The sequence below is a fragment of the bacterium genome (genome assembly GCA_026414725.1).
Taxonomy (GTDB): Bacteria; Ratteibacteria; UBA8468; order B48-G9; family JAFGKM01; genus JAAYXZ01.
The window spans coordinates 1-57671 of sequence record JAOAIL010000001.1; the positions used below are offsets into that span (position 1 = coordinate 1).

Consider the following 57671-nt stretch of genomic DNA (forward strand, 5'->3'; position numbering starts at 1 on the left):
AGGCTGATCTTGCCCAAGAGTTCACATCGACGGCAAGGTTTGGCACCTCGATGTCGGCTCATCGCATCCTGGGGCTGGAGAAGGTCCCAAGGGTTGGTCTGTTCGCCCATTAAAGCGGTACGTGAGCTGGGTTCAGAACGTCGTGAGACAGTTCGGTCTCTATCTGCCGTGGGCGCAGGAGGCTTGAAGGGGAGCTAACCCTAGTACGAGAGGACCGGGTTGGACGAACCTCTAGTGTACCGGCTATCCCGCCAGGGGTAATCGCCGGGTATCTATGTTCGGAAGGGATAACCGCTGAAAGCATCTAAGTGGGCAGCCCACCCCAAGATTATGCCTCCCTCCTGATGGAAACATCAGGACTGAAGACCCCAGGTAGACCACCTGGTTGATAGGCTCCATGTGTAAGACCCGTAAGGGTTTAAGCTGAGGAGTACTAATCGGTCGAGCGGCTTGACCATAATTTTTATTCTGACAGGGAAGATGACAACGTCTTCCCTGTTTTTTTTTGACATAAATTATGCTATCTTTTAAAATATTAGTATGAAAAGAAAAAAATTGAGAAATGGATTTACACTCATAGAGATAAGTACAGTTGTAGGGATTGTCTCTGCACTCTCAGTTGGAACATATATGGGAGTGCAGAAAGGAAGAGAAAGAGAATGTATTAATAATCTTCAGCAAATACACAAAGCGGTTGTTATGTTTGAAATGGACCATGGGTATCTACCTATGGCTAAATTTTTCCCTTCATCTCCATCTGACCCGAAAGGACTTAACAACATATTAATACCTTATGGAATAACAGGCAGTATTCTTTTTTGTCCTTCTATTCCTGAACAGTTGAATAGATATGGTACAAATTACATATGGAATGACACAGCCAACGGGAAATCTCTTGACTCTCTCGCCCCCAACACATGGCTTATGACTGAGATGACAGCCGTTAGTAAAAACATACCGGGGCCCCATACAGGTAGTAGATTTTCTATACTTTATGCAGGGGGAAATGCACAAACAGGAGAAAGAATATATCTGCCTGATACCACTCCTGTCCAGAAGCCCAAAGAGGAAACAAGAGAGATTAAAAAAGAAGAGAAAAAAACTGTTGAGATACAGCCATCTTTAAATATCCTAACGAAAAAAGAGGCACGGGCAGGAGAAAAGGTAAAGATATCTATCTCTATATCAGATGGGAAAGGTGGTTCACTACCGATAAAACCCGGTATATTTTCAATAACTACAGATGACCCATCGGTAGATATCCCTTCATATTTTGAAGTAAAAAATGAAACATTGAATTTTGAAATTTCTTCTGTTTTTAACAAAACAGGTAAATTTCATATAAAAGTAAAAGAAGAAAGTTCAGGAATAGAAGGAGAATTTGAGATAACTATCATACCTGAGTCCGTCTCCCAATTTTTATTTTCTAACTTTCCTTTAATATGGGAAGCAGGTAAACCACAGATAGTTTACATCCACGCCTGTGATAAAAATGGCAACAGGACAGATGATTATGACGGTGAAATAAATATTCTGGCAAGAAATGGAAAAATATCCCCTGAAAAAATAATGATGGCAAAGGGTACATGGATAGGCGATATTATGTTGACAGAATCTTCTGAAAGTAATGTTTTATATGTAGCAGGTGAAAGAGGTATCATGGGAGTAAGTCCTGAATTCCAAGTTAGACATACAACACCTTCAACTATTACTATATCTTCTGAAAGCAAAACAGAACCAGTGGCAGGTACCTCTTATGATATAACATTAGAAGTGAAAGATATGTATGGCAATATATGTACTGATTATACAGGTGAGATTGAAATGGCCCTTCCCGAAGGTGCATCTGGTGATAAAAAGGTCTCATTAAACATAGAAGATAAAGGAACCAAAAAAACATCACTTATATTTTTTAAAGCAGGAAATAAAAAAATTCTGGTTTCATCAAGAGATATTAAAGGAGAAAAAGAGTTTTATGTGGCTCCTGGACAACTGGCTGGCTTTTCCATCGGAGATATAGGAACACAGGAAGCAGGCAAAGCATTCAGCATAATTATTAAAGCAACGGATAAATGGGGAAATGTTGTAAAGGGTTATTATATCAAAGAACCATCTGGAATGGAATATATGAAACGTGATACCTCAGCGGGGATATGGATGGAAACAGTAGTGATAAAGAAAGCGGGACAGTATAATATTGTAGTTGAAGATATGGCAGGTAATCGTGGGACATCAAATCTATTTTATGTAAAGCCATCATCTCCTGTAAAACTTGAAATTGAAAATATCCCTCTGGAATTAATCTCTGGGAAAGAATATACAGGAAATATTGTAGTGAAAGACCAATTTGATAATGTTATTTCTGACTATAAAGGCAACTTCACATTGGAGACAGAAGGGATAAAAACAGAAATAAAAGAACTCTTTATAAATATAATTCCTGATAAAACCGGATGTTATAAACTTATTTTAAAAGATAAAGATAGTAATTTATCCACTGAAAAATATCTTGTTGTCATATCAGATAAAAAATAACTCTTTATTTTCAAATTGACCTGCAAAAATGAAAAAAGTCATAGTTGAAGTTATCTGTGTAGGAAGTGAACTTTTATATGACAGGATAAACACAGATATTAATATTATATCAGGTATAATTATAAAAGCAGGTTATACTGTACAAAGATGTACAACTGTCAGGGACGAGAAAGAAGAAATAAAAGATATAGTATATACTGCTCTAAAGAGAAGTGATATTATCTTTATCACAGGTGGTTTGGGTCCAACATCCGACGACTTAACAAGAGAGGCAGTTGCAGAAACTTTGAATAAAAAACTTATCTTTTCAGATATTATCTGGGACAGGATATGCAACAATTTTTACAGAAGAGGCATAAAAGACATACCTGAAATAAATAAAAAACAGGCATATATTATTGAAGGAGCAGAAGTGATAGAAAATAATGTTGGAACAGCCCCTGGAATGGTAATAAGATATGATGAAAAAATATTACTTCTTCTCCCCGGTCCACCTACAGAACTCATTCCTATGGTAGAAAAATTTGTAGAGGGCATAAAAGAAAAAAACAATACTAAGGTATATCGTTTTGGGATTTCAGGAGTACCTGAATCTTATGTTGAAGAAAAAATTTATAATTTTTTTACAGAAAAAGGTATTAAATATACTATCCTCGCCAGTCCTCAGGTAATAGAAATCCTTATACCATACGAAGGTGAATTGGAAGAACTTTCTTCAATAGAGTCATTTATGAAAGAGATATTTGCTGAAAATTACCTGGGAATAGACCCCCCTGCCCTACCTGTGATTATAGGTAATCTGTTAAAAGAAAAGAAATTAAAGATAGCAATTGCAGAATCATGTACAGGAGGGCTTGCTGGTAAACTTCTTACAGACATTCCTGGAAGTTCTGAGTATTTTCAGGGCTCCTTTGTTGTATATAGTAATATCTTAAAAAAAAGGATATTAGGAGTGCCAAAGACAATTATAAAAAAGTACGGCGCTGTAAGTGAAGAATGTGCACTTTATATGGCAAAGGGCGCTAAAAAGAAAGGAAAGGCAGATGTCTCTATAAGTATAACAGGGATAGCAGGACCTACAGGTGAAACAGATACAAAACCTGTGGGGCTTGTATATATAGGTATTGGATTTCCTAAAAACAAATTCTATATCCATCGGTTTATATTCTCAGGTAATAGAGAGAGAATAAGAGAAAGAGCGGTCTATCAGGCATTTGAACTTTTAAGGAGATACCTTGTTTATGAAAAGTAAAATTATCTCAATTATAATTGCTGTTCTAATTATGGGGACATTGACAATAAAAATTGTTACACTTCCTCCTAAACTTAAAACAGCAAAACTTATAGAAATTCCTGAAGGGGCAAACGCAGTAGATGTGGCAAAAATTCTGGAAGAAAAAGGAATAATAAAAAATGATGACTGGTTTCTTTATCTAACAAGAAGATACAATGTCCAGGAAAAACTTCAGGCAGGAATATATGAATTTTCAGGTAGAACTTATCTGAAAGAAGTGATAAAAAAGATTGTACATGGAGATGTTATAATGGTAAGGGTAACCATCCCTGAAGGAAGTACTGTTAAAGAAATTGCCGATATACTTGAAAGAAGAAAATTGGTCTCAAAGGATGAGTTTATTAAGTATGCTGAATATAAAAAATTAGAGGGTATGCTTTTCCCTGATACATATCTTTTTCCTCATAAGATATCAGTTGAGGCAATAGCAAAAACAATGTATAAAAGATTCAAGGAGGTCTTTGAAGAAATATATGGAGCCCCAATAACAGAGGAAAACTTCAAAAAAGTAAAAGAGCTCGTCACTGTTGCATCAATCGTTGAAAAAGAGGCAATGTATGACAGTGAAAGAAGAATTATTGCAGGGATTATATATAAAAGATTAAAGAAAAATATCCCATTGCAGAGTTGTGCTACGGTTATTTATGCAACAGGGAAAGCGAGAACACGGCTTTCAAACTCTGACCTTAAGGTAAGGTCTCCATACAATACCTATACACACAGAGGACTTCCCCCTGGCCCTATATGCAATCCTGGACTTTCTTCACTTAAAGCTGCCTTAAATCCAGAAAAAACGGACTATCTCTATTTTGTATCTATGGGAGATGGAAGAAACTACTTTTCAAAGACATATGCTGAACACATTGCAGCAATCAAGATGTTTTTATCATCTACCACATCATCAGAAACTTCCCTATAAAATTATTTCAGATATCTATAAAATCTCCATGTATTACGGCCTGCCCTTTTCGCCTCATACATCGCAATATCTGACTTCTTCCAGAGCGTATCTACATCTTTACCATCCTGAGGGAAAAAAGATACTCCTATACTTGCTGTAACATTTATTGTTTCTCTTTTCATTACTATTGGCGCTTGAATACTTTTCAAAATTTTTTTTATAACCTTATTAACTGAATCTACTGTGGAAACATCTGAAACGAGTATTAAAAATTCATCTCCACCTATACGAGCAACCACCTCATTTTTTCTTAATACATCCGTAATACGTTTACTTATTATCTTTAATACTTTATCACCTGCTATATGCCCATTATTGTCATTAATATGTTTAAAATTATCAATATCAAGAAATAACAGGGCAAACTTCTGCTCGTTATACTTTGCCCATTGTATATGGGATGCAAGATACCCTCTAAAATACATACGGTTAGGCAGTCCTGTTAATCCATCAGTATATGCTAATTTTCTAATCAGTTTTTCTTCCTTTTTCTTCTCTGTTATATCTACCATTGTTGTTCTTATACTTATAACCCTTCCCAACATATCTCTCTCAACTTTATCTTCTATTGAAACAATGACAGGACTACCATCCTTCCGTAAATAAACACGGCCATTGGCTTTGGGGAGTTTACATCCTTTAATTTTTAACAGAAATCTTTTTCTTGCCTCCTCTCTCTGTTTAGGATGTATAAAATCGAAGATAGAACGTCCTACCATCTCTTCAACTTCATACCCTAACATTTCTGCCTCTGTTTTATTTACAGCGATAATAATTCCCTCTGGATTCAGGATATGATAAGCTATAGGTGCATTGTCCCATAATTCCCTGTATTTTTCTTCACTCTTTTTGAGGATATCTTTGGTTCTCACCAACTCACATAGATGGCCAAAAGTAGCAGCAAAAAGCGCCAGAAGTTCCGTATTTATCTCTTTACCAGAAAAGAAGTTATCTGTCATAACATATCCGATATTTTTATTACCACACCAGAGAACTGCACATGCCCACATACCTTTACCTACAACTTTCCCTTTATTATCCCGGAGATATGTATTTCTTACAAGTACTTTAGGAGGTTTTAAAGAACGAACCTTTCTTGCTATTTCTTCGTTATCAAGCGGCAATACGCTATTTCTCTCATCTCTAACATTTCCTTTTTCATCAATACCGAAAGACCCCTCTATTTTATTTGGTTCCTTACTTTTAAACCATATACCTATTCTATCAAAACCAAGTTTTTCCTTTGCTAATCTAACTGCTTCTTTACACAGTTCATCAAATGACTCTATCCGGGAAAGTTTATTGTTAATCTCAAGAAGAGCAATAAGTTGGTCTCGCGTTACACGTTCATTTTTCGGTTTCATATACCTGTCCCTCAAATTCATATTATATCATATATTCAGGTGGGAATAACTTCTATGGAAAGTGTACTGGATTTTATTCCATGTTTAATAAGGAAAGAAGTCATAATAGCAATCATTGCGCCATTATCAAGGCAGAGTTTTTTATCAGGTATAAAGAGTTTTATCCCTTTTTTTTCTGAAATCTCCTGAAACCTTTTTCTTATATATCCATTCTGCACCACACCACCACCAAGCATAAGTGATTTAACAGGGTACTGCTCAAAACATCTTGATGTCTTCTCTATAAGTGTATCCCCCACTGCTTTCTGAAATGAAGCACAGATATCAGGGATATTTTTAAGTCCATACTTCTTTACATAATAGAGTACTGCTGTTTTAAGCCCACTGAAACTGAAATTGAGAGAGTCCTTATTAAGGAGTGTAACAGGAAATTTTATCTTTTCCTCATCACCTTTTTCTGCCATCTTTTCAATATATGGTCCTCCTGGGAACCCCAATTCAAGCATCCTCGCAACTTTATCAAACGTTTCTCCACAGGCATCATCAAGGGTCCTACCAATTATTTCAAAACTCACAGGGGTCTTGATATAGAAAAATGTTGTATGCCCGCCAGATACCACAAAACCGAGTGCTGGAAACTCTATGTCTGGATTAAGAAAGTTTGCTGCAATATGTGAATAAAGGTGGTTAACCTTGTATAGCGGTTTACCGAGAGAATATGCAACTCCTGCTGCAAAAGAAACACCTACAAGTAAAGAACCTTTAAGTCCAGGAGTATTTGTCACACCTATGAAATCAATATCTGAAGGCCTTATACCACTCTCATTAATGGCTCTGTTAAATAGAAAATCTATCCTTTCTGTATGTGCCCTGCTGGCAAGTTCAGGAACGATACCCCCATAAGCAGAATGTATATCTTCCTGAGTAGCAATAATATTTGAAAGTATCTGTCCATCCTTTAAAATCCCAATTCCTGTCTCATCACAGGATGTCTCTATACCGAGTATTAACATAACTGAAAAATTAAAAATATATGAATATTACCTTACTCTCCTACAAAAGGGAAAATGTATAATTCACTCAAGGAGTGAAGAAACAGGTACAATCTCCACCCCCTCCCTTTCTATTTCTGGTATAACCTTTCTCAAGACCTCAATAGTATTCTTCCTCGCATGACCTATCCCTAATGCTTTTCCCTGTTCTTTAGCCGTTTTTACAAGTGCCCATATCTGCCCTTCTATATATTGAGGGTCTGACTGATTATCAAGGAATATATCCCTCTTTGCTGTCTTTATCCCCATCTCCTTTGCAAGGGTATAACCCTTACTCTGTCTTGCTGTCATACTGTCAACAAAAAAAAGATTTTTCGCTCTAATAGCATCTAACAAAATACCCATCTTCTCTTCATCTGAAGTGAATAAAGAACCCTGATGGTTATTTATTCCTTTCACCCCGGGATAGAAATTTTTAAGTGCTTCATAAAACTGCTGGTTAATCTCATTATTACTCATATCTGTTTTTATGACCCCTTTATCAAGTGGTTGTGCAGGTGGTTTTGGCTCCAGAGGTATATGTAAAAGCACCTCTATTAACTCTTTATTTCTAACTTCATTAAAGACATCTTTACTGTAAGGAGCATAAGGAAGTATTGAAATAGCAATTGGTCTGTTAATCTTCTCTATTTCCTTTATAATTTCTTTGTTCCACCCGGCATCATCTATAATAATACCTATCTTTACCCTTTCCTGTATTGGCACTGAGGTTTTCTTCTCTGCTATGGATACCCCTTCCTTCTTTTGAACCGGAACAGGAACTTTTGGAAATCTTTCCTTCTTTACTTCCCTAATAATACCAACAAATGTTATAAGAATACACAGAATAATAAAAAGCACAAGAGGCAAAAAAGGAGAATTATCAGATAAATTTTTTTTAACCATTACCTACTTTCTGTTTAAGTATTTCAAGTGCTTTTTGAAACTGTACATCATCCTTCCCTGCAGGTATTATTGCATTATCTTCAGGAAGTTTTACAGATATATCTGGTTCTATCCCTTTACCTTCAATACAGACACCTGATGGTGTATAGTAATGCGCCGTGGTTAACTTCAAAGAAGAGCCATCAGATAATGGCACAAGATTCTGTACAGACCCTTTTCCAAACGTTTTCATACCAACCGCAACAGTAGAAGGGATATTATCTTTTAATGCACCTACAACAATTTCAGATGCACTTGCACTACCCTCATTTATAAGTAAAACAACTGGCTTTTCCCATAATGGACTTTTCCTGCTGTTAAATGTATTCTTATCTTTCTGTTCTCTCCCTTGAATATAAACAATCAATTTACCCTTAGGTACGAAAAGTTCACTGACCTCAATGGCTGAACTTAAAAGCCCTCCTGGATTATTACGCAGGTCAAGAATAAGTCCTTTTACACTCTTTCTATTGAAGTTTTCAAGAACCTTTGCAAGGTCAGATGATGTCTTTTCCTGAAAATCCCTTATTCTAACATATCCAATATCTCCCTCCATTATCTCTTCTTTTATGGATTTTACCTTTATAACATCCCTGACAAGTGTTATCTTTTTAAGTTCCTTGCCTCCTTCTCTTAATAAACTGATTGTAACCTCTGTCCCTTTTTTACCTCTTAACTTTCTTGCTGCTTCAAGGGTACTTAGTCCTTTTGTTGATTCCCCATCAATCTCTATTATTTTATCTCCTGCTTTTATACCTGCCTTCCATGCAGGAGTATCTTCTATAGGGCTTACAACTGTTATTATCCCATCTTTAGATGTAATCTCCATACCGACTCCACTGAATTCACCTTTTGTTTCTATCTGAAGTTCCTGGGTAAGTTCTGGTTCAAGAAAGGCACTGTAAGGGTCAAGTGATTCAAGCATACCTTTAAGTGCACCATATACCAGCTTCTTGTTCTCTACTGGTTCTACATACTGACTCTCAACAATCTTCATTGCATCAAGGAAAAGTTCTATATTTCTGTATACGTCTTCTTCTTTCTTTCGTGTCTGAGAAGCCCTAACATCACTCCCAACTATTATCGCGAGAGAAATCAACCCTATGATACTCCACACTACTTTTCTTCTCATCTTACTATTCCCCTTTCTAATTTTTTACCTATAATTATACACCTTATCACTTTTTATTTAAATACTCCTCTAACTTTCTCTTCACTATAACAGGACTTGCCTTACCTTTTGTTTTTCTCATCACCTGTCCTATTAAAAAAGAAATTGCCTGCTCCCTACCTGCTCTATAGTCATCTACAGCAGATGAATTTTCTGCTATTATTCCTTCTATAATACTACTTATTGCATCCTCATCTTCTATCTGTAATAGGTTCTTTTCAATGACTATTTTTTCAGGGGATATACCTGTGTTAAAACACTCCTGAAGTATTGATTTCGCAACTACTCCTGTAATTTTACCATCTTCTATCATTGATACAATCTGAATTAGATATTCAGGAGTAACAGGAGAATCTTCAATATCCTTCTTTGCTGATTTCAATAAAGCAGTAAGGTCTCCCATTATCCAGTTTGCAATTATCTTTGGCTTACCACCTTTTTTAACACACTTTTCAAAATAATCTGCAATATCCTTTTTAGATGTAAGAACACCTGCATCATATTCTGATAACATATATTCCCTACAAAATCTTTCTTTCCTCTGAAATGGCAATTCTCCAACCTGTAAAATGATATCTTTAATCATTTTATTATCAAAGATAAGGACAGGGAGGTCTGGCTCAGGAAAATACCTGTAATCCTGTGCCTCCTCCTTCCTTCTCATCTCCTCTGTAATCTGAAGGTCTTCATTCCATAAACGGGTCTCCTGTCTTAATATCTCTCCTTCTTCCAAACAGGTAATCTGCCTCCTCGCTTCATACTCAAGCGCTTTTCTCACTGCTTTGAAAGAGTTCATATTCTTAATCTCTATCTTTACGCCAAATTCTGTCTCTCCATATTTTCTTACAGAGATATTTGCATCACATCTTAAAGAGCCCTCTTCCATATTACAATCACTCACTTCAAGATATTCAAGTATGCTTTTTAGTGTAACCAGAAACTTCTCTGCTTCATGAGGACTTCTAATATCCGGTTCAGTAACTATCTCAATAAGAGGAACTCCACTTCTGTTAAGGTCAACAAGAGAAAAATCACTGTTACCTTCTGGATGAATAAGTTTACCTGCATCTTCCTCAAGATGTATCCTTCTTATTCTTATATTTCTATTGTCTATAAGAATAGCACCTTCTACAGCGAGTGGTTCTTCATACTGAGATATCTGGTAGTTTTTAGGCAGGTCTGGATAAAAATAGTGTTTCCTCGCAAAACGAGAAAATGGAGAAATTTTACAATTAAGTGCTATGGCTGTTTTCAGTGTCAGGTCAATTGCTTTCTTATTTATCACAGGGAGTACTCCAGGGAAACCAGCACAGACAGGACAGACCTGTGAATTAGGAGGTGCTCCAAATTTTGTAGAACATCCACAGAACATCTTTGAATCCGTAAGAAGTTCCACATGCACTTCAAGTCCTATTACAATTTCATATCCTTCCATAAATAAAAGAGATTATAATTAAGATATATACTCTCTAACTGGTTATTACACCTGTTTTAATACTTGCTTTAAGTGATGCGCCTGCAGAAAGTTTTAAACTATCTCCTCTTTTAACCGCATCTGCGAGATTGGGTAAACTTGAAAATGGTTCAAGTGCAATATTATAATTTCTGCCATACCATGGATATTCAAAACTTCCACCTCCTATCCTCCAGAACCATATATATCTAAAAACATCCAGAGGGAATTCAAATTGAAAACCTATCTTCAATTTTGTATTAAAAATCTCATATTTGCCCTCTGAAAGTTCAGAAAGAAACATTACTTCGGAAACATTATCTTTTTCATCAGGACAGATACTTATATCAACCTTTTTACCATTTATACCCTCAACCATTGGCCATATCCCTTCTGTTTGTTTAAGATTTGTAAATGACCTGCCATCGCCCTTACCTACAAAAACCTTTGCTTTCTTTATTCTAATAATACAATCAGGAGATAAAAACGGTTTTCCAAAAGCAGGATGATGCCCCCATATAAAATCCATCTCCTCACCACTTTTATTTGTTATCTTCTCATCAAAACATACAAAAGGGTTGTTCTTTTCAATGGATATTGTTTTTTCTATTAAAAATGGTGTTCTGTATGTCTGTGTATAAAATTTTATAGATAATTTTTCTCGTGAGTCATCAACTATATCATATCTCCAGGGAAGAAGTGCAACCTCTCCATGGAGTCCTAATACCGCCCCTTTATATTCACATATACCCCCACCATTTGGAAATATCTCTTGCCATCCACCTGGATACCAGTCAAGGAAATTTCCCACTTTGCCTTCCGCTGTTGTAATGAAAAGGTATGGTTTATAGAGTGGGATTGGACTTCTCCACATAAAATCAATATCAAGTGGTTTATAAAGAAACTCCACTATATCCGTTCCTTTATCTGCAAGGATTTCAAGACGGATAAGGTCATTTTCCATAATAACTGTTGTTATTCCATTCCATAAACATTCCATCCATCTACATCCACTATTTGCTGATAACATCCTCTTCTCCTTTTACAAAAAATGATTTAGGTGGGAGTAATCTTCTTGCACCCGCAAAGTTTCTCTTGAAGTATGAGTTATTAAGAGACGCAATGGTAACCTTTTTTTCTTTAAAACTGGCATGGATAAACTGATTATCCCCTATGTATATACCTACATGACCTATAGTTCCCCTGCGATAAAAGAAAACAAGGTCACCCTCTTCTATCTCTTCTTTCTCAACCGGTTCTCCTGCTCTGAATTGCTGACAGGATGTGTTTGGCAGGTCTATCCCTACTTTTTCATAGACACGTTTTACAAGCGTAGAACAATCAATTGACGATTTACCTATTCCTCCAAGCTTATAAGGCATATTAAGGAAATTAAATGATTCCTTGAGTATTACATCTCTGAGTGTTTTTGTTTCTCTTACAATCTCTGTTTCTGTATTATTCCCATCCGTCAAAGAAACACTTTCTTTTCCAGCAGAAACTACTGGAATTACAATCGTCATTCCTACCTTAAAATCATCATCACTCATAAGATTTTCTTCTTTTAACTGTTCCGGAGTAATATTATATTGAGATGCGATAGATTCTAATGTATCCCCATTCTTAACCTTATAATATATCTTTTCTGTATATGTACCAACAATAGGTTGAGGAGTTGTAACATCAGGGATAACAGGTTCCTTTTTCAGTACCTTAATTTTCAAGTTCTGTCCTATTTTTATATTAGAACTTTTAAGATTGTTTGTTTTTTTAATCTTTTTCACCGACACCCCATATTTTTTACTTATCCTTTCAAGTGTGTCTCCTTTTTTCACAGTATAAGATATGGTCTCATAATTCCCTGCAGGAACAGATATTTTTGCTGAAGAGTTATTTTCTTTTTTGGTCGGTTTATTTTCTTTTTCTGCCGTTTTTGATTCCTCTACTTTTCTAACTATAATTTTTTGTTTCGGCTTTATCATTGATGTTTCAAGGTCATTTAATTTTTTAAGTTCATACACAGTTGTACCATATCTTTTCGCAATAGAAGATAATGTCTCGCCCTTTTTTACATAATGATACTGTGTTATACCTTCAGAATACAGATAAGTGCATAGGAATATTATAACAACGAGGTATTGACATCTTATACGCATCATTCACCCCCTGTTTCTGAATCAACAGGAAAAAGTTTTTCTATCTCTTTTTTCTTCTTCTCAAAATACTCATCTATCTTACACATCAAGCCTTCCATATTTTCTATAGCCCTTATTCTTTCTTCAAGTTTATCCTGTTCTTTTATTATTACCCTTAATGCCTCTGCCACCGGGTCAGGGAGTTTTGCATGGTCAAGGTCAACCTTCTCCGTTTTATGTTCTCCTACGACCCTTCCAGGCACACCCACAACTGTTGAGCAAGGTGGAACATCCTTTATTACAACAGAACCTGCTCCTATCTTTGAATTATCCCCTACTTTTATTGCTCCAAGTACAATAGCACCTGCCCCTATCACCACATTATTTCCTATAGTAGGATGCCTCTTCTTTTTTTCGGTAGAGGTTCCACCCAGTACAACACCCTGATAAAGCAACACATCATCCCCTATTTCAGCTGTTTCGCCTATAACTACTCCCATACCATGGTCTATAAAAAACCTTCTTCCTATTACTGCCCCGGGATGTATTTCCACACCTGTTATAAACCTACCTATATGAGAAATAAGCCGTGCAATACTCTTTTCACCTTTCTTCCATAGAAAATGTGCTATCCTGTGCATAATAATAGCATGGACTCCGGGGTATGAAGTAAGTACTTCAAAAACATTTCTTGCTGCAGGGTCTCTTTCAAATACTGTTTTTATATCCTCTCTTATTCGCCCAAACATAGTTTATTCCAGCACAGGACTTTCTATCATCTCCTTAAATTTTTTATAAAACATTCCTGCATAAGCACCATCAATAACCCTGTGATCAAATGAAAAAGAGATATTCATCACAGAAATTATGCCAATTTTATCATCCATCACCACAACCTCTTTATCAATTTTCCCCACTCCCATAATCGCTAACCCTGGTGGACTTATTATCGGCTGAAAATTCTCTACACCATACATTCCTAAATTAGAGATTATAAATCTTACATTTTTAGTGTCTTCTTCAGTAAGTTTATTTAATCGTGCCTTTTCAATAATCTTTTTCCTCTCCTCTGATATCTGATATATAGTTTTACTATCACATTTTCTTAACCCAGGAACCACAAGCCCATCTTCAACAGAAACAGCCAGTCCTATATCGACTGAAGAATATATCCTTATCTCATCATTTATAAGTGCTGCATTTATCAAAGGATATTCTTTAATCGCCCTGGCTGCGAAAAAAATAAGAAAATCCGTATAGGTAAGGTCTACTCCTTCGTTCTTTTTAATATCTTTTATCTTTGCTATCCCGTTGACATTAAATTTTCCCTGTAAGTAAAAATGTGGTATCTCTCTTTTACTTTCGCCGAGCCGTTTTGCAATAATTCTTCTTAAAGGAGACCACTCTTTTACTGTATATTCCTCAGAAGATGTTTTCTTTACCTCTTCCTTTTTACTGGAAAGATAGTCAAGTACATCCTTTTTTTCAATCCTTCCTTCAGGACCAGAACCTTTTATAACAGTAATATCTATCCCTGCTTCTTCTGCTAACTTTTTTGCTACAGGACTTGCCTTTATTCTCCCTGATGTATCAGTTTCTGCTCTCTTCTGTACTTCGGGGATATGTGTTTTGTCCAAAGTCCTCTCTTCAGATACATCGGCTTTTGTTCCACTTTTCTTCTCCATAATATCAAGTGGTTCATCAGGAGTATCAGAAAGATAACCAATAACCGTTGTCACAGGTATGGCATTATCAGACGGTTCATAAAGTTTCTTCCTCAAATACCCACTTTCCAGTGCCTCAACCTCAAAATTTGTTTTATCACTCATAACCTCAAAAATAACCTCTCCTTTCTCAACCCTGTCCCCTTCATTCTTCTTCCATGAAACAAGGTATCCCTCTTCCATTGTCTCACCTAATTTTGGCATTATGATTTCTTTAATCATAAATTCACCTCGCTACAAGGTTTCTAACTGCATCACATATCCTTTCAACATCGGGTATTGCTAACTTCTCCAGAACAGGACTTTTCGGCATTGGAACATCTGCCCCTGCTACCCTTACAACAGGTGCATCAAGATAGTCAAAGGCATTCTCCATAATCTGGGCTGTAATCTCTGCACCTGTCCCACCTGTCTTACAGTCCTCCTCTACTATTATTACCCTGTTTGTCTTTTTTACTGTTTTTACAATTGCTTCTATATCCATAGGAAGTAGTGTCCTTAAATCCAGAACCTCAACAGAAATCCCTTCTTTTTCAAGAATTTCTGCTGCCTTAAGTGAGAAAAGTGTCATACGAGAATAGGTTATAAGAGAAACATCTGCTCCTTCCTTTTTTATATCCGCAACTCCTATAGGTATAGTATATTCTTCTTCTGGAACAGGTCCTTTTGTATTATAAAGCATTTTATGCTCAATAAAGACAACCGGATTATCTTCTCTTATTGAACTTTTAAGAAGTCCTTTTGCATCATAAGGAGTAGAAGGCATAACTACCTTAATTCCTGGAATATGTATGAGCCATGACTCCAAACTCTGTGAATGATGCGCTCCAAGTGTTCTTCCTGCACCACCTTCAGTCCTTATAGTCAGAGGAACTGTACATTTACCACCAAACATATATCTTATCTTTGCCACCTGATTGTTAAGTTGCTCAAGACAGAGTCCTATAAAATCAATGTACATAATTTCAGCAACAGGTCTCATACCCGTAAGTGCTGCTCCAAGCCCAACCCCCACAATTGCATTTTCTGATATAGGAGTATCTAGTACACGTTCATCACCATACTTCTTCCACAAACCTGCTGTTACTCCATAAGCACCACCATATATAGCAATGTCCTCCCCCAATAAAAAAACCTTCTGGTCTCTCTCCATCTCCTCTATAAGTGCCTCATTGAGTGCCTCTCTGTATGTTATCTCCCTCATTCATCTCTCCTTTCATACGTAAAGGTCAGTATATAACTCTTCTGGTTCAGGGAAAGGACTATTTATAGCATATTCCACTGCCTCATCTATCTCCCTGATAACAAATTCCTCTAATTCCTTAACTTCTTCTTCTGTAAGAACTCCCTGCCCTACCATTCTTGCTGAAAATAATTTAATAGGGTCCCTTTCTCTCCAGAATTTTTCTTCTTCTCTCGTTCTGTAAACCCTTGGGTCACTCCTGCTGTGTCCATAGTATCTATAAGTATTCGCTACGATAAAACTCGGTCCTTTGCCACTTCTTGCATATTCAATCCACTTACCTGCCACCTCTCTTACAGCGAGAACATCCTGCCCATCTACTGTTTCAGAAGGCATATCAAAAGCAAGTGCTTTTTTAGAAAGGTCTTCTACGGCACTTGAACGTTTTACAGATACACTCATTCCATAAAGATTATTTTCACACACATATATAACAGGTAATTTCCATAAGGATGCCATATTAAGTGATTCAAAGAATATACCATTATTTGTCGCCCCATCTCCAAAGAAACATACAACAACTCTATCTTTCTTCTGTAATTTCATTGATAACCCTGCACCTGTTGCTATACCTAAACCACCTGCTACAACTCCATTGGCACCTAAGTTTCCTTTTGAAAGGTCTGCAAGATGAAGAGAACCACCTTTTCCTTTGCACACACCCGTTTTTTTACCCAGTATCTCAGCCATAAGTGCCTTGATATCCCCATCCTTTGCTATCGCATGTCCATGTCCTCTGTGTGTACTCGTGATGTAATCATCCTGTCTCAACATTGAAATCACACCTGTAGCCACTGCCTCCATACCTGCATATAAATGTGAACCCCCTTCCGCTATATTCTTAGCAAGAAGGTCCATAATCCTATCTTCAAAATGTCTGATTTCCATCATCTGCTGAAGCAACTTCTTTGCAAGTTCCTTATTCATTATCTCTTCTCCTTTAATATAATCTGTTAATCCTCTAACTTAAGGTGTTATTATTATCTTCAGGCCCTCTTTTTTTTCTGCCTTTTCAAGTCCTGTTTTTATCTCTTCCAGCGGATATCGGTGTGTTATATATCTACCAGGATTTATCCTGCCTGAAGAGATAAGGTCCAGAGCAATCCTGTTATGTAATGGACTTGAACCATGTGTACCAATAACAAAAAATTCACCATAGTGTACAAGATTACTGTTAAAATTAATAAATGGCTTTTCTTTCGGAAGTCCACCAAAATAGTTAACAGACCCTCTTTTAGATACAAGTTCCAGAGCAATCTCCTGTGCCTGATGGACACCTGCTGCTACTATAACCCTGTCAGCCATCTTGCCATCAGTAAGGTCAGTAATTACTTTCTTTATATCTTCCTTCCCCATATCCACCAGTATTGCTCCTGTAAATTCAGCCATTTTTATCCTATCTGATGAAACATCCGCGAGAAAGACCCTTCCTGCTCCTGTATTCTTTGCAAGTTCTGCATGGAGACATCCTATAGGACCTGCACCGAGTATTAAAACAGTATCCCCTACTTCTATACGGCTTAACAACTGGCCATTAATTACACAGGCAAGTGGTTCCGCCAGAGATGCATATTCAAAAGATACATTATCAGGAATTTTATTTACACATCCATTCCTCACTGCATCCTCTGGCACAAGCATATATTCTGCGAACCCACCATCATAATGATAGCCAATTGCCTTAAGGTTATCACACATTGACTGGTATCCCTTTCTGCAGTAATAACATCTACCACATGGAATAGCAGGAGCAACTGCTACACGGTCCCCTTCTTTCAGTCCAGAAACATTTTTCCCAACCACACTTATAACACCACTCACCTCATGACCTGTAATACGAGGGAAAATGATATGTTTATGCCCGTAATGAAAAACCTTTACATCTGTCCCGCATATAGCACAACTTTTAACTTTTATAACAACCTCATTATCCCCGGGGACAGGAACTGGAACCCCCTCTATAGAAATCTCCTCAGGTCTTTTAAGAACTGCTGCTTTCATTAATCCTCTCATAATAATACCCTATCTTATCAATAATCTCTCTTTCTTCTATCTTAGAGACCTCTTTAAGTATATAAAAAATACCCTTCTCTTTTATCATCTTCTGCATCTCCATCGCGCTTTTATCTTCTGGATAATTATAACACAGGCAGGTAGCCATAACAAAACATATTTTCTCAGGGTATATACCCTGAGAAAGGCATAGATTTATCGCACCTGCAATCCTATCATTATGTCCTATTTTTCTTAAAGGGTCTCTCCCAACCCTGAATACAGTATCCTTGAGTAGTTTATTGCCAAACCTTTTTACAAGGTCGTTGATGTATTCATCTATCTCAGAAGTATTAAAATTATGTTTTTTTATAAGTGCTGCACGTGTTTCACTCACAACTTCATCAAAGATATCTCTTATATCAGGGTTCTCAAGTGCTTCCCATATATAGGTATAACCTTTAAGATATCCTAAATACGCGAGGCAGGCATGTGATAGATTATGAATAAATAACTTTAACTCTTCATAAGGGAAAAGGTCTTCCACAGGATATAATCCTTTGATTGGGGGAATATCTCCTCTGAATTTTTTCTTCTCCACCGGAAGTATATTATATGGTTCAACAGTAACCAAAAGAGGGTACTTTTTTCTCATATCATCAGAGAGAGGTGCCACCATCCTGCTTACAACACTCTCTATAAGTCCTGTGCGGTTTTCTAAAAAGGACATGCCACCAGATGAAAGGTATTTTTTGATTTCTTCTTTCAGAATATCTGAACTGCCGAGAAGATTCTCACATATTACCACATTGAAATATGAATCAGGGAATATCTCTGCCTTTCTATCTATCCCATCTGCTAAAAGAGGAGCTAATGACTTAATATTATTTGCACCGACAGCAGTAAAAACAACATCTGTATCTACAAGAATCTGTGAAATTTTTTCTCTATCTGAAAAATGTATTGCAGAAAGGTCTGTTATTAACTTTTCTTCTTTTCTATCATTACCGAGCAACCATAAGGGATACTCTTTCTTTTCATTTAGCATATTAACAACTTCTTCCACCACATCTACAAATACCAGATGATAACCTGAACTGTGGCATATATCTCCGATAAATCCCCTTCCTATCTGTCCTGCCCCGAATATTACCACCTTTCTCTTTTCTATCAATACTGTCTCCTGTCTTAAAAGGTAGCACCTTTTTTCCCTGTCTTCTTTTCCATCTCAAGAAGTTGTCTGCCATATTCAAAGCCCGCCTGTGCAACAGGGCTATCACTCCTTAAAGTTCTACTCTTTGTATGTTCAGCATTATAAAAATCCCTTTTTTCAAGAAGTTTAAGAAACCTTTCTTTGAAATCAGCAATACTTTCTCCATATATGTGGTAGGAATCTGCTATGTCTGTATACTGTCCGACCTTAATTTCTTCACCTGTCCTTTCAGATATTTTTTCAGCAATAAATTGCTGTAGAGAAGTAAGCCCGAATATATTCATAAACGCAGCCCTGTATGCATCCCTTGAGCGCCAGTGGACATTCATCACAAGATATTTTTTCCCACCATACCCTTTAACTATCCTGCACCAGAGCCGTTGAAGACATGGGGGGTCATACGTCTGCGGGTCATAAAACGGAATCCATGTAATTGCCTGTGCCCTTCTACTGAAAGGTACTGAACTGAGTTTTTCAACAATATAGTCAATCTGATTGACCCTTCTCTGTTCAGGACTTTCCGGAATGTTATAGTTGAACAACCTATCGTGATATGTATATGTCCACTTCTTCTCCTCAGGACATATCCAGTGGTCGTGGACACCATCCACAACCTCCTGCCTGTACTTTTCAAGGTCTTCTATACCCCCAGGGAAAGCAAGATGGATTCTCGGTTCAGCAAATGGATTATTCACAACCATTATCATAGTAGCATCTTTACTCTCAGGGTCTTCGGGTCTGTCATACTCTGTTTTTATAGAAAAACCCTTCTCCCATAGTTCTAATAAACTCTTTTCCCATACTTCTGCTACTGTTTCTCCCTTTACCATCAACACTGGTATCATCTCTTCCTCCTTCTCAGTGGGATATCTTCCCATCTGTATGTATTAAGAACTTCCTTTTTCCCAAGCCATCCCCTTCTCGCAGTCCCTATACCTAATTCCATATCTCCAAGCATTCCTGTACTGTGTGCATCTGTCCCTATAATAAATTTTGCTCCATATCCCTTTGCTTTAATAATATTCACATCATTCAGGTCAAGCCGGTCATAAGAGGCATTAATTTCAAGAACAACCCCTTTTTTCACTGCATATCCCATTATATCTTCAATATCTATCTTATACCCTTCTCTACCTGATAACAATCTTCCTGTAGGATGTGAAATAATATCTACAAAAGGATTATCCATTGCCTTTTTCATCCTTTCAGTAACATTTTTTGCAAACCCCTGATGGATTGCTGCTATAACAAAATCAAGTTTCTCCAGTATTGAATCAGAATAGTCAAGAGAACCATCAGAAAGTATATCAACCTCCATCCCTTTCAATATCTTTATCCCCTTTATTTTCTCCTGAACTATGTCTATCTCCTCATTCCTTCTTTTCAAGGTTTCCTCATCAAGACCACCTGCTATCTTGGATGTCTTTGAGTGGTCACATATACCTATATATTCATACCCCATCTTTTTTGCTGCAACAACAATTTTTTCAATCTCATCCATACCATCAGAGTAGTTTGAGTGAACATGAAGGTCCCCTCTTATATCTATTTGTTCTATAAGAACCGGTAATCTATCTTCCATTGATGCTTCTATTTCTCCTCTATCTTCCCTTATCTCCGGAGGTATCCATTTAAGTCCTAATTTGTTATATACCTCTTCTTCCGTTTTACCTGCAACCTTCTTTGTCCCTCTGAATACACCGTATTCATTTATCTTAAGCCCTTTATCCTTTGCCAGTCCTCTGAGTTTTATATTATGTGCCTTTGAACCAGTAAAATATAAAAGTGCTGCACCCCAGCAATCTTTCTCAACAACCCGCAGGTCAACCTGCATATCCTCAAAGGAAGTTCTCACAGATGCCTTCGTATCCCCTTTTGCTAATATCTCCTTAACATATGGTTGCCTCACAAATCTTTCAATAATATCTTCTGTCCTGTCCCCTGTAGCAAGGATATCTATATCTCCTATGGTTTCTTTCATCCTTCTTAAAGAGCCAGCAGGAGAGACATTCTCTGATATAGCAATCAGTGGTTTTACAACTTCCCTTGATACCATCAATGCAGTAGCAAGGGGTATCCTTGCCCTTCCCTCTTTATATAGAAAAATCCCTTTTTTTATATTCTCCTCTTTTTTTTCTCCCATACCTGGCAGGATAGCCACCTTACCTTCCTCTATTACCCTCTCAAGATCTTTAAGATTATTAACTCCTAACTCTTTATGTAGAAGTTGAAGGGTTTTAGGTCCCATATTCGGTATATTTAGGAGTTCTAAAAGTCCTTCAGGTATATCAGCAATTACCTCCTCATATTTTTTAATTCTACCTGTCTTAAGATACTCCTCTATCTTTTCTGTCATACCCTTACCTATCCCTTCAATCTCAGAGGGATGTATGGAAGATAAATCTCCTGAAAACTCCCTTAATACCCTCGCTGCCTTCCTGTAAGCATTCACCTTAAAGACCATCTCTCCCTTAAACTCAAGGGCATCTGCAATTTTATCAAAAATATCCGCTATCTCAGTATTTTTCCCCATTATTATTACCTTTAACTTATTATATCTTACAGGTTTTCAGAAACTATGGCAAGATAGTTTAGTATAAATAAATAGCATAAAGAAGAAACAGTTTTTACTTCTGCCTTAATACTCATAAGGGGTGATTGTGGGGGTTTCAAGAACAGCACCAAGAATTTCTGACGCACTCTCCTCATCTATATAGTCAATTTTTTCAAGGATACTCTGTTCAGAATATGGTAGAGAGGTAAGAACAATTCCATAACCATTTTTACCGCTCCTAAAAACTATCTTTTCCTTTTCATTATCAGTCCTTTTTATCAAAAATAAAGATACAATAAGTAATAGAGAAACCAGAGCGAACACGGGTTTAATAATGGAGATGCGATGCGGGATAGATACCTTTATATCAGAGAGTTTCTTTTCCCATACATCCATTTGAGGTACAGATATTTCTATACTTCTACTTTTTACAATGATTTCTCTATACTCCTCAAACAATTTACTACAATCTAAACATTCTTTTAGATGTATCATAAGATTCTCTCTATCTATCTGGGATAATTCCCCTGCGAGATAATCCACCATTAATCTTTCATATCTTTTACATACCATTTTTCTTACCTCCCAGGTTTTTCTTTATCTTCTGTATAACCTGAAAGTATGTCGCTTTTACAGTTCCTATCCTGCTTTTTGTAAGTCGGGCAATCTCTTCATATGTAAGCTCCTCATAACACTTTAATATAAAAACCGCTTTCTGTTTTGGAGTAAGATTATCTATCTCTTTCTTAATACTATCTATCCTGTCTGAATTTATGAGATTCTTTTCTCCAATATGTAATCTTTCATCTTCAAAGTCCTTTTCAATAGGTAATAACCCTTTCTGTGACCTTTTATTCAAAAAATCATAAGAAAGATTAAGTGTTATCCTGTATAACCAGGTAGAAACAGCGGCTTCATTTCTAAACTTTTCCCAGTTCTGGTATGCCCTTATAAAACTTTCCTGAACTATGTCCATAGCATCCTGCTTGTTACTAACCATTCTGAATGCCACACTATATAGTTTCCCTGCATATTCCTTATAAAATTCTTCAAATATTATCTTTTTTTCATCTGGCATATTTTTCCATTCTTCTTTATTATGACAGATGTTCTTGATAAAAGGTTTAGTTTATGGTATTATCATACCACTTTCATCAATACTATAAAAGGAGATAGAGATATGGCGAAAAAGAAAAAGAACGTTTTAAAAAGGCAGAGACAGGAAAAGAAAAAGAGGTATTACAACAAAAAAATTAAAGAAGCCATTAAAAAATCAATAAAAGATGTAAAGAAAGCAATTTTAACTCAAAAAGCAGAAGTACAGGATATGCTGAAAAAAACATATAAGATGATTGATAAAGCCGTTGCAAAAGGTGTAATACACAAAAATACTGCTGCCAGGAAGAAAAGTAGATTAGCCCTATTTTTAAAGAAATACGGAAAACAGATAAAAACTGGTTAAGAATAAAAAGTCAGGGAAGAATAGAGAAAAGAAATACATCAAACTCTTCTTCACCCATCTTGCCTATTTTAAGATTAAAATCAAGATTGTAAAGTTTTTGATACGAATCAAAAATCTTCTCATCAATATTCTTCTTATTTTTGATAGTATTCCTTAAATATATAAAAGAAGCGTTAATTACAGCAGGAAAGTCATGTGGATTATGTGTTATATATTCTCTTATAAGAGATATTATCTTCTTTTTATCTTTCGGACCTTTCATATAGAAGATAGCAGGGAAAAGTTCTAAAGGTACTTCTTCTTTTAACATTATATCCACATAATCAGCAAGTACATCTTTTATCTCTTTACCGCTAAGGATAAGAAATATATCCTCTTTAGGATTTTCAAAAAGGTCCTTTAAGAGTTTACAGTCCTCTTTGTTTATCTTTTCACAGTTTTTTATATGGATGAGTTTTTTATTTGAAAAAAGCGGTAAAAAACCTGTTTCATCAAGAAGTACTTTTATAGATATCTCATCTGCAAAAACCGTCTTTATTTCACCTTTTTCTATACCATATTTCTCTATAAGATGTTGTTTTAATTCCTCTGCTTTCGCATCATCCCCAATAATTATATAGTTGTTCTTATCTATCATTTTCTATCAATAATACGGAAATAAATCTTATTCGCCAGTTTCTCTGAAATATCTTTAAGAACACCCTCCTCTTCATATTCCTTACCTAAAGAGGTTGAAATATTATCTGTAATGGTATCAGTAAATACAATATTTTCACCTTTATATAGTATTACTTCTGCTTCTATAATAAACTTTGCAATAACTATCTCCCTTGACCTTTCTCCAGAAAAAAATAATGGGGTTCTCTCCCACTTTTTGATAAGAACCTTCAATGTATATTCTGCATCAGATGAATTTTTAACTGGCTGATACTCTGCATATTTAATAAATACATCCCTTAAAAATTCTGTTAGATAGATATCTACAAGTGGTTGTAAAGAATAGTTCAATACTGGCTGTATAAAAATTTTTGCTTTAGCATTTGAGATAAACTTATAACCGCATCCACATAGTAACAAAGTCATACTAATTACTACGTAGTTTCTTAGAAGCATCTTTACCATAACTTGTTTCCGCATAATTATCAACAAGAATCTTATAATAGTAGTTTGCCGAGTTCTTGTTTCCTGCCTTTTCATAAAAAGAAGCAATTTCAAAATATCTCTTCGCTTCATTCTCCATAATCTTATTTTTAATTTTCATCACTTCATCTCTGTAAGTACTCTCTCCGTAAAGTGCAAGAAATGTCTCTATATTTTTCTTTACTCCTTCATACTGCCTTATATCGGTGGAGACCTCCGGAACGGAAAGGAATTCTGTCTTTATGAGATAAAAGTGTGCTTCTTCAAGTATAGAAGGATTAGTGTACTTCATTACTATATCAGAAAACACTTCCTTTGCTTTCTTGTACTGTTTGGTTTCAAGATAAAACTTCCCTAATTCTATCGCTCTTTTCTCTGAATCTTCTGCATATGGGTGATTTTCTATAACTGTAGCAAGCATCTCACCCCTTTCTTCTTTCCTCTCTTTAAAGAAAAGCCAGCCAGAACCTTTTTCAATCTCCTCTTCTGCTATCTTTCCCTGTCTCTTTATTGCCTCCATAAGAAAGGGAGATGAAGGATATTTATCCACAATCTTTTGATAATAATCAAATGCCTTTTTATTATCTCCTTTTGACTGATAAAGTTCACCGAGAATAAAGCAGGAAGATGCAGCATATTCTGAATCAGGATAATGCCTCAAAAGTTTCTCGTATTCCCATATTGCACTGTCTATATTACCCTCTCTCTTCAACTGTTCTGCCCATTCAAACTGTTCCTTAGGGGTATCTTTGACAGCATACTTTGGATTTATCCACTTGCCTGTTTTGGGTGTCCACTCCCAGTAAGCAAGGCAATGAAGAGAAAAAAGAAAGGATACAAAAATTATTATTTTATATTTCATTTTGTCCTCCTTTTTTATTATACCATACCAGCATATTTTTTTCTTTACCTTTATTATCTTCAAGTTTATAATATAGTACGCCTAATGGAGGATACAATGGAAGGGATAGAAAAACAGCTGAATATAATGATAATAGAGGATGATGATACTATAAGAAAAATTATTACTATTGAATTCAAAAGAAAGGGACATAATGTTCTTGAATATACAGATGCTGCAGCAGCAATGCAGGACCTTGAGAGAGAAAAAAAACCCATAGATGTAGCAATAGTTGACCTTATGAATATGGGGTATGGTGGAAATATTGGAGAGTATCTGAGAAAACAGAACGAATATAGAAATATCCCTATATTTTTCTATACAGCTCTTACACAACAGCAGTTCAATACAAAGATATTAGACACTCCTAACACCCACTACATACATAAAGAACCTGGAAGTATCAAAATTCTTGTTGAAAAAATAGAGTCCCTTTTTTAACTCATTATCCATAATCTTTTCAAAAAAGATATAGAAATGAGAAAAACAGAAAGATTAAAAATTTCTGTTTTACAGGGCTTCTTTCAACTTTTCTATAAATATAATCTTCTTCTCTTCTCCATATGTATCACCTGTTGCGCCTATAAGTCCAAATGTAGAGAGTTCAATGTATTCCTTTCCTGCTGGTGTTTTCTTCTTTTTATACTGGTATGGTCTACCATAAGGGTCCATAAAGGTTGTTCCAGCACCTAAATATGGTCCGTTCCATCCCTGAATATCAGGGTTTTTCATCAAATCCTCCAGTTTTGTAGGAACTGTTCCAGTATCCGCGTAGAAAAGTTTTATAGCATTCTCTATCGCAGAAAAGTCATTTATTACCTTTTCAGTACCCTTCTTTGCCATACTTAATTCTCTGACTATTCTTGCTGCTTCCTGTATCTGCATAGCATTTATCTCAGCAATACCACCAACAATACCTATCTCGGAAAATGGAATACTGTTCTTCCAGTTTTCCCATTCCTGTTTTTCTTTTTCCTCAAGCATCTGTGGTGGAACAGGTGGTTTATTCGCAACTATAACTGTGGACATATTTTCTTTAAGGATTACATAACCTGGGGTCTTTGTTGATGCCACTCCCACCTCTCCTGCAATTACCCCCACTGTTGTGGTATCATCCTGCTGATTATAGTTTGTAGTAAATATTGTCCCCCTTACCCCTGCAATGGTATTGGGTGTCTCTATGTTAAACTTCCTGTCTGGTTCAGGAAGTTTCTCCACTACAGACCATACCTTTCCCTTAGGCAACTGGACTTTTATCTCTTTTATCTCATCCTTCTCGTCAAAAAGTGAACGTTCTATCTTTATCGCTGTATTTTCCGAAAGGGTTATAACTGCTTTTTTTCCAAAAGAGATAATTGCTTTCCCTCCAGAGTCAACTTTTACAAACATCCCTTCAGTAAGTTTACTCTTCACAGGAAGGTCTTCCCATCTGGTAGTAGCAGAATTCCAGTAATATACTGAACCAGTCCTTTCAGCGAGCATTATCGGATTATCTCCTGCAAAACAGAATAAACTTAAATAAATTATGACTATCAACCCAAAAAGTATTTTTTTCTTTTCCATATTGCTCTCCCCTGTATAAAAAATCTTTCTATCAATTTAATCCTTTAACTCTGTACATCTTCCGGGCATGTTATTATCACCCTGTACAGTTTCAGTTTATCCTGTTTTCCTCTGATAGTAAATACACCTGCCGGCTCACAAATTACCCTTTCCTTCACAAGATTATATGTCTCTTCTCCAATAAGTATCTCACCACCAGAAGTAAGTTCTTCTATTCTTGCAGCAACATTTACTGTGTCTCCTATGGCTGTATATTCCATCCTCTGAGTGGTTCCTATATTCCCTATAACTGCCTTACCTGTATTTATCCCCAATCCTATCTGTACATCTCCGCTGAATTCTTGTATTTTCTTAATCATCTCTATTCCTGAATATACTGCATTAAGTGCATGTTCAGGGTCATCAACAGGAGCTCCATATATACCCATCACCTCATCTCCTATAAATTTATCAAGTGTACCACCAAATTTAAATATCGCATCTGTCATAATACTTAATACTCTATTAAGAAAAGAAAATGTCTCTTCAGGAGAATGGTTATCAGCATAAGAAGTAAAGCCCCTGATATCTGCAAAAAGAACTGTTATTGTTTTTTCTTCTCCCCAGAGCATAATCTCTCCTTTAAGAGCGAGAATCTTTTCCATTACCTGTGGAGATACATATCTTCCAAAAATATTCCTTATCCTCGCTTTATCCTTCACTTCCCAAATAAATTTAACAAGTACTACTACCCCATAAACAATAAGGATACTTATAACAGGATAAAAAACATCTATCCAGAAAAGTTTTGATATAAATAAAAAGAATGTAAGTGTTATGAAAAGACAGATAAGAAACATAATAGAGATTACACTAATAACAGGAGAAAATGTAATGGCAATGGTCCCTGAAAAAAGTGAAAAACATAGCGGTATGAAAAAATTAGGAATATCTCCTGCCTTTCTTATGAACTCCCCTTTAAGAAAATTCTCTAAAAAACTCGCATGGACACCTACAAGAGGATAACCAGCAACCCCTGGAACATTCCCTGTATCAGGTACTCCTGTTGCTGTTATTCCTATAATAACTATTTTATCTCTGAATGCGTCCGGTGGTACAAAAGATGCCTTTCCCATATAGGACTGGAATACCTGAACAAATGAATAGTTAGGAAATTTTTTAAGGTCATTATAGACATTGAGGTAAACAGACCTGTCTTCATTTACAGGAATTTTTCTTTTTTGCCCGTCTATCTCAAACTCAATGAATCCTTTTCCCATCCTTAAAATAGAACCATCCAATATATCCTCTACTACAGATATATCAAGAGACCTGTATGTCTTCCCATTGTAATCTATAAAAAGTGGATACTTCCTTATAACCCCATCTTTATCAGGTATAATATTGATGAAGCCAGTGGATACCGCATACCTCTTGATTTCTTCAACTGGTTCCACTATTTTTTCTGCCTCTAAGATTCCTTTTTTCACTTCTGGACGGTCAAAAAAGAAGGGCAGGACAACATTACCTGCGTCTTTTATCGCTTCTACAAATTCCTTATCACCTTCCTTCTGTTCAACAAATAAAATATCAAAAACAATTGCCTTTGCCCCCATACCTTTCAATATCTTTACTATTTCTGCATACCACTCTCTCGAAATCGGCCATTCTCCGAGAAGAGAAAGGGTATCATCTCCTATAAAAATAATTACTATATTACCTGTTGGTTGTTTATTCTGAAGGTATTTTATCCTCCAGTCATAAGTGGTATTTTCCAATCTTTTAAGAAAGTCCAATCTGAATAGAAAAAATAGTACTATATTTACAACAAAAGCTATTATAAATATCTTTTCATTTCTTCTTAACATTTTCCGGATCTACAGGTAGTTTCAGAATAAATGTTGTCCCCTTGCCCTGTTCAGAAACAACATTAATATCTCCCTTATGTTCTGTAACTATCTTTTTAACAACAGGAAGGCCCAGTCCTGTTCCTTTATGTCCTTTGGTTGTAAAGAAGACTTCAAATATCTTCTTTAAATTTTCAGGTGGAATTCCTGTCCCGTTATCAGATATCTTTATAAGATACATTCCAGTACTCTCCATCTCTGTTGAAATTTTTATAAACCCTGTCCCTTCAGTAACTGCCTCACAGGCGTTAGTAAAAAGATTGAGTACAACTCTCTGCATACCATCTACATCTACTTTTACATTTTTAATCTTCTCATCCAGTTGATACTCAACTTTTATGTTTTTTTCCCTTATCTTTTCATTATAGACACCTGTAACATCCCTTATAAAACTATTCAACTCTACCTCCTGCAAGAGTGGTTTTTTCTTGGAAGAATAATTAAGCATATCAAGTATAAGTTCTGAGATTCTATTAACATTTGCCTTTACTATATTCCAGCCCTCTTTCACATATTCCTCGGTAGAAGCCCCTATTGTTTCATCAATAAGAGAAATACCACCTACCAGCCCATTAAGTATATTTTTAATATCATGGGAGAGAGAAAGCATTGTTTCACCAACACCTGCCATCCGTGCATTTTTCACATTTTCAATATATAAATGCGCATTTTCTATTGTAAGGGCTGCCTGAGAAGCAATAATTCTCATTAGCTCTTCATCTTTTTTATCAAACGGTTTGCCATCTTTTCTGTTCAAAACCTCAAGTACACCCAGCAGTTTACCTTTTTTACCGGTAAGAGGAACTGCAAGTATACTTTTTGTCTTAAAATGGCTTTTCTTATCAGCGAGAGAGAAGAATCTTTTATCTTTTGAAACATCTTTAACATTTATTAATCTCTTTTCCTGTGCGCATATTCCTGCAATACCCTGTCCGAGTTTAAGTTTTATTGCTTTTACATCTCTGCCTTTTTCTCCTGTAGCAACCTCAAAAAAAAGTTCTTTCTTCTCTCTGTCATAAAGAAGGAGGGAACTGGCTTCTGCTTTAAGAATATTTTTGCTTTCTTCCATTATCAGATTAAGCAACTGGTGGAGGTTATATATGGAGGATATAAAAGAACTTATTCTTTTCAGAACTTTAAACTTTTGCAGATACTCTCTGTCTCCCACAATGTTATTATACCACATTATTGATTATTGCGAAGAAACAGATTTTGCTGTAAACTTTAATGAAAAAGGAGGAGAGAATGAAATTTTCAGGTATAAGTGATGAGGCAGGTCAGGCAATAGAAATACAGATAAAAGCACATAAAGAATTGGGCTGGGAATACCTTGAACTACGTAATGTTAATGGAGAAGGTATTGCACTTATGGATGATAGAAAGTTTGATGATGCCTTTGAAAAAGTTATTGCTTCCGGGTTAAAGGTATCCTGCTTTGCCAGTTCCATAGCCAACTGGGCAACAGAAATATCAGGAAATTTTCAGAAAGATATAGATGAACTTAAAAGAGCCATCCCGAGAATGCATAGGTTTAATACAAAATATATAAGGGTAATGTCATGGCCCAATAACAAAGAAAACCCACTTTCTGAAGAGGACTGGGGAAAAGAAGCAATAAGAAGAATGAAAGAACTAACAAAGATAGCAGAAGATGGTAAAGTTATTCTCCTTCATGAAAACTGCAGTGGATGGGGGGGCTTGAGTATTGAAAATATGTTAAAACTCCATCAGGAAGTAAACTCTCCTAACTTTAAAATTCTGTATGACACAGGAAATGTTATTCACTATAATAAAGGTGTTGACCCTTGGGAATTTTATAGTAAAGTAAAACCGTACATTGGATATGTCCATATAAAGGACTATAAAACACTTGCAGATGGGACAGAAAAGGCAACCTATCCTGCTGAAGGGGAAGCAAAGGTAAAAGAAATACTGCAAGACCTGAAACAATCAGAATACAATGGCTTTATATCCATAGAGCCACACCTTGCAAGTGTAGTCCATGAAGGTAAGGTCGGTGACCCTGAGGTTACCTATCAGACATATATCACATATGGCAAAAAACTTATGGATGTTGTTAAGAGATTATGAAAGAAAAGGTTGTAGTAGCAAGATGTGCATCTTATGAAAAAAGTGTGGTTGAAAAAGCAATAAACAAGATTTTTTCTGTTTTAAATATACAATCCCCTGATAAGGTTTTATTTAAACCCAATATGCTTTCTGCAAGAACACCTGAAGAAGGGGTCACCACACATCCTGTTGTACTGGAGATATCTGTAAATCTATGTAAAAGCCCCAAAAAAATTATAGGAGACAGCCCTGCAAGTGTAAACAAACCAGTAGAGTTATACTGGGAAAAATGCGGATATAAAAATGTTTCCCAAAATACCGGTGTTCCTCTCGTAAAATTCAGCAATTCTATAATGATAGAGTTGCAGGTATCCGGTAAAAAAGAAAAAGTTCCTGTTACTGATTACCTGAAAGAATACAGAATATTTAATCTACCTAAACTGAAGACACATGGACTTACAGTTATAACTGCTGCATTAAAAAACCTTTATGGACTTATACCCGGTTTTCATAAGAGTGTTCTCCACAGTAAATTCATTTCACCGGTTGAGTTTTCTGAATTTCTCATCTCCTATTATCAGGTAATTAAACCATATGTTTTCTTTAATCTTATAGATGCTATTATATCTATGGAAGGAGAAGGGCCATCTGCAGGAAATCTAATACATACCGGTTATCTTATAGGAGGAAGAGATGCAGTGGCAATAGATATGATATGTTGTGAACTTACAGGATTAAAAGTAGAAGATGTCCCATACCTTAGAATATATAAAGAAAGATATGGACTACCTGATATAGAAGTTATTGGAGATATACCGCTTTCTACTAAAAAGTTTAATATACCGGGCAGAAAGAGAAATAAAATATTTTCCAGTAAAGTTCTGAAGCCAGTTCTATGTTTACTTGCAAAATATTTCAAAGCAATTCCAGTAATAAATCCTTCTGTATGCAAAAAATGTTATGCCTGCAGAGAGGTATGTCCTGTAAAAGCAATATCAGAAAACTTGAAATTTGACAGAAAAAAGTGTATAAATTGTCTGTGTTGTTTTGAGGTATGTCCTTATAAAGCCATTAATATAAAAAAAAGTTTGATTGCTAAACTATTCACATAAAAACAAGGAGAAACTTATGGATGAGAAAATAGGTGTGATTAATTATAATCTCTCTAACTTTTCAGTTGAGGAACTTTTCAGATGGTGTAAAGAAAATGTTGTGGATTATGTAGAACTTCAGAGAAAAGATGTATGGCCTGATATTACAAAGAAAGAACATAACATATCAGAGGTTGCTCGCTTACTACAAAAATATGACATAAAAATATCCCAGATATCCACAGGCAGTGACTTCCTTCAAAAAACAGAGAATGAATTTAACAAGCAGGTATGGATGGTAGGTGAGATGTGCAAGATGGTGAAAGACCTCGGATTCAATCAACTTAGAATAGATGGTGGATGGCCTAAAGAAGGCGTAGAGGAAAAGGACTACAAAACTCTTATAATTAAAGGGGTTTCTGAAGTAACGGATATAGCAAGTAAAGAGGGGGTTTATCTTGCTCTTGATAATCATGGGGTTATCACAAATGATTATAATTTTCTACTTGAAATTTTAGACAGAGTACATTCCAGATATCTGGGAACAAACTTTGATACTATGAACTACAGATGGTATGGATATAAAGTAGAAGAACTACCTGATATTTATAAAAAGGTTGCTCCTTATGTTTTACACACACATATTAAAGATGGTACTGGCTCGAGAGAAAAATATAAAGGTGCTGTATTAGGTGAAGGAGAAATACCCCTTTTAGAGGCGATTAAAATACTAAAAGAGAATGGATATAAAGGTGTATGGTGCGTAGAATATGAAGGGGATGAAGGTGCTGACGGATATAAAAAGTGTGTGGATTGGTTAAGGAACCATCTATGAACAGAGAAAAATGGGGAAGTAAGTTAGGGGTAATACTGGCAGTTGCCGGAAGTGCTGTAGGACTGGGTAATTTTTTAAGATTTCCTGTCCAGGCAGCAAGGAATGGCGGTGGAGCATTTATGATACCCTACTTCATTGCCCTCTTCCTTCTCGGTATCCCTCTTATGTGGATTGAGTGGACTATAGGAAGATTTGGTGGTGGCTTCGAACATGGAACTGCCCCGGGTATATTTCATTCGCTCTGGCGTAAGAACAGGTTTATAAAGTATTTTGGAGTTATAGGGATATTTGGACCTATAGTGATATTTATCTACTATGTCTACATAGAATCGTGGTTATTGGGCTACAGTTTTTTTTCCCTTACAGGAAAATATGCAGGTATCGCAGAAGAAGCAGGTATGATTTCTTTTTTACGGGGTTACCAGGGTATCGTGAAAAATGAATTCTTTTCTAATATCGTACCTGCCTATATATTCTTTCTGATCACATTCGTATTAAATATTCTTGTGGTCTTTTTCGGGATAAAAAAAGGCATTGAAAGGATATGCAGGATAGCATTACCCACCCTTTTTATACTGGCAATTATTATTATGGTTCGGGTATTCACACTTAAATCTCCCTATGACCCTTCATGGAGTCCTTATAACGGTCTCGGGTTTTTATGGAATCCTGACTTCTCAGCACTTAAAGATGCAAAAGTCTGGCTGGCAGCAGCAGGACAGATATTTTTTACATTAAGTGTTGGGATAGGCGTGATACTCACTTATGCAAGTTATCTAACAAAAGATGATGATGTACTTCTTTCAGGACTTACAGCAGCAAGCACAAATGAATTCGCTGAGGTAATCATTGGTGGAAGTATAGTTATTCCTGCTGCTTTTGTCTTTTTTGGACCTTATGGAATATCACAGGTAGCACAACAGGGAGCTTTTGACCTCGGTTTTGTTACTATGCCATTGATATTAAAAACATTTTCTGCTGGTATGTTTTTTGCATTTATATGGTTTCTGCTTCTTTTTCTCGCAGGTATAACATCTTCTATATCCCTCGCACAGCCAGCAGTTGCATTCTTAGAAGACGAGTTCAACATCTCAAAGAAGAAGGCGGTAGGGATATTTTCCATTGTTTGTTTTGCTCTTTCACACATTGCTATACTATTTCTTGCAAAAGGGACTGTAGATGAACTGGACTTCTGGGGTGGAACATTTGCCCTGGTTGTCTTTGCAACTGTAGAAACAATACTATTTGCCTGGATATTCGGTATTGATAAAGCATGGGAAGAGATGCATTCTGGTTCTGATATAAGAATACCCCGAGTTTATAAATTCATTATCAGGTACATTACACCCCTCTTCCTGCTTTTTATACTCGGCTTCTGGACATATCAGCAGGCAATACCAACACTTTTACTTAAAGGCGCACCTGAAGAAAATATACCATACATAATTTTTACAAGGGTTGTACTTGTAGTACTCATCCTGACTATTGCTATTCTGGTTAAAAAGGCGTGGGAGAAGAAACAATAATGAGAACAAGTGGACTTATATTTATGTGTATCTCGTGGATAACCATTATATCCTTACTTGTATTCTGTATAAGTAAAATAATAAAAAGTTCTATGGAGGAATAAAGATGTTAATACCTGTTATTATACTCGGTGGTCTCGGTATTATATTTGGTGTTTTTCTAACTTATTTCAGCATAAAGTTCAAAACAGAAGAAAACCCTGTACTCCAAAATCTTTATGAACTTATGCCCAATGCTAACTGCGGTGCCTGTGGACTTGCTGGCTGTAGTGCTTTTGCAGAGGCACTGGCTGAAGGTAAAATAGAACCTTCTAAATGTGTAATGATGTCTGATGAAAATCTCCAGAAGATATGTTCATTGTTAGGAATAACATCAGGTGATAGAGAAAAGAAGATAGCGCGGGTACTCTGCTTCGGCGGTAGTAATACAAAAAAACGTTTTGAATACAAAACCATCAAGACCTGTAATGCAATCAATGCCCTTTTTAATACGCATATTGAGTGTAATTACGGATGTCTCGGAATGGGCGATTGTGTAAAGGTATGTCCTGTAGATGCTATTTCAATAGATGAAAATAATCTTCCTGTGATAGATGAAGAAAAATGTATCGGTTGTGGTAAATGTGTTACTATATGTCCCAAAAACATTATCAAACTTATTCCTTCTGATAAAAATGTCTATATTGCCTGTTCTTCTTATGACAGAGGACCTGTGGTAATAAAGGTATGTAAGACAGGCTGTATCGGCTGTGGTAAATGCGTAAAGGTATGCCCACAACAGGCAATAATACTACAGGATAACCTTGCAGTCATTGATTATGAAAAATGCGATAACTGCGGTAGATGTGTTGAAGAATGCCCCAGAAAAATTATCTTTGTTACATCTTTGAAAGAAAAGCAGGGTATTCTCGCATAAAGGAATGAAAGAAAAAAATATAAAGTTAATCATTACCTTCAATGGTAATAAATTTTATGGCTGGCAAAGACAGACAGAAAAAAGCAGTATACAGGGCACTATTGAAAAAATACTAAAAAAAATTACAGGAGAAGATATAAAACTCATCGGTTGTGGAAGAACTGACAGTAAAGTACACGCAATATCCTATACAGCCAATTTTAAGACAAAGAGCCATCTTACACCCGAACAGATTAAGAGAGCCCTTAATTCCAATCTGCCTTCTGATATTTATATAAAAGACGCTAAAGTTGTTTCCCCTGATTTTCATAGTAGATACAGTGCTAAAAAAAAGACATATAGATATCTTATTTTAAATTGTGAAAAAAGTCCTTTCTTACAGGGATTTGTCTGTTATGTAAAAGAAAAACTTGATATAAATACTATGAAAAAATCAGCAAAGTATCTTACAGGAGAACATGACTTCTCTGCCTTTCAATCAGCAGGTAGCAGTATAAAAAATACGATAAGAAAAGTTTATAATATTACCATCAAGAAAGAAAAAATTAGTATAGCTCCGGACATAAAGGTCATATCCATAGAGATAACAGCAGATGGTTTTCTTTACAAGATGGCAAGAAATATTATTGGGACACTTATCTATGCAGGACTCGGGAAGATACCACCAGAGGATATACCTGAACTTATTACTCTAAAAGACAGGAAAAAAGTTCCACCTACTGCACCCCCTGAAGGGCTTTATTTGAAAAAGGTCTATTACTGAGGATAAGGGAAACTTATTATTTTCTAAAAAGGATTTCCTCACCCGAACAGTTTACTGTGAGAAAGAAGGAAAGAAATGGATGGGATAAAGAAAGATTTAAATATAATAAGTAAAAATGTACAGGAAGATTTCCCACTACATACACTGACAAGTTTCAAAACAGGCGGACCAGCAAGATTTTTAATCACACCATCAGATGTAGAAGAAGCAAAAAAAATCATTGCCTGTTGTAAACAATATAATACACCTCTTTTAATCATTGGGATGGGCACCAATATGCTTATAAGTGATAATGGTTTTGATGGCGTTGTCCTATCTACTCAGGGACTTAAAGAAGTACTTGTTGAAAAAACATCCGTATACTCACAATCAGGGGTTTTGCTTTCAACCCTCCTAAACATTTGTATTATGGAATCACTATCAGGACTTGAATTCCTTGCAGGAATACCTGGAACAGCAGGTGGTGCCATTATGTCAAATGCAGGACTTAAAGAAGAGTGGATATCAAAAAAAATAGTAAGTGTTACTGTCTTTCACCTCTCCTCTCTCAAGGAAGAAACAATATTAAAAGAAAAAATACAATTTGGTTATAGAAAAAGTGGTCTTGAAAAGTATTTCATTACGGGGGCTTTATTCTCTCTTAACAAAGGGAAACAGGAAGAAATAAAACATAATATATCAATGTATATGAAACAACGTATTAAAACGCAACCACTGGAATATCCTTCTGCTGGTAGTGTATTTAAAAATCCACCGGGACTTTTTGCCGGGAAACTTATAGAAGATTGTGGACTGAAAGGATATAGTATAGGTGGTGCCTGTATATCTGAAAAACATGCCAATTTCATTATAAATAAAGGTAGTGCAACGTCTGAAGATATATATAAACTTATCTGCACTGTTAAGGAAAGAGTTAAAAAGATGTATAATATAGAACTTGAAACAGAAATAAAAATTATTGGCAGTTTTGGAGGTTAATATAAAATGAAAATAGTCGTACTTTATGGTGGAGATAGTCCTGAAAGGGAAATATCCTTACGTTCTGGGAAAGCAATAGCAAAGGCACTGAAAAGAAAAGGTCATCGTGTATGGCTTCTTGATACAGTAAAGAAAAATTTCAGTAAAAATATCCTGAGTATAAAACCGGATTGTGTTTTCATAGCACTTCACGGAGAAAAAGGGGAAGACGGAACTATACAGGGACTTCTTGAAATACTCGGTATCCCTTATACTGGCTCTGGTGTCCGGGCATCAGCGATATGTATGAACAAAATTATTACAAAAAAGTTGTTGATATATCATAAGATACCCACGCCAATGTTTGTAGAAGTAGAAAAAGGTAATATTCTAAAAATGCCTTTTTCTTTTCCTGTTGTTGTAAAACCAGCAAATATGGGCTCAACCATAGGTATAAAAATTGTGAAAAATAAGCAAGAGATGCTTAATGCTATGAAGGATTGTTTTGAACTTGACAGTGAAGTATTTATTGAGGAATATATAAAAGGAATAGAGATTACAGCAGGTATATTAGGAAACGACACGCTGGATATACTACCTGTTATTGAAATAGAAACACCTACAGGGTTCTATGACTATAAAGCAAAATATACTCCGGGTGGAAGTAAACATATCATCCCTGCCAGAGTAGATAAAAAGACACTAAAGAAGATAGAGAATATAGCCATAAAGACATATAAGATACTCGGATGTTCTGGTTTTGCAAGGATGGAAATGATAGTAAGAAAAGGCATACCTTACATACTTGATGTGAATACAATACCGGGTATGACAGATACAAGTTTATTTCCTGATGCAGCGAAAGCGAAAGGGATTCAATTTGATGATTTATGTGAGAAGATTGTAATGTTAGGACTTGAAAGATGGCAAAAACAGAAGAGAGGATAAAAGAAATACGACAACTGGTATGGAGTAAAAGGAAACGAAAAATAAAAATCGCTTCTATTGTTATCGGAATTGTCATACTGATAACAGCGATATTAAATATTGAACGTCTTTTAACTGCTCTCTTCTGGGATATGGAATTATTTTATGTAAAAAAGGTCAAGATTATACCGGAAGATGCAAAGCGATTACTTGCAGGCACATTAGAAATAGAAAATCCAGGAAACTTACTTTTTCTTGATATAGAGGAGTTAAACAACAGGATATCAAAGATACGAGAAGTAGAAAAATGTTATATAACAAAAGAGTTCCCTTCTACCCTGAAGATTGAAATAATTGTTAGAAAACCATGGGTATTTATAGAAAAAAACTGGGGTGGCATATTTATAGACAGGGAAGGGAAATTCGTTGAAACATCTACCAGTCCATCTTTCTACCTAAAAGTAAGCGGAATAGAAACAGAAGGGGATGGTGTGGCAGAAGATGAATTATGGAAATTAGAAACTTTACAGGAAATAGAAAAATGGTATAATTTTTACAATCTACAGCGATATTTTAAACTTGAAAAAATAACAATAAAAAAACCCACAGAGATATTATTAAATGAAACAGAAACTATCAGAAAAATAATTATAACAAGAGATAACATAGAAGATACTCTTAATAAGGTCAAAATTGTTCTTGAAGAATGCGAAAAAAGTGGTAAAGAATGGGAATATATTGAAGGCAGGTTTAAAGACCCGGTAGTAAAATATAAAATAGCAGATTCTAAATAATTATAGAGTAATTTGTAAAATTTAACCGATGAATGAAAATATAATTACAGTTCTGGATATAGGAACAAGTAAGATATTTGGACTTTCAGCCCTGATAAAAAACACAGGAATTGAGATTATCGCTACCGATATTCAACTCTTATCTGAAGAAGTGATAAAGAAAGGTAGAGTTGTTGATATTGAAGAGACAACGAATACTATTTTTTCTGTTCTTAAAAACCTTCAGGCAAAGATAGGAGAAAATATTGACTGGGTTACTATAAGTATAGGAGGAGGACATCTTAAAGGTGAAAACCACAGAAGAAGTATCCCTATTGAACCATCAGGAAGAGAAATAAGCGATAATGATATTCAAATATTACGAAGAGAACTGAATAGTACCATCTTTGCAGAAAGAGGTTCCGGCAAAAAAATACTTTATACTGTGCCGAGAGAATACAGGGTAGATAATCTGAACATAACAAAAAAAGAACCAGTAGGAATGCACGGTAATGTACTTGAAATGTCTGTTCACAGTATAACGGTAGATGCCAATCCACTTCAGGACATTAAAAACTGTATAAAAAACGCAGGTGCGCAGGTTGATACAATTTATCCACATTCATGGGCAGCCGCAGAGGCAGTACTTACAGAAGAAGAGAAAAAAACAGGATGCTTGCTTATAGATATAGGGAAAGGGACAACAGATATATGTTTTTTCATAGATGGCACGATTGCAGTCACTGAATCAATAAAAATTGGGGATGGACTTATAGATAGTGACCTTTCACGACTTTTACATACCTCTTTAACCTATGCAGAAGAACTTAAAAAAAATTATGGATATGCATATCCTTTATTAAAAGAAGATAATAATAGTGTATTTTCACAAACAGTAGAAATTATAAGCACATCTGGTAAACTATCAAAAGATGTAACTGTGGGGCAGATATCAAACATCACATATGACAGATTAAATGAACTATTTTCTAATTATATAAAACCTATTATTATGCATACAGGGGAAGCAAGTATTATAGGGTCAAACATAGTCATTACAGGTGGTGGTGCTAAAATTAAGGATATAACAGTGCTATCAGAAAAGGTATTTGGACTACCATCAAGAATAGGAAAACCCAAAAATCTTCCAGGGCTTGAAATAACCTATCATCAGCCAGAATTCAGTGTAGGGATAGGACTTGTTATGTTAGCATCACAGCAGGCAAGAAAACATAAAGTTAAGGACCCTTTACAGAAAGTAAAAGAGTTTCTCGGGAAAATTTTTTAGAAAATGGCGAAATTGTCCAAAGGACGGGCACAGATGATTAAATTTATAGAGGAAAATGATAATGCTGGAACAATAAATGTGAAAGTGGTTGGAGTTGGAAATGCTGGTAGTAATATCGTCTCAAGGATATACGGGAAAATAGATGGAGTGAAGTTTGTTGTGTTTAACACAGATATAAATGCTTTAAAACATGCAAAGGCAGATTATAAAATACAGATAGGTGAAAAAACCACCAATGGCAGAGGAACAGGCACTGACCCTGAAAAGGGAAAATTTGCAGCAAATGAAGACAAAGAAAAGATAACAGAGGCACTGAAAAATACTAATATTGTGTTTCTTGTTGCAGGATTAGGAGGTGGAACAGGGACAGGTAGTTCTCCTGCAATAGCAAAATTTGCAAAGGATACGGGTGCCATAGTTATATCAATAGTTACAACACCATTTGATTTTGAAGGAGAAAAGAGAATTAACTTTGCAACAAACGGTATACAAATACTTGAAGCCAATGTTGATACTCTTATTCATATACCCAACCAGAAACTATATGAAATTGTTGAGGACAACATATCTATGGCAGATGCTTTTGGTAAAATTGATGATAGAATAACAAACATAATTACAGCGATTTCTGACCTTATATATAAACCCAAACTTCTTGATATTGACTTTGCAGATATATGCACAGTGGTAGAGAATGCAGGAAGAGGAATAGTAGGATTAGGTTATGGCAGAGGTGAGGGCAGAATAGAAAAAGCAGCGAGAGATACAATTAACGACCCCCTGATAGAAAAAGGTGATATAATGGAAGCAAAAAATATCCTGATAAGCATCACAGGAAGCGACCTTTCGTTGAAAGAATTTGGTGAAGCAATGAATATAATACAGAATAGAATATCTTCCCCTTCAAGGAAATTAGGAGTAACATTAGACCCTGATATGGAAAGTGAAGTGAAAATTACACTACTTGCTACAGGTATCGGTAGTAAACAAAGAGAGCCAATTAAAAAAACTGCCGAAGTAAAACCAACTAAGGAATCAGGAGAACTGCCGCTAACGAAAAAAGATGATGATGACGATATTGATATTCCTCCTTCAATAAGAAACCCGAAAGGTAAAATATGAAAATTGGTATATGTAATGAGATGTTTAAGAACTGGGAACTGGAAAATATCTTTTCTTTTGTGAAAGGGACCGGATATGAAGGAATTGAAATAGCACCCTTTACACTTGCCGATTCAGTGGATATGATACCGGAACAAAAAAGAAAGGAAATAAGAGAACTTTCCCACAGGTATAATATAGACATTATAGGAACACACTGGCTTTTAGTAAAGCCAGAAGGACTTTCTGTATCAACAGGTGACAGGACTTTAAGGGATAAGACCGCAGATTATCTATGTAAACTTGTCCATTTTACAGCAGATATAGGTGGTTCCCTTATGGTATTTGGCTCACCAAAACAGAGGAGTATTGGAGAAGGGCAGACAAAACAAGAGGTAAAAGAAAATGTAAAAGAGGTTCTGATAGAGGTACTTAAAGAATGTGAAAAAAGAAAGATTTTTTTATGTCTTGAACCACTGGCAAGGACAGAAACAAATTTTATCAATACTGCAGAAGAAGCAATAGAAATTATAGAAGAAATATCCCATCCATACCTTAAACTTCATTTAGATGTAAAAGCAATGAGTGATGAAGAAAAAACAATTCCTGATATAATACAGTCAAGTAAAAAATATCTTAAACACTTCCATGCCAATGATAAAAATTTAGGTGGACCTGGCTCAGGAGATATTGACTTTACACCCATCATAAACACATTAAAACAAATAGGATATGATGGATGGTTATCTATTGAGGTATTTGACTTCTCCCCGGGACCTGAAAACATAGCAAGAAAAGGTATTGAATATCTAAAGAAATTTTTATAACCCCTATAATAAGGGAAAGGAGAAAAAATGTTAAAGAAACGGCTTTTTACACCAGGCCCTACATCTGTTCCCGAAGAAGTATTATTGGAAATGGCATCTCCTATTATGCATCATAGAACCGACGAATTTATAAAAATTGCCGGAGAGGTATTTGAAGGGTTGAAGTATGTATTCCAGACAAAAAACGATGTATTCATTATTGCCTCTTCAGGAACAGGAGCAATGGAAGCAAGTGTGGTAAACTTTCTTTCTGAAGGTGATAAAGTAATAGTAATCTCTGGTGGTAAGTTTGGAGAAAGGTTTAAGGAAATATCTACTGCCTATAAACTGGATGTAATACCTGTAGAACTTGAATGGGGGAAGAAATTAAATTCCGATGTAGTCAAAAATCTATTAGAGAAGAATAGAGATGTAAAAGCGGTCTTCAGTACACTATGTGAAACATCTACAGCAACACACTTTGATATAGAAGCGCTGGGAGAGATTGTATCAAAATATGATGATACAATACTTGTTGTTGATACAATAAGTTCACTCGGAGCAATGCCATGCCTTACAGATGAGTGGAAGATAGATGTTGTAGTTACTGGCTCACAGAAGGCATTTATGTTACCACCAGGGCTTGCTTTTATCTCTGTAAGTGAAAAAGCGTGGAAAAAAACAGAAACATCAAATCTCCCAAAATATTATTTCAACCTTAAAAAATATAAGAAGACACTTGCTAAAAATGATTTCCCCTTTACCATCCCTGTATCTCTGGTAGTGGGCTTAAGAAAGTCCTTACAGATGATTAAAAACATCGGGATTGAAAAGATATGGGAAGAACACCGTCTCCGTGCTGAAGCAACGAGACAGGCACTTATATCAGCAGGGTTAAAACTTCTATCTGAAAATCCTTCAGATGCAGTAACAGCAGTCCTTCTCCCTGAAGGTGTGGATGGTGATAAACTGGTAAAAATTTTAAGGACAAAGTATGGTATGTCTATTGCAGGTGGACAGGACCATCTTAAAGGCAAAATCATAAGAATCTCACATCTGGGATGGCAGGATGAGTTTGATGTCCTTACCGCAATAAGTGCTGTTGGTGTGGGTTTAAAAGAGATGGGTGTGGATATTGATATAGAAAAAGGATTATCTATTGCCCGTAAGATTCTTTTTGGTTCTGCTCGGTAAAGGATTATCTGGTTTGTTCCAGTAGAATTTCCTGAAAGAGCCGAGCAACGGTAGATTTTCTCCTTTTCGCTCTTATCATTGCAATAAATTTTTCTGCACGGCGGATACTAAAATCCTTAGAGATTTCTATCTCTGGAAGGGTATAAAAGAGACGGGATTTTGCAGGAGAAAAATACAGAAAATCAATAAGTGCCTTTTCCTGTGTTGCAATATAAAATCCTTCCTTTGATTTTTTATATCCACAGAAAAACGACGGCTGGATATGATGGATTGAAACATTACCTAATGGGGTTCTGAACAAGCGAGTTCTTGAAAGGGAAACAATATACAATATATTCGGTACCTGAGAGATAATTCCGTAATAATAAAGCGCACTTTGTAAAGAAATATAATAAGGCAGAGGACTGGTTAAATATTCTGCTAAATTCCATAGTGTTACTTTATCTTGTATAACCCATAATCCTCTCTTCACATTCACTACATATCCTGAATCTCTTAATCTCTCCATAATCTTGCTTGCATTTGCTTTTCTCACATTAAGACATTGAGAAACATCATCTGTTTTCAAAACAGGTTGGTTTAATTGCAAAATTTTTATATATGCATCTACAAGTTTCATTGTTTATCACTACCTTCTATCACTTCAATTATCTTTAAACGGATTGTATCCCAGACATCCTCCGAATCATATACATTTCTATCATCCGGAGAAAGATAAGAAATAACCTGACTTTTAAAAATATCATAATTGATTGAGAAAATATTGTTTTTTGTCTTTGATATTGTTATTTTATCCAGATTTTTAAGTATTTTGGAAGTATCTACGCCCATTATTATTAAAAGATATGTATCAAAAATATCTCTCGCCTGTGGAATTTTTCTTGATGAGATCGCAACTATCTTCTGTAAAAAAGATGCCTCCGCAGTATAATGGCGAACCAGCACAGGAGCTATTTCATATTTTTTAAGGATTATTGGGTCCACTGCTTCAAATCTGCTTTCTGTTTTTCCCACATCTCTTCTTGAAAACTCTATTTTTGTTGGTATATATGTCTTCGTTTGTCCGTAACCAAGAGATAATTTCCATCTCTGTGTTGTTTCTGTCTGCTTGGACTCTGTTATATTTCCAATAGTCAATCCTTTTACAGAAAGTGCCTCTTTAAATGTAGAAGACCTCAATATCCTGTTTACATCTTCCCTGAATTTTTGAACAGATATATCCTGTAGGTCAAAGTCAATATCTTCTGAATATCTCGGACTTTTGAAGAAAAACCTCAGATTACAACCACCTTTAAGAACATAATGCTTACGGTCTATCTTCTGCGACAAAAAAAGAAGAAAAACCAACTGAAAACATTCCACTCTTTCTTCTATATTAAGAACCTTCACTTTTCTCCTCTGTTCTTCTATCTCTCTATTTATATATTACCTGAAATTGACATATATGTCAACTTCTTGTATTATATTATGTGGATTTTTATTGAAAATAGCGATGTAATGCGATAAAATCATCATTACCCGTTATCCTTCACTAATATTAGGGAGAATAAATATTTCCCATCTCAAATAGAGATTATATAAATATCTATTTCTTCTTTGGGGGAAGATGGATACTTTTGGATTTCAGGTCATAGACCGCTTCCATAATTCCTTCTGCGAAGGTAGGATGGCAGTATAGAATTTTTTCAAGGTCTTTTATCTTCAGTCCATTAGAAATTGCGAGGGTGGCAAAAGAGACAAGTTCTGTAGCACCTTTACCTATTATATGAATACCCACTATTTTTTCTGTTGATTTTTCAGCGATTACTTTGAAAAATCCATCTGTCTTTTTATCCGCATAGGCACGGCCTAAGGCAGAATAAGGGAATTTACCCACCATTACATCTATCCCCTCCTCCCCTGCCTTCTCTTCTGTGAGTCCACAGACACCAATTTCTGGGTCTGTGAATATAACCTCAGGAATAACACTATAGTCAATGGTCACATCTTTACCACAGATATTTTCTGCAGCAACCTCTCCTTCTTTTGTTGCAACATAGGCAAGCTGATATTTACCGTTTACATCACCTGCTGCATAAACACCATCTATATTTGTTCTCAATCTTTCATCTGTCTTAATCCCTTTCCTGTCTAATTCAATCCCATTAAGTTCCGGTACATTAGCCACTACTCCAACTGATACAAAAATCTTCTCTGCTTCAATGGTTTCACAACTTGTAAGTTTCTTATTAATGTTTACCTCTATACCTCTTTTTTCAAACTGTTTTTTCAGAAGTTCTGTTATCTCTCTGTCTTTCCCTGGAAGAAGTGTATCCATCATCTCATAAATTTTTACTTTAACCCCAAACTTGTTTAATATTGAAGCAAACTCACATCCGATGAAACCACCACCTATGATGGCGAGTGATTCTGGGAGTTTCTGGAACTGCCATATATGGTCTGAAACAATAACCCTCGCATCCCCTTTGAAACAATCAGGGACAAAAGAAGAAGCACCTGTAGAAATTACAATATTATCTGCTGTATATACCTTACCATTAACTTCAACTGCTTTCTGTTCAACAAATTTTGCCTTTCCTTTTATTACTTCCACTCCATAACTTTTAAGAAGCATACTTATACCAGTTCTCAGTTTCAATATCACATCATTCAGAACTTCATTTAATACCTTACTCCAATCATAACTTACATTCTTTTCAATAGATTTATATTTTGGGGAAGAAATCTCTTCAGAAGCAGTATATAATGCCTTTGTTGGAATACACCCTCTGTTAAGACATACACCACCGAGAGCGAATTCTTCAATAAGCACAACCTTTTTGCCATAACTGGCACATTTTATTGCAGATGGATAACCCGCAGGGCCTCCCCCTATAACTATTACATCATACTTTTCCATTTTTATTCCTCTTTATTATAAAATCCGCTGCTTCTTTCAAGTTATTAAAGATATAGTCGGGTTTTGTCTCCCAGTTTTCAACTTCTTCTTTCGTTTTCGTTTTTCCTGTAAGAACCAGAACTGTCTTCGCACCGATATTTTTACCTGCAATCACATCAATATCACTATCCCCTATAAAATATGTCCTCTGGAAATCAATGTTCCCTATCTCTTCCTTTGCCTTCATAAACATTCCTGTCTTTGGTTTTCTACAATCGCAATCTTCTTCTGATGTATGCACACAGTAATAAACCCCTGCAAGTTCTACTCCTTCTTTCTTTAATATGTTTTTCATTCTTTCTGTTATATCCTGAAGGTCCTCTATCTTAAACAGCCCTTTGTTTATTCCTGACTGATTGGAGATAATAACAAGACGGTATCCATTGCTATACAATAGTTTAAGCCCTTCAATAGCACCATCTATAAAAGCGAACTCACCCCAGTTTTTTATATAGTCATTCGGGGTGAAAATAGAAATAACACCATCCCTATCAAGGAATACCGTTTTCATAATATAGATTTTTCAGAAGAATGGCAGTGTCTCTTTTAAACCCAGCATTAAATTCATATTCTGAACTGCCTGACCACTTGCACCCTTTACAAGGTTATCAATAGCAGCAACCACAACAAGAATTTTCTTGTCCACAAGTTTAATTCCTATATCACAGTAATTGGTATTAACAACATTCTTAACCTCTGGAGAGACACCATACTTCATTATCCTAACAAATGGTTCATCCTCGTATGTCTTCTCATATACTTCCTGTAATTTCTCCTCTGCTATCTCGCTTTTAAGATTTATATAGCAGGTAGAAAGAATACCCTGATTGTAAGGGACGAGATGAGGAACAAATGTAATGGAGTATTTACCATTTCCTGCTTTATTTACCATCTCTTCCATTTCAGGTTGATGTCTGTGTTCTCCTATTTTATATGCTTTTATACTCTCATTACACTCCACAAAAAGTGTCCCAATAGTAGGAGTTCTACCTGCGCCTGTAACCCCACTTTTTGAATCAACAAAAACCTTTTCTTCTATCATATGGTTTTTAACAAGTGGGAATAGGGCTAAAATTACAGATGTGGGATAACATCCCGGATTGGCTACAAAATCACTGTTTTTTATCTTTTCTCTGTTTATTTCAGGTAGTCCATAAACAAACCTGCTGTTTAATTCCGGGCAGGTATGTTTTAAATAGAATTTCTCATAGATTCTAATGTCATCAAACCTGAAGTCAGCACTGAGGTCTATAATCTTTTTCTTCATTTCGGCAATTTGAGGGACAAGTTTCATTGAAACGGAATGAGGGAGGGCAAGAAATACAACATCACACTTCTCTATCTTTTTCCAGTCAGGGGTATTTTCGCATTTAAGATTGATACGTCCTTTCAGACGAGGAATAATATCTGTTATTTCTGGTGTCCCTTCTTCGGGAGCAACAAAACCAGCAGTTATCTCTATTTTGGGATGAGAAATAAGAAGTTCCACAAGTTTCTGCCCTGCGTATCCAGAGATTCCGAATATCGCTATCCTTATCATTTCTTATCTCTTTGTCCACTGGAACTTCTTTCTCGCACCTTTCTGCCCGTATTTCTTCCTTTCTTTCATCCGTGGGTCTCTGGTAAGTAATCCATACTCCCTCAATGTAGAAACTAAGGAAGGATTATATTTCGCAATTGCTCTCGCAATCCCCAGTTTTAAAGCATCCACATGACCGGTGAGACCACCACCTGAAACCTTCGCATAGACATCAAAAAGGCCTGCTGTCTCTGTTACATTGAGTGGCTTTATAACCTCATCAACCTGATATGGAAGTGGAAAGTACTCTTTGATTTCCTTTCCATTTATAAAAATCTGTCCCTTCCCTTCTTTAATCTTTACCACGGCGGTGGCGGTTTTTCTTCTCCCTATTCCAATAATCATATTTGCTTGTTCTGCCATATCTTTTCCTCCACATTTAAAATTTTCAGGACTTAAAGATTGCAGGTCTAAAAATTCCTAATCTTGCAATCATAAATAGTAAGTTAGATTTTATGAAATTTCAGCGAGGTTGTCAAATATACCCTTAACATTTTTATAGATGTTCCCATAAAGAGTATAAAATTTATTATATAACTCAGTATTTCGTACATCCGGTATAAACACTTTTTCATCTTCTTTTACCAGTTTTTTGCAGGCGGTCTTTACATCGCTATACATACCCACTCCTACACCTGCAAGGACTGCTGCACCAAAAGAAGGTCCTTCTTCAACCTTCAATCTTACAGTATCTCCATCAAAAACATCTGCCATCATTTTACACCACAAATCACTCTTAGCCCCTCCACCTGTAATACGAAATCTTTTTCCTTCAGGCACACCTATTTCTTTCATAATCCTTATACTATCTTTCAATCCAAAAGACACCCCTTCCATTACAGCCCTTACAAAGTGTTCTTTTCTGTGTTTAAGAGATATACCAAAAAAGATACCTCTCGCATTAGGGTCAGGATAGGGACATCTTTCACCGGTTAGATAAGGTAAAAACAGAAGTCCTTCACTCCCTACTGGTACCTGCCCTGCCATATCCGTCATAATGTTATATGATGTCTCTTTACCAAAAAGAGTATCTCTTAACCATCTGAATGAACCACCAGCAGAAAGCATAACCCCCATTATATGCCACTTTCCAGGAACCGCATGACAAAAGGTATGTAGCCGTCCTTCAGGGTCAACAAAAATATCTTCAAGATGTGCAAAAACAACCCCGCTTGTACCTAAAGAAACCGATACAAATCCTTCTTCAACAATTCCACTTCCTATTCCACCTGCTGCCTGGTCCCCAGCACCTGCTACAACAGGTGTACCTTCCTGAATACCTGTTAGCCCTGAAACTTCCTTTGTTATATATCCGGTTAATTCAGGTGATTCAAAACATTCAGGCAGTAAAGAAGAAGATATATCAAGTGCCTCAAGTATCTCTTCTGACCATTTCCTTCTCTTTACATCAAAAAGAGAGGTTCCTGAAGCATCTGCTACATCCGTTGCAAAAACACCTGTAAGACAGAACCTTATATAGTCCTTTGGGAGGAGAACCTTTGAGATATTTTTATAAACCTCTGGGTGGTTATTTCTTAACCAGACAATTTTGGGTGCCTGGAAACCAGTTAAAACAGGGTTACAGGTAATTTCAAAAACCTTTTTCTTCCCCACTTTTTCTGTTATCTCTTCACATTCCTTTGCTGTTCTCTGGTCACACCATAATATCGCAGGATGGATAACCGCGCCTTTGTTATTAAGAAATACACTTCCATGCATCTGTCCTGTAAGTCCTATCCCTCTTATCTCCGTCCCTTTAACTCCTGTCTCTTCAATAAGTCTCCTTATTCCCTTTACTGTCGCTTCCCACCAATCAGAAGGATTTTGTTCTGCCCAGCCGGGCTTTGGAGTAAAAAGGGGATATTCCTCAGTAACACTACCTTGGATACGACCTCCTTCATCAATAAGGAGTATCTTAACACCTGTGGTACCAACATCAATACCTAAAAGATATTCCATTCTATTTGTTTAAGTCCGGCGGATATATAAAATTAAGATACCTTTCTGCAACCTTTGCTTCTTCTGTATAGCCAGAATGGATATAGATACGGTGATAGAGTTTTAATTCATTCATATATGGCAGTATATATGTTCCTGTATTACTCCTATCACCTGTAAAATCAGAGAGACCAAAGAAGTTTGCAGTATAAAGCCCATAATTTCTTATATGCCACCATGTAGGATATCTAAAATTAGCGGGATAATCAAATACAGCAATTCCACATTTTATTCCCTCAACTTCACCACAGTAATCACACCATTCTGCTCTTTTGCCCCAGCACTCTGCCTCTCCTTTTGCCCCATAGGAATTTACCATAAACCCTTTTCTATCTCCCTGCATTTCAGGATTCACCCTTATACTTAATAAACCTGACTCTTTAGTATCTTTGAAAACAACCTCTTTTTCACTTGCCCGCAGGATAACCCTGTGGTCTATTATTCTGCTTTCCACAGGAAGGTTGTAAATAACTATTATCCGCTCTTCCTCAATAATCTTTTCATTTTTATCACTTACCCAGTTGCTTAACGTATGTATCTTTCCAAAAACAGGACCTGATGTTATTTCAATAAACTTCTGATGGACTGTTCTTCCATGTCCGGGCATCTCAGACCAGTTATCTGTTCCGTTGATATCTCCATGTGCCACCCATATACCCCGGTGGTGTGGATGGTCTATCTTTTCAGGATTTCCCTCTTTTGCAGGTGTCCTCAAAATAACTTTTCCACCAGGACCTATAACAGGAAAAAGATATGGTCTTACAACCTTTTCAGAGTAGTTATAGGATGTAAAATATTCCTCATTTATAAACACATTTACCATGCCTTCATCTTTATTGTCTGAAAGTTTTACATATAAAGGAACACTTCCTGCCTTCTTAACAGAAAGTTTCAACTCTTCTCCTGATTTTATAACATGAGGTATAAAAGTAAGATATATCTTCTCATCCTTTCTTTCTGTTTGTCCGTATATCTCTACTTTGTCTGAAGATAAAATAAAAACCCCTTCCTCTCCATCCCAGTTAACAGAAACAGGAGACCCTGTAAAATCTCTACTTCCTTTATTTACCAGCACTATTTCTTTCATCTTTTCCCTCCGTTTTACTCCATCCAATGATGGATTTTTCAATTACCTCTTTTATATTTTTTACCATTATTATTTCAAGGTCTTCTTTCACCTTTACCGGTATTTCTTTCAGGTCTTTTTCATTTTCTTCAGGGATTATAACCTTTTTAATACCCGAACGATGAGCAGCAAGGATTTTTGATTTCAACCCGCCTATCTTTAATACCTTTCCCTGTAATGTTATCTCTCCTGTCATCGCTATTCCGGCATCTACTGGTTTACCTGTAAGACAGGATATAAGTGCTGTGGCTATTGTAATACCAGCAGAAGGACCATCCTTTGGTATCGCACCCTCAGGAACATGGATATGTATATCTATATCTTTATAAAAGTCAGGAGCAAGTCCAAAATCATTTATATGTGCCCGGACATAACTTAAAGCTGCCTGTGCTGACTCTTTCATAATATCCCCTAACTGTCCTGTAAGTATAAGATTCCCTTTCCCTTTCATTGTAAGTACTTCTGTGAAAAGTATCTCTCCACCATACTCAGTCCATGCCATACCTGTAGCAACTCCAACCTTTGGTTCTTTCTCTCCTGAAGGTGTAGGAAATTTTTCTGGACCAAGATAATTTTCAATATTTCTTGCGGTAATACGATAAAATTCTTCTTTCCCTGTTTCAACAATTTTTTTCGTCACCTTTCTGCATATATTTGCAATCTCTCTTTCTAAATTTCTTACACCCGCTTCCCTCGTGTAATTTCTTATAATTTTAAACAATGCATCTTCTGAGAATTTTATATTTTTCTCCGTAAGGCCATGTTCTTTCATCTGTTTAGGGATAAGATGTCTCTGAGCAATCTCTTTCTTCTCCCAGATGGTATAACCCGGCAGGGAAATGATTTCCATTCTGTCGAGCAAGGCAGGTGGTATTGTATATTCTGTATTAGCGGTTGTTATAAACAGTACCTGTGAGAGGTCAAACTCCACTTCAAGATAATGGTCAGAAAAAGAGTGGTTCTGTTCAGGGTCAAGAACTTCAAGTAATGCACTTGCAGGGTCACCCCGAAAGTCCTTTCCGAGTTTATCAATTTCATCTAATAAAAATACAGGATTTTTCACCCCTGCCTTTCTTATTGACTGAATAATCCTTCCTGGCAGTGAACCAATATATGTCTTCCTGTGCCCTCTGATTTCTGCTTCATCCCGCATACCACCTAAAGAAACCCTTACAAATTTTCTCCCCATTGCTCTCGCAATAGACCTTCCGAGTGATGTTTTCCCTACCCCAGGAGGTCCCACAAAACAAAGAATTGGGGATTTCATACCTTCTGACCTTTTTCTAACTGCAAGATACTCAAGGATTCTTTCTTTTACTTTTTCAAGTCCATAATGATCTTCGTCTAAAATTTTTCCAGCATGTGTAATATCAAGGTTATCTTCTGTTTTGATATCCCATGGAAGGTTTATCAACCACTCAAGATATGTTCTTATAACAGTGGCTTCAGGAGAAAGAGGCATCGTTTTTGAAAGACGGGAGAGTTCTTCCATTGCTTTTGCTTCTGCTGGCTGAGACATCTTTGCATTCTTTATCTTTTCTCTTAATTGTGATATTTCATCACTCTCACCTTCCTTGCCTAATTCTTTCTGTATCTCTTTTAACTGTTCACTTAAAAAATACTGACGCTGTGTATCCTCTATCTTTTTTATTACCTGATTCTGTATCTTCTTCTGAATTTCAAGAAGTCCTATCTCCTGATTGAGTATATCTATAAGTAATCGCAATCTTTCCCCTATCTCAACCTTCTCCATCAGAGCGCCTTTATCTTTGAGTTTAAGGGGGAGATAACCAGCAATGGCATCACATAACCGTGAAGGGTTTTCAATAGTGGATATTGTAACGTATAGTTCTCTCGGAACAGAAGTGTTGAGATTCAGATATTTATCAAGCATTTCAAGGGCAAGTCGTGATAATGCCTCGTTTTCTTTATTCACCCCTGTTTCTTTTACAACAATATTCTCTATTTTTGCAACAAATATCTTCTTATCTTTAAAAAAATCTTTTATAATTACTCTTTCAAGAACCTCTACCAGGATTTTCATTAAACCATTCTGTTCTCTTACACTCTGGATAATTTTTGTCTTCACTCCTACAGAATAGATATCTTTGAATTCCGGGTCTTCTATCTGAGGGTCTTTCTGAAAAACAACAAGAAGTTCTTCTTCACTTGCCAGTGCCTCTTCTACAGTATTTATTGAACGTACTCTACCAACCAGAAGAGGTACCACCATATTAGGAAATATAATAAGGTCTCTTAAAGGTAAAGCAGGTAGTACTTTCCTGCCTGATTTTTCATTTTTTTTCAGTATAACCATTTTTCATCAATAAAGAGATTTTTGCTGACAGGATGATTTTATCTCCAAGACCATATTTCACACTTTCTTCTGCATTCATAAAATAGTCCCTGTCGGTATCCTTTTCAATTTTTTTTACAGAATTCCCTGTATGTAAAGCAAGGATATCTGTAACAATTTTCTTCAGTCGTAGCATCTCTTTCGTCTGAATACTTACATCCTTTGCAGTTCCTTCCACACCACCCCATGGCTGATGGATTAAAACCCTGCTATGTGGAAGTAGATATCTTTTCCCTTTTGTCCCGCCAGCAAGAAGTAATGCACCCATACTTGCTGCCTGACCTATACAGTAGGTGGCTACATCGCAGGAAACAAACTGCATTGTATCATATATAGCAAGACCTGCCGTTATAGACCCCCCTGCAGTATTGAGGTAAAGATGTATATCCTTCTTCGGGTCTTCATTTTGAAGAAACAGGAACTCTGCAATTACAACATTAGCTAAACTATCTGTTATAGGAGCACCTATAAATATAATTCTATCTTTTAAAAGACGAGAATATATATCATATGCCCGTTCTCCTCGTTCTGTGGATTCTATAACATAAGGTATCAATTGTCCTTTCATTTTATTATCTCCAGTTTTTTCTCTTCACCGGGGAGGATGACCCTTTCTATAAATTTTGCATTATCCCTCATAAACCTGAATGCTTTCTGAATTCTTATTTCATCTTTCAATGCTTCCATCCTGTTTGCCTTTTCAAGTTTCTGTCTTATCTGTTCAGGTGGTTCTCCCGACGACCTGCTTATCTCATCTATCCTTTCTTTAATATCCTGCTCTTCTGCCTTTATATTTTCAATCTCCGCTATTTTATCAAGCACTAAATATCTTTTTACAGAAGATATTGCTTCAGGTTTTACCTTTTCAAAAATATCTTTTGCAATCTTTTCTATTTCTTCTTTACTCTTCCCTTCTGTATTCATCCTGCTAATCTCTTCTTCTGTATATCGTATTGCTTCCTCTGTAACCAGTTTATCAGGTACAGGGAAATCCGTTTCCTTAAATATCTCATCCCATAATTGTCTGTTTTCCTTCACTAATGCTTCCACTTTTTTATACGCCTCTAACTGTTGTCTTATCTTCTCCTTCCATAATCTCCTCTTCTCAGGGTCAATAATTGAAGAAGCAATAGAAGGGTTTTTTTCCCATTCAGCAAGAACCCCTTCAACCTCTTTCTCTGTAACCTCCTCAGACACTACTTTTTTTACAGGTATACCTTTGTATTTTTTCAAATGTATATCTGGTTTAATCTCTATATAAACCTTAAACTTCAATCCTTCTTCATCAATAGACACATCAAAAACATCCGGTTCTGCAACAGGATTTAAATTTTTTTCTTTAATTGTTTCAATATAAACATCCGGAATTATTCTGTTAATAAGATTTTCATTTATAACTTTCCCAAATTTTTTTTCTATAATTTCCTCAGGAACCTTGCCTTTTCTAAACCCTTCTACTTCTGCATTTTTTCTTATCTCTTCAACAATATCGTATCGCACCTTATCCACTTCTTCTTTATCAACTACAAAAGATATTTCTCTGCCGAGTGCTGACTTTTCTATTATCTCTACCTTAACTTTTTCCATTATTTTTTTCCTTTCAATATGTCTTAAAAGCGGGGTACGGGAATCGAACCCGTATAACCAGCTTGGAAGGCTGATGTTTTACCATTAAACTAACCCCGCAAAAGAAAAATACTTTCTTATTTCCTTCTCTGCTCAGAGAAAAGGAATTAGAAAAATACTAATTAAATGGGCAGGGGAGGATTCGAACCTCCGAAGGCATAAGCCGCCAGATTTACAGTCTGGTGCGATTGGCCGCTCCGCAACCTGCCCAATTTATAAAACGTTAAATTTCAAAATCTACCTTTATCTAATTTATATAACTCCCGCTCCGCCGCAACGATTATACTCTCTGAGACCCTTTTAACAGGTGGGCACCTCCTCTGACGGCTTTGACTTTTCGCTCTTAGGCGAACCTGTCAGCCCCATCAGAACTTGGTTCCCTTGTCTCAAGTGTTGGCTCAAGAGTAATTTATCATCACGCACGGAGCAGGTTAATTTTAATTTTACCTCTTTTTCCAAAAAAAGTAAAATATTTATTATGGTAATTTTTTCAAGAAATCCTGAAGAAACTATAAATATAGGAAAAGAAATCGCATCTTACCTCAAAAAAGGTGATACTATCGCCTTCACAGGAGAACTTGGAAGTGGAAAGACAACAATGATTAAAGGTATTGTAAAAGAACTCACTGGATGTGAAGCAACAAGTCCTTCTTTTGTCCTGATAAATGAATATCCAGGACCATTACCTGTATTCCATTTTGACCTTTACAGATTAAAGTGTAAAATAGAAATGGAGACATTCGGATGGGAAGAGTATCTTGATAAAGGGATTGTGCTTATTGAGTGGGCAGATAAAATATATGATATATTACCGAAAAAGACAATATTTATAAGCATTTCCCTTATAAACAGTAAAAGAAAAATTATAATAAAAGGACTAAAGGGGAGGATAAAAGATGACAAGCAGAGAAAGAGTGTTAAGGGTACTTAATCATCAAATTGCTGATAGAATCCCTGTACATGATACTTTATGGACTGCAACTATAAATAGATGGAAAAAGGAAGGGCTACCTGAAGATATTTCACCAGATGAGTATTTTGGATATGAACTCGCTCTCTTTGGTGCAGACCTTTCTCCTCGGTTCCCTGTAAAAGTTATAGAGAGGAATGAAGAGTATATTATCACCACAACCAATGCAGGAGGAAAAAGGAAAAACCACAGGGACTATTCTACAACCCCTGAGATTATTGACTGGCCTATAAAGACAAAAGATGACTGGAATGAGATAAAAAAACGGCTTAAACCTGACTGGAAAAGAATTGATTGGGCAACAGGACTTGCCAACAACCAGACCGCTATAGAAGAAGGGAAGTTTATATGCTTTTCCGCTGCCTGTGGATATGATGCAGTAGGATATTATATGAAATCCGACCAGTTATTAATCACAATGGCTGAGGACCCTGACTGGGTAAAAGATATGGTGATGACACTTGCAGAACTCATTATTGTAACAGCGGACCTAATGATAAATAACGGGTTTAAGTTTGATGGTGCATTTTTATATAATGATATGGGATATAAAAATGGCCTTTTTTTCTCTCCTGAAAGTTATAAAAAAACCCATTATGAAGCAGACCGTTTACTTTATGGATACTTCCACTCAAAAGGAATGAAAACAATACTCCACAGTTGTGGTAATGTGACAGAATTAATTCCTTTACTTATAGAAGTAGGGCTGGACTGTCTTCAGCCACTTGAAGTAAAGGCAGGTATGGACGTAATTTCTCTTAAAGAGAAATATGGAGACCAACTTGCATTTATGGGAAATATAGATGTACGACTGATGGCAGATGAAGACCTCTCAAAGATAGAAGAGGAAATAAAAAAGAAATTTGAAGTGGCTAAAAAAAATGGTGGTTATATCTATCATTCAGACCACTCAATTCCAAATAATGTAAGTTTCCAGCAGTACTGTAAGGTAATGGAACTTATTAAGAAATATGGTGTCTATCCTGAATATGTAGAGGGACAACAACTCCCTTCTACTCCTGAAACAATTGAAGTGGTAACTGAAACAAAACCAGTTGAACAACCCAAGAGAAAATTATTTGGTAAAAAAGGAACAGAACCCGTAGCACAAAAGCCGATAGAACAACCTGTTAAGGCAGAAATAGAAAAACAGAAGAAAGGTATAAAGATATTTGGAAGGAAGAAAGGATAAGGAATGAAAAAGGTAGTAGGTATAGATATAGGTGGAACATACATAAAGGCAGGGCTTACAGATGAAAATGGGAATGTTTTAAAAAAACAGCAGTTTCCTACACGCACTGAAGAAGGTAAAAAAGAGGTTGTTCTTAAACAGATTGAGACCGCTATTGAGTTTGTTTTAGAAGGACTTGATGAAAAGCCAACAGGAATAGGTATAGGAACTCCAGGTGTTGTAGATAATGAAGGCATTGTCTTTGAAGCACCAAATATTCCTGGCTGGCATAACCTCCCCTTAAAAAAGATATTCTCTGAAAAATATGGACTGCCTGTTGTTGTAGAAAATGATGTAAATTCAATTACCTGGGGAGAGTACCTCTATGGAGCAGGTAAGGGATACAACACAATGATATGTATTACACTGGGTACAGGTGTAGGTGGTGGAATTGTAAAGGATGGGAAACTCCTGCGTGGAAGCAACTACTCTGCTTTAGAATTAGGGCATATACCCATTGATTATAAGGGACCGCAGTGTAAATGTGGAAACTATGGATGTATAGAAAGATTTGTAGGAAGGGATTATATTGTTGAAAGGGCTATAAATGCAATAAAAAAAGGGGAAAAAACACTCATATATGAACTTTCAGAAAAAAAACTTGAGAATATAACACCAAAGATAATATCTGATGCATATAAAAAAGGTGATAAGGTCGCAACTGACATATGGATAGATGTTGGAATATGTTTAGGTGCTTTGTTTTCCGGGCTTGTTAACCTTTTGAATCCAGATATTATTGTTATAGGTGGTGGTATATCCAAAAATGTTGAGATTATGTTTGAAACGATTGAAAAGACCATTAAACAACGGGCTATGAATATCCTCTCACAGAATGTAAAGGTAGTTCAGTCAACTCTCGGAAGTGATGCAGGGATTGTCTCTGCTGGTGCACTTATATTCCAGAAATGAAAATAATCTATTTTGGCAGTGATGCCTTTGGTATCCCTTCACTTGAAGCCCTGAAAAAAAAATATTGCCTCGCAGGTGTTATAACCTCTCCTGATAAACCCTGTGGAAGAGGGTTGAAAAT

57 protein-coding genes, 2 tRNA genes, 1 rRNA gene and 1 other RNA gene (1 of these 61 running past the window's edge) are annotated in these 57671 nt (G+C 36.1%); 24 read left to right on the forward strand and 37 right to left on the reverse strand.

From position 1 onward, the window contains the following. The 4 genes from N3D17_00005 to mltG all read left to right on the forward strand — a co-directional run. Positions 1-458 (forward strand): 23S ribosomal RNA (locus N3D17_00005); the annotation flags it as partial. Positions 459-540: 82 nt separating this feature from the next. Beyond that, entirely contained in the window at positions 541-2535 is a 1995-nt protein-coding gene (locus tag N3D17_00010; GenBank protein ID MCX8081780.1) for a type II secretion system GspH family protein, read from the forward strand. 28 nt (positions 2536-2563) lie between these two features. Further along, positions 2564-3787, forward strand: a complete 1224-nt coding sequence (locus tag N3D17_00015; GenBank protein MCX8081781.1) for a CinA family nicotinamide mononucleotide deamidase-related protein — start codon at positions 2564-2566, stop codon at positions 3785-3787. Beyond that, positions 3777-4748: an endolytic transglycosylase MltG gene (gene mltG, locus N3D17_00020; protein MCX8081782.1), complete on the forward strand. Its 972-nt coding sequence runs from the start codon at positions 3777-3779 to the stop codon at positions 4746-4748. The genes N3D17_00015 and mltG overlap by 11 nt, the downstream gene beginning before the upstream one ends. Before the next feature lie 2 nt (positions 4749-4750). On the opposite strand, the gene N3D17_00025 is transcribed toward mltG, so the two are convergent. The 17 genes from N3D17_00025 to N3D17_00105 all read right to left on the reverse strand — a co-directional run bounded on the left by N3D17_00025 (position 4751) and on the right by N3D17_00105 (position 22693). Then, complete coding sequence (locus N3D17_00025; protein MCX8081783.1) at positions 4751-6154, reverse strand: diguanylate cyclase; 1404 nt, start codon at positions 6152-6154, stop codon at positions 4751-4753. Positions 6155-6189: 35 nt separating this feature from the next. Beyond that, complete coding sequence (gene tsaD, locus N3D17_00030; protein MCX8081784.1) at positions 6190-7167, reverse strand: tRNA (adenosine(37)-N6)-threonylcarbamoyltransferase complex transferase subunit TsaD; 978 nt, start codon at positions 7165-7167, stop codon at positions 6190-6192. A 63-nt stretch (positions 7168-7230) separates the two neighbouring features. Further along, positions 7231-8091, reverse strand: a complete 861-nt coding sequence (locus tag N3D17_00035; protein ID MCX8081785.1) for a divergent polysaccharide deacetylase family protein — start codon at positions 8089-8091, stop codon at positions 7231-7233. Beyond that, positions 8084-9262 carry a S41 family peptidase gene (locus N3D17_00040; protein MCX8081786.1) on the reverse strand — a complete coding sequence of 393 codons (1179 nt, stop codon included), beginning with the start codon at positions 9260-9262 and terminating at the stop codon, positions 8084-8086. Before N3D17_00040 ends, N3D17_00035 begins: the two co-directional genes overlap by 8 nt. 46 nt (positions 9263-9308) lie before the next feature. Further along, entirely contained in the window at positions 9309-10736 is a 1428-nt protein-coding gene (gatB, locus tag N3D17_00045; protein MCX8081787.1) for an Asp-tRNA(Asn)/Glu-tRNA(Gln) amidotransferase subunit GatB, read from the reverse strand. 34 nt (positions 10737-10770) lie between these two features. Further along, positions 10771-11784 (reverse strand): DUF4432 family protein, encoded by a 1014-nt coding sequence (locus N3D17_00050; protein ID MCX8081788.1) that lies wholly within the window; start codon positions 11782-11784, stop codon positions 10771-10773. Next, positions 11768-12913: a LysM peptidoglycan-binding domain-containing protein gene (locus N3D17_00055; protein ID MCX8081789.1), complete on the reverse strand. Its 1146-nt coding sequence runs from the start codon at positions 12911-12913 to the stop codon at positions 11768-11770. The genes N3D17_00050 and N3D17_00055 overlap by 17 nt, the downstream gene beginning before the upstream one ends. Further along, a complete protein-coding gene (gene cysE, locus N3D17_00060; GenBank protein MCX8081790.1) occupies positions 12910-13638 on the reverse strand; it encodes a serine O-acetyltransferase in 729 nt (242 codons plus the stop codon). The genes N3D17_00055 and cysE overlap by 4 nt, the downstream gene beginning before the upstream one ends. Before the next feature lie 3 nt (positions 13639-13641). Further along, complete coding sequence (locus tag N3D17_00065; protein MCX8081791.1) at positions 13642-14835, reverse strand: 2-oxo acid dehydrogenase subunit E2; 1194 nt, start codon at positions 14833-14835, stop codon at positions 13642-13644. 4 nt (positions 14836-14839) lie between these two features. After that, positions 14840-15817 carry an alpha-ketoacid dehydrogenase subunit beta gene (locus N3D17_00070; GenBank protein MCX8081792.1) on the reverse strand — a complete coding sequence of 326 codons (978 nt, stop codon included), beginning with the start codon at positions 15815-15817 and terminating at the stop codon, positions 14840-14842. Positions 15818-15829: 12 nt separating this feature from the next. Continuing rightward, positions 15830-16783: a thiamine pyrophosphate-dependent enzyme gene (locus tag N3D17_00075; GenBank protein ID MCX8081793.1), complete on the reverse strand. Its 954-nt coding sequence runs from the start codon at positions 16781-16783 to the stop codon at positions 15830-15832. A 39-nt stretch (positions 16784-16822) separates the two neighbouring features. Beyond that, the gene (locus N3D17_00080) at positions 16823-17857 is read right to left on the reverse strand and encodes a zinc-dependent dehydrogenase (GenBank protein ID MCX8081794.1); all 1035 of its coding nucleotides are present in this window, start codon (positions 17855-17857) and stop codon (positions 16823-16825) included. Further along, positions 17838-19022: a hypothetical protein gene (locus N3D17_00085; GenBank protein ID MCX8081795.1), complete on the reverse strand. Its 1185-nt coding sequence runs from the start codon at positions 19020-19022 to the stop codon at positions 17838-17840. Before N3D17_00085 ends, N3D17_00080 begins: the two co-directional genes overlap by 20 nt. 14 nt (positions 19023-19036) lie before the next feature. Then, entirely contained in the window at positions 19037-19906 is an 870-nt protein-coding gene (locus tag N3D17_00090; protein MCX8081796.1) for a thymidylate synthase, read from the reverse strand. Continuing rightward, positions 19903-21594 (reverse strand): DNA polymerase/3'-5' exonuclease PolX, encoded by a 1692-nt coding sequence (polX, locus tag N3D17_00095; protein ID MCX8081797.1) that lies wholly within the window; start codon positions 21592-21594, stop codon positions 19903-19905. The genes N3D17_00090 and polX overlap by 4 nt, the downstream gene beginning before the upstream one ends. 105 nt (positions 21595-21699) lie before the next feature. Continuing rightward, entirely contained in the window at positions 21700-22188 is a 489-nt protein-coding gene (locus N3D17_00100) for a zf-HC2 domain-containing protein (GenBank protein ID MCX8081798.1), read from the reverse strand. Beyond that, a complete protein-coding gene (locus tag N3D17_00105) occupies positions 22178-22693 on the reverse strand; it encodes an RNA polymerase sigma factor (GenBank protein MCX8081799.1) in 516 nt (171 codons plus the stop codon). The genes N3D17_00100 and N3D17_00105 overlap by 11 nt, the downstream gene beginning before the upstream one ends. Before the next feature lie 102 nt (positions 22694-22795). Here N3D17_00105 and rpsT point away from each other — a divergent pair, with 102 nt between their 5' ends. Continuing rightward, the gene (gene rpsT, locus N3D17_00110; GenBank protein MCX8081800.1) at positions 22796-23077 is read left to right on the forward strand and encodes a 30S ribosomal protein S20; all 282 of its coding nucleotides are present in this window, start codon (positions 22796-22798) and stop codon (positions 23075-23077) included. A 10-nt stretch (positions 23078-23087) separates the two neighbouring features. Here rpsT and N3D17_00115 read toward each other — a convergent pair whose 3' ends face one another. Genes N3D17_00115 through bamD form a run of 3 tightly spaced genes read right to left on the reverse strand, consistent with a single transcriptional unit; the run spans position 23088 to position 25079 of the window. Then, complete coding sequence (locus N3D17_00115) at positions 23088-23714, reverse strand: hypothetical protein (protein ID MCX8081801.1); 627 nt, start codon at positions 23712-23714, stop codon at positions 23088-23090. Beyond that, positions 23711-24199, reverse strand: coding sequence for a hypothetical protein (locus N3D17_00120; GenBank protein MCX8081802.1), 489 nt, complete (start codon positions 24197-24199; stop codon positions 23711-23713). The genes N3D17_00115 and N3D17_00120 overlap by 4 nt, the downstream gene beginning before the upstream one ends. Next, positions 24162-25079, reverse strand: coding sequence for an outer membrane protein assembly factor BamD (bamD, locus tag N3D17_00125; GenBank protein ID MCX8081803.1), 918 nt, complete (start codon positions 25077-25079; stop codon positions 24162-24164). Before bamD ends, N3D17_00120 begins: the two co-directional genes overlap by 38 nt. A 96-nt stretch (positions 25080-25175) precedes the next feature. On the opposite strand from bamD, the gene N3D17_00130 reads away from it, so the two are divergent. Then, positions 25176-25559, forward strand: a complete 384-nt coding sequence (locus tag N3D17_00130; protein MCX8081804.1) for a response regulator — start codon at positions 25176-25178, stop codon at positions 25557-25559. Positions 25560-25628: 69 nt separating this feature from the next. On the opposite strand, the gene N3D17_00135 is transcribed toward N3D17_00130, so the two are convergent. From N3D17_00135 to N3D17_00145, 3 genes are read right to left on the reverse strand one after another with little or no spacing between them, the layout of a single operon-like run. Then, positions 25629-26681, reverse strand: a complete 1053-nt coding sequence (locus N3D17_00135; protein MCX8081805.1) for a FecR domain-containing protein — start codon at positions 26679-26681, stop codon at positions 25629-25631. A 44-nt stretch (positions 26682-26725) separates the two neighbouring features. After that, positions 26726-28528 (reverse strand): adenylate/guanylate cyclase domain-containing protein, encoded by a 1803-nt coding sequence (locus N3D17_00140; protein ID MCX8081806.1) that lies wholly within the window; start codon positions 28526-28528, stop codon positions 26726-26728. Next, positions 28512-29735: an ATP-binding protein gene (locus N3D17_00145; protein MCX8081807.1), complete on the reverse strand. Its 1224-nt coding sequence runs from the start codon at positions 29733-29735 to the stop codon at positions 28512-28514. The genes N3D17_00140 and N3D17_00145 overlap by 17 nt, the downstream gene beginning before the upstream one ends. Here N3D17_00145 and N3D17_00150 point away from each other — a divergent pair. From N3D17_00150 to N3D17_00215, 14 genes are all read left to right on the forward strand, one after another. Then, the gene (locus N3D17_00150; GenBank protein ID MCX8081808.1) at positions 29668-29835 is read left to right on the forward strand and encodes a hypothetical protein; all 168 of its coding nucleotides are present in this window, start codon (positions 29668-29670) and stop codon (positions 29833-29835) included. The two genes, N3D17_00145 and N3D17_00150, sit on opposite strands and share 68 nt — an antisense overlap. After that, a complete protein-coding gene (locus tag N3D17_00155; protein ID MCX8081809.1) occupies positions 29813-30658 on the forward strand; it encodes a sugar phosphate isomerase/epimerase in 846 nt (281 codons plus the stop codon). The genes N3D17_00150 and N3D17_00155 overlap by 23 nt, the downstream gene beginning before the upstream one ends. Next, complete coding sequence (locus N3D17_00160; protein ID MCX8081810.1) at positions 30655-31749, forward strand: DUF362 domain-containing protein; 1095 nt, start codon at positions 30655-30657, stop codon at positions 31747-31749. The genes N3D17_00155 and N3D17_00160 overlap by 4 nt, the downstream gene beginning before the upstream one ends. Positions 31750-31765: 16 nt before the next feature. After that, positions 31766-32563: a sugar phosphate isomerase/epimerase gene (locus tag N3D17_00165; GenBank protein ID MCX8081811.1), complete on the forward strand. Its 798-nt coding sequence runs from the start codon at positions 31766-31768 to the stop codon at positions 32561-32563. Next, positions 32533-34089 carry a sodium-dependent transporter gene (locus N3D17_00170; protein ID MCX8081812.1) on the forward strand — a complete coding sequence of 519 codons (1557 nt, stop codon included), beginning with the start codon at positions 32533-32535 and terminating at the stop codon, positions 34087-34089. Before N3D17_00165 ends, N3D17_00170 begins: the two co-directional genes overlap by 31 nt. Before the next feature lie 106 nt (positions 34090-34195). Next, the gene (locus N3D17_00175) at positions 34196-35005 is read left to right on the forward strand and encodes an RnfABCDGE type electron transport complex subunit B (protein ID MCX8081813.1); all 810 of its coding nucleotides are present in this window, start codon (positions 34196-34198) and stop codon (positions 35003-35005) included. Positions 35006-35009: 4 nt separating this feature from the next. Then, entirely contained in the window at positions 35010-35768 is a 759-nt protein-coding gene (gene truA / locus N3D17_00180) for a tRNA pseudouridine(38-40) synthase TruA (GenBank protein ID MCX8081814.1), read from the forward strand. Positions 35769-35843: 75 nt separating this feature from the next. Next, positions 35844-36746, forward strand: a complete 903-nt coding sequence (gene murB, locus N3D17_00185; protein ID MCX8081815.1) for a UDP-N-acetylmuramate dehydrogenase — start codon at positions 35844-35846, stop codon at positions 36744-36746. Positions 36747-36752: 6 nt separating this feature from the next. Beyond that, positions 36753-37673, forward strand: coding sequence for a D-alanine--D-alanine ligase (locus N3D17_00190; GenBank protein MCX8081816.1), 921 nt, complete (start codon positions 36753-36755; stop codon positions 37671-37673). Then, on the forward strand, positions 37649-38446 hold the full coding sequence (locus tag N3D17_00195; GenBank protein ID MCX8081817.1) for an FtsQ-type POTRA domain-containing protein: 798 nt from the start codon (positions 37649-37651) through the stop codon (positions 38444-38446). Before N3D17_00190 ends, N3D17_00195 begins: the two co-directional genes overlap by 25 nt. 28 nt (positions 38447-38474) lie before the next feature. After that, the gene (ftsA, locus tag N3D17_00200; GenBank protein MCX8081818.1) at positions 38475-39713 is read left to right on the forward strand and encodes a cell division protein FtsA; all 1239 of its coding nucleotides are present in this window, start codon (positions 38475-38477) and stop codon (positions 39711-39713) included. A gap of 3 nt (positions 39714-39716) precedes the next feature. Then, positions 39717-40835 (forward strand): cell division protein FtsZ, encoded by a 1119-nt coding sequence (ftsZ, locus tag N3D17_00205; GenBank protein MCX8081819.1) that lies wholly within the window; start codon positions 39717-39719, stop codon positions 40833-40835. After that, on the forward strand, positions 40832-41641 hold the full coding sequence (locus N3D17_00210; protein ID MCX8081820.1) for a sugar phosphate isomerase/epimerase: 810 nt from the start codon (positions 40832-40834) through the stop codon (positions 41639-41641). The genes ftsZ and N3D17_00210 overlap by 4 nt, the downstream gene beginning before the upstream one ends. Before the next feature lie 27 nt (positions 41642-41668). Then, positions 41669-42814 carry an alanine--glyoxylate aminotransferase family protein gene (locus tag N3D17_00215; GenBank protein ID MCX8081821.1) on the forward strand — a complete coding sequence of 382 codons (1146 nt, stop codon included), beginning with the start codon at positions 41669-41671 and terminating at the stop codon, positions 42812-42814. 4 nt (positions 42815-42818) lie between these two features. On the opposite strand, the gene N3D17_00220 is transcribed toward N3D17_00215, so the two are convergent. From N3D17_00220 to ssrS, 14 genes are all read right to left on the reverse strand, one after another. Continuing rightward, positions 42819-43433: a hypothetical protein gene (locus N3D17_00220; GenBank protein MCX8081822.1), complete on the reverse strand. Its 615-nt coding sequence runs from the start codon at positions 43431-43433 to the stop codon at positions 42819-42821. Beyond that, entirely contained in the window at positions 43430-44203 is a 774-nt protein-coding gene (locus tag N3D17_00225) for a nucleotidyl transferase AbiEii/AbiGii toxin family protein (GenBank protein ID MCX8081823.1), read from the reverse strand. The genes N3D17_00220 and N3D17_00225 overlap by 4 nt, the downstream gene beginning before the upstream one ends. Before the next feature lie 196 nt (positions 44204-44399). Next, positions 44400-45713 carry a dihydrolipoyl dehydrogenase gene (lpdA, locus tag N3D17_00230; GenBank protein ID MCX8081824.1) on the reverse strand — a complete coding sequence of 438 codons (1314 nt, stop codon included), beginning with the start codon at positions 45711-45713 and terminating at the stop codon, positions 44400-44402. Next, positions 45700-46263: a D-glycero-beta-D-manno-heptose 1,7-bisphosphate 7-phosphatase gene (gene gmhB, locus N3D17_00235; GenBank protein MCX8081825.1), complete on the reverse strand. Its 564-nt coding sequence runs from the start codon at positions 46261-46263 to the stop codon at positions 45700-45702. Before gmhB ends, lpdA begins: the two co-directional genes overlap by 14 nt. 12 nt (positions 46264-46275) lie before the next feature. Next, complete coding sequence (argC, locus tag N3D17_00240; GenBank protein MCX8081826.1) at positions 46276-47292, reverse strand: N-acetyl-gamma-glutamyl-phosphate reductase; 1017 nt, start codon at positions 47290-47292, stop codon at positions 46276-46278. 3 nt (positions 47293-47295) lie between these two features. Next, positions 47296-47694: a 30S ribosomal protein S9 gene (rpsI, locus tag N3D17_00245; GenBank protein ID MCX8081827.1), complete on the reverse strand. Its 399-nt coding sequence runs from the start codon at positions 47692-47694 to the stop codon at positions 47296-47298. A 90-nt stretch (positions 47695-47784) separates the two neighbouring features. Then, positions 47785-49290, reverse strand: coding sequence for a xylulokinase (gene xylB, locus N3D17_00250; GenBank protein MCX8081828.1), 1506 nt, complete (start codon positions 49288-49290; stop codon positions 47785-47787). Position 49291: 1 nt separating this feature from the next. Beyond that, entirely contained in the window at positions 49292-50416 is a 1125-nt protein-coding gene (locus N3D17_00255; protein ID MCX8081829.1) for a PmoA family protein, read from the reverse strand. Beyond that, entirely contained in the window at positions 50391-52772 is a 2382-nt protein-coding gene (lon, locus tag N3D17_00260; GenBank protein MCX8081830.1) for an endopeptidase La, read from the reverse strand. The genes N3D17_00255 and lon overlap by 26 nt, the downstream gene beginning before the upstream one ends. Then, positions 52750-53379: an ATP-dependent Clp protease proteolytic subunit gene (locus tag N3D17_00265; protein ID MCX8081831.1), complete on the reverse strand. Its 630-nt coding sequence runs from the start codon at positions 53377-53379 to the stop codon at positions 52750-52752. The genes lon and N3D17_00265 overlap by 23 nt, the downstream gene beginning before the upstream one ends. Beyond that, positions 53376-54398, reverse strand: coding sequence for a trigger factor (locus tag N3D17_00270; GenBank protein ID MCX8081832.1), 1023 nt, complete (start codon positions 54396-54398; stop codon positions 53376-53378). The genes N3D17_00265 and N3D17_00270 overlap by 4 nt, the downstream gene beginning before the upstream one ends. A gap of 28 nt (positions 54399-54426) precedes the next feature. Continuing rightward, positions 54427-54497 (reverse strand) — tRNA-Gly (locus N3D17_00275). Positions 54498-54564: 67 nt separating this feature from the next. Continuing rightward, positions 54565-54647 (reverse strand) — tRNA-Tyr (locus tag N3D17_00280). A 46-nt stretch (positions 54648-54693) separates the two neighbouring features. Beyond that, a non-coding RNA gene (gene ssrS / locus N3D17_00285) (6S RNA) lies at positions 54694-54873 on the reverse strand. A 42-nt stretch (positions 54874-54915) separates the two neighbouring features. Between ssrS and tsaE the strand changes: the two genes are divergently transcribed. The 4 genes in view from tsaE to fmt are tightly spaced (at most 3 nt apart) and all read left to right on the forward strand, a layout consistent with a single transcriptional unit that may run on beyond the window. Further along, positions 54916-55368 carry a tRNA (adenosine(37)-N6)-threonylcarbamoyltransferase complex ATPase subunit type 1 TsaE gene (gene tsaE / locus N3D17_00290; protein MCX8081833.1) on the forward strand — a complete coding sequence of 151 codons (453 nt, stop codon included), beginning with the start codon at positions 54916-54918 and terminating at the stop codon, positions 55366-55368. Next, positions 55334-56599 (forward strand): hypothetical protein, encoded by a 1266-nt coding sequence (locus tag N3D17_00295; GenBank protein ID MCX8081834.1) that lies wholly within the window; start codon positions 55334-55336, stop codon positions 56597-56599. Before tsaE ends, N3D17_00295 begins: the two co-directional genes overlap by 35 nt. Positions 56600-56602: 3 nt before the next feature. Next, positions 56603-57550 (forward strand): ROK family protein, encoded by a 948-nt coding sequence (locus tag N3D17_00300; GenBank protein MCX8081835.1) that lies wholly within the window; start codon positions 56603-56605, stop codon positions 57548-57550. Continuing rightward, positions 57547-57671, forward strand: partial view of a methionyl-tRNA formyltransferase gene (fmt, locus tag N3D17_00305; protein ID MCX8081836.1) — the 5' end (the start) only. 805 nt of this gene lie beyond the right edge of the window; the window shows 125 of its 930 coding nt (coding positions 1-125); the start codon lies at positions 57547-57549; its stop codon lies beyond the right edge, outside the window. Before N3D17_00300 ends, fmt begins: the two co-directional genes overlap by 4 nt.

Coding starts and splice junctions, on each gene's coding strand:
- N3D17_00010 (MCX8081780.1), top strand. CDS start 541: ATGAAAAGAAAAAAATTGAGAAATGGATTTACACTCATAGAGATAAGT.
- N3D17_00015 (MCX8081781.1), top strand. CDS start 2,564: ATGAAAAAAGTCATAGTTGAAGTTATCTGTGTAGGAAGTGAACTTTTA.
- mltG (MCX8081782.1), top strand. CDS start 3,777: ATGAAAAGTAAAATTATCTCAATTATAATTGCTGTTCTAATTATGGGG.
- N3D17_00025 (MCX8081783.1), bottom strand. CDS start 6,154: ATGAAACCGAAAAATGAACGTGTAACGCGAGACCAACTTATTGCTCTT.
- tsaD (MCX8081784.1), bottom strand. CDS start 7,167: ATGTTAATACTCGGTATAGAGACATCCTGTGATGAGACAGGAATTGGG.
- N3D17_00035 (MCX8081785.1), bottom strand. CDS start 8,091: ATGGTTAAAAAAAATTTATCTGATAATTCTCCTTTTTTGCCTCTTGTG.
- N3D17_00040 (MCX8081786.1), bottom strand. CDS start 9,262: ATGAGAAGAAAAGTAGTGTGGAGTATCATAGGGTTGATTTCTCTCGCG.
- gatB (MCX8081787.1), bottom strand. CDS start 10,736: ATGGAAGGATATGAAATTGTAATAGGACTTGAAGTGCATGTGGAACTT.
- N3D17_00050 (MCX8081788.1), bottom strand. CDS start 11,784: ATGTTATCAGCAAATAGTGGATGTAGATGGATGGAATGTTTATGGAAT.
- N3D17_00055 (MCX8081789.1), bottom strand. CDS start 12,913: ATGATGCGTATAAGATGTCAATACCTCGTTGTTATAATATTCCTATGC.
- cysE (MCX8081790.1), bottom strand. CDS start 13,638: ATGTTTGGGCGAATAAGAGAGGATATAAAAACAGTATTTGAAAGAGAC.
- N3D17_00065 (MCX8081791.1), bottom strand. CDS start 14,835: ATGATTAAAGAAATCATAATGCCAAAATTAGGTGAGACAATGGAAGAG.
- N3D17_00070 (MCX8081792.1), bottom strand. CDS start 15,817: ATGAGGGAGATAACATACAGAGAGGCACTCAATGAGGCACTTATAGAG.
- N3D17_00075 (MCX8081793.1), bottom strand. CDS start 16,783: ATGAATAAGGAACTTGCAAAGAAGTTGCTTCAGCAGATGATGGAAATC.
- N3D17_00080 (MCX8081794.1), bottom strand. CDS start 17,857: ATGAAAGCAGCAGTTCTTAAAAGACCTGAGGAGATTTCTATAGAGGGG.
- N3D17_00090 (MCX8081796.1), bottom strand. CDS start 19,906: ATGATACCAGTGTTGATGGTAAAGGGAGAAACAGTAGCAGAAGTATGG.
- polX (MCX8081797.1), bottom strand. CDS start 21,594: ATGGGGAAAAATACTGAGATAGCGGATATTTTTGATAAAATTGCAGAT.
- N3D17_00100 (MCX8081798.1), bottom strand. CDS start 22,188: ATGGTATGTAAAAGATATGAAAGATTAATGGTGGATTATCTCGCAGGG.
- N3D17_00105 (MCX8081799.1), bottom strand. CDS start 22,693: ATGCCAGATGAAAAAAAGATAATATTTGAAGAATTTTATAAGGAATAT.
- rpsT (MCX8081800.1), top strand. CDS start 22,796: ATGGCGAAAAAGAAAAAGAACGTTTTAAAAAGGCAGAGACAGGAAAAG.
- N3D17_00115 (MCX8081801.1), bottom strand. CDS start 23,714: ATGATAGATAAGAACAACTATATAATTATTGGGGATGATGCGAAAGCA.
- N3D17_00120 (MCX8081802.1), bottom strand. CDS start 24,199: ATGGTAAAGATGCTTCTAAGAAACTACGTAGTAATTAGTATGACTTTG.
- bamD (MCX8081803.1), bottom strand. CDS start 25,079: ATGAAATATAAAATAATAATTTTTGTATCCTTTCTTTTTTCTCTTCAT.
- N3D17_00130 (MCX8081804.1), top strand. CDS start 25,176: ATGGAAGGGATAGAAAAACAGCTGAATATAATGATAATAGAGGATGAT.
- N3D17_00135 (MCX8081805.1), bottom strand. CDS start 26,681: ATGGAAAAGAAAAAAATACTTTTTGGGTTGATAGTCATAATTTATTTA.
- N3D17_00140 (MCX8081806.1), bottom strand. CDS start 28,528: ATGTTAAGAAGAAATGAAAAGATATTTATAATAGCTTTTGTTGTAAAT.
- N3D17_00150 (MCX8081808.1), top strand. CDS start 29,668: ATGGAGGATATAAAAGAACTTATTCTTTTCAGAACTTTAAACTTTTGC.
- N3D17_00155 (MCX8081809.1), top strand. CDS start 29,813: ATGAAATTTTCAGGTATAAGTGATGAGGCAGGTCAGGCAATAGAAATA.
- N3D17_00160 (MCX8081810.1), top strand. CDS start 30,655: ATGAAAGAAAAGGTTGTAGTAGCAAGATGTGCATCTTATGAAAAAAGT.
- N3D17_00165 (MCX8081811.1), top strand. CDS start 31,766: ATGGATGAGAAAATAGGTGTGATTAATTATAATCTCTCTAACTTTTCA.
- N3D17_00175 (MCX8081813.1), top strand. CDS start 34,196: ATGTTAATACCTGTTATTATACTCGGTGGTCTCGGTATTATATTTGGT.
- truA (MCX8081814.1), top strand. CDS start 35,010: ATGAAAGAAAAAAATATAAAGTTAATCATTACCTTCAATGGTAATAAA.
- murB (MCX8081815.1), top strand. CDS start 35,844: ATGGATGGGATAAAGAAAGATTTAAATATAATAAGTAAAAATGTACAG.
- N3D17_00190 (MCX8081816.1), top strand. CDS start 36,753: ATGAAAATAGTCGTACTTTATGGTGGAGATAGTCCTGAAAGGGAAATA.
- N3D17_00195 (MCX8081817.1), top strand. CDS start 37,649: ATGGCAAAAACAGAAGAGAGGATAAAAGAAATACGACAACTGGTATGG.
- ftsA (MCX8081818.1), top strand. CDS start 38,475: ATGAATGAAAATATAATTACAGTTCTGGATATAGGAACAAGTAAGATA.
- ftsZ (MCX8081819.1), top strand. CDS start 39,717: ATGGCGAAATTGTCCAAAGGACGGGCACAGATGATTAAATTTATAGAG.
- N3D17_00210 (MCX8081820.1), top strand. CDS start 40,832: ATGAAAATTGGTATATGTAATGAGATGTTTAAGAACTGGGAACTGGAA.
- N3D17_00215 (MCX8081821.1), top strand. CDS start 41,669: ATGTTAAAGAAACGGCTTTTTACACCAGGCCCTACATCTGTTCCCGAA.
- N3D17_00220 (MCX8081822.1), bottom strand. CDS start 43,433: ATGAAACTTGTAGATGCATATATAAAAATTTTGCAATTAAACCAACCT.
- lpdA (MCX8081824.1), bottom strand. CDS start 45,713: ATGGAAAAGTATGATGTAATAGTTATAGGGGGAGGCCCTGCGGGTTAT.
- gmhB (MCX8081825.1), bottom strand. CDS start 46,263: ATGAAAACGGTATTCCTTGATAGGGATGGTGTTATTTCTATTTTCACC.
- argC (MCX8081826.1), bottom strand. CDS start 47,292: ATGATAAGGATAGCGATATTCGGAATCTCTGGATACGCAGGGCAGAAA.
- rpsI (MCX8081827.1), bottom strand. CDS start 47,694: ATGGCAGAACAAGCAAATATGATTATTGGAATAGGGAGAAGAAAAACC.
- xylB (MCX8081828.1), bottom strand. CDS start 49,290: ATGGAATATCTTTTAGGTATTGATGTTGGTACCACAGGTGTTAAGATA.
- N3D17_00255 (MCX8081829.1), bottom strand. CDS start 50,416: ATGAAAGAAATAGTGCTGGTAAATAAAGGAAGTAGAGATTTTACAGGG.
- lon (MCX8081830.1), bottom strand. CDS start 52,772: ATGGTTATACTGAAAAAAAATGAAAAATCAGGCAGGAAAGTACTACCT.
- N3D17_00265 (MCX8081831.1), bottom strand. CDS start 53,379: ATGAAAGGACAATTGATACCTTATGTTATAGAATCCACAGAACGAGGA.
- N3D17_00270 (MCX8081832.1), bottom strand. CDS start 54,398: ATGGAAAAAGTTAAGGTAGAGATAATAGAAAAGTCAGCACTCGGCAGA.
- tsaE (MCX8081833.1), top strand. CDS start 54,916: ATGGTAATTTTTTCAAGAAATCCTGAAGAAACTATAAATATAGGAAAA.
- N3D17_00295 (MCX8081834.1), top strand. CDS start 55,334: ATGACAAGCAGAGAAAGAGTGTTAAGGGTACTTAATCATCAAATTGCT.
- N3D17_00300 (MCX8081835.1), top strand. CDS start 56,603: ATGAAAAAGGTAGTAGGTATAGATATAGGTGGAACATACATAAAGGCA.